Annotated in this window: 48 protein-coding genes, 1 tRNA gene and 1 pseudogene (1 of these 50 running past the window's edge); 24 read left to right on the top strand and 26 right to left on the bottom strand. The window is 70.7% G+C overall.

All coding sequences use genetic code 11. The annotated features are described in order from the left end of the window. Position 1: 1 nt before the first annotated feature. Complete coding sequence (locus ACIQBL_RS12675; protein ID WP_401940151.1) at positions 2-235, bottom strand: hypothetical protein; 234 nt, start codon at positions 233-235, stop codon at positions 2-4. Between the two features lie 183 nt (positions 236-418). On the opposite strand from ACIQBL_RS12675, the gene betA reads away from it, so the two are divergent. Both betA and ACIQBL_RS12665 read left to right on the top strand, forming a co-directional pair. Next, the gene (gene betA, locus ACIQBL_RS12670; RefSeq protein ID WP_401940148.1) at positions 419-2,086 is read left to right on the top strand and encodes a choline dehydrogenase; all 1,668 of its coding nucleotides are present in this window, start codon (positions 419-421) and stop codon (positions 2,084-2,086) included. Between the two features lie 6 nt (positions 2,087-2,092). Then, positions 2,093-2,929 carry a 5,10-methylenetetrahydrofolate reductase gene (locus tag ACIQBL_RS12665; RefSeq protein ID WP_401940717.1) on the top strand — a complete coding sequence of 279 codons (837 nt, stop codon included), beginning with the start codon at positions 2,093-2,095 and terminating at the stop codon, positions 2,927-2,929. A 149-nt stretch (positions 2,930-3,078) separates the two neighbouring features. Here the strand turns inward: ACIQBL_RS12665 and purU are convergent, their stop codons facing one another. Continuing rightward, the gene (purU, locus tag ACIQBL_RS12660; RefSeq protein ID WP_401940145.1) at positions 3,079-3,951 is read right to left on the bottom strand and encodes a formyltetrahydrofolate deformylase; all 873 of its coding nucleotides are present in this window, start codon (positions 3,949-3,951) and stop codon (positions 3,079-3,081) included. Between the two features lie 220 nt (positions 3,952-4,171). Between purU and ACIQBL_RS12655 the strand changes: the two genes are divergently transcribed. The 9 genes from ACIQBL_RS12655 (at position 4,172) to ACIQBL_RS12615 (ending at position 19,100) form a co-directional block, all read left to right on the top strand. Further along, a complete protein-coding gene (locus ACIQBL_RS12655) occupies positions 4,172-5,641 on the top strand; it encodes an aldehyde dehydrogenase family protein (protein ID WP_401940142.1) in 1,470 nt (489 codons plus the stop codon). Between the two features lie 20 nt (positions 5,642-5,661). Then, entirely contained in the window at positions 5,662-6,750 is a 1,089-nt protein-coding gene (locus ACIQBL_RS12650) for a glycine betaine/L-proline ABC transporter ATP-binding protein (RefSeq protein WP_401940139.1), read from the top strand. Next, the gene (locus tag ACIQBL_RS12645) at positions 6,750-8,753 is read left to right on the top strand and encodes an ABC transporter permease (RefSeq protein ID WP_401940136.1); all 2,004 of its coding nucleotides are present in this window, start codon (positions 6,750-6,752) and stop codon (positions 8,751-8,753) included. Before ACIQBL_RS12650 ends, ACIQBL_RS12645 begins: the two co-directional genes overlap by 1 nt. A gap of 13 nt (positions 8,754-8,766) precedes the next feature. Beyond that, on the top strand, positions 8,767-9,726 hold the full coding sequence (locus ACIQBL_RS12640) for an ABC transporter substrate-binding protein (protein ID WP_401940134.1): 960 nt from the start codon (positions 8,767-8,769) through the stop codon (positions 9,724-9,726). Positions 9,727-10,242: 516 nt separating this feature from the next. Then, complete coding sequence (locus ACIQBL_RS12635; protein WP_401940131.1) at positions 10,243-12,681, top strand: FAD-dependent oxidoreductase; 2,439 nt, start codon at positions 10,243-10,245, stop codon at positions 12,679-12,681. Positions 12,682-12,702: 21 nt separating this feature from the next. Continuing rightward, a complete protein-coding gene (gene glyA / locus ACIQBL_RS12630) occupies positions 12,703-13,986 on the top strand; it encodes a serine hydroxymethyltransferase (protein ID WP_401940128.1) in 1,284 nt (427 codons plus the stop codon). Beyond that, positions 13,983-15,215: a sarcosine oxidase subunit beta family protein gene (locus tag ACIQBL_RS12625; RefSeq protein ID WP_401940125.1), complete on the top strand. Its 1,233-nt coding sequence runs from the start codon at positions 13,983-13,985 to the stop codon at positions 15,213-15,215. The genes glyA and ACIQBL_RS12625 overlap by 4 nt, the downstream gene beginning before the upstream one ends. Positions 15,216-15,226: 11 nt before the next feature. Next, positions 15,227-18,502 carry a sarcosine oxidase subunit delta family protein gene (locus tag ACIQBL_RS12620; protein ID WP_401940122.1) on the top strand — a complete coding sequence of 1,092 codons (3,276 nt, stop codon included), beginning with the start codon at positions 15,227-15,229 and terminating at the stop codon, positions 18,500-18,502. After that, a complete protein-coding gene (locus ACIQBL_RS12615; RefSeq protein WP_401940119.1) occupies positions 18,495-19,100 on the top strand; it encodes a sarcosine oxidase subunit gamma in 606 nt (201 codons plus the stop codon). The genes ACIQBL_RS12620 and ACIQBL_RS12615 overlap by 8 nt, the downstream gene beginning before the upstream one ends. 83 nt (positions 19,101-19,183) lie before the next feature. On the opposite strand, the gene ACIQBL_RS12610 is transcribed toward ACIQBL_RS12615, so the two are convergent. Then, complete coding sequence (locus ACIQBL_RS12610; RefSeq protein WP_401940117.1) at positions 19,184-20,644, bottom strand: MFS transporter; 1,461 nt, start codon at positions 20,642-20,644, stop codon at positions 19,184-19,186. Positions 20,645-20,908: 264 nt separating this feature from the next. Here ACIQBL_RS12610 and ACIQBL_RS12605 point away from each other — a divergent pair, with 264 nt between their 5' ends. The 3 genes from ACIQBL_RS12605 (at position 20,909) to ACIQBL_RS12595 (ending at position 24,461) form a co-directional block, all read left to right on the top strand. Continuing rightward, the gene (locus ACIQBL_RS12605) at positions 20,909-22,684 is read left to right on the top strand and encodes a tannase/feruloyl esterase family alpha/beta hydrolase (RefSeq protein ID WP_401940115.1); all 1,776 of its coding nucleotides are present in this window, start codon (positions 20,909-20,911) and stop codon (positions 22,682-22,684) included. A 296-nt stretch (positions 22,685-22,980) separates the two neighbouring features. Beyond that, complete coding sequence (locus ACIQBL_RS12600) at positions 22,981-23,973, top strand: LacI family DNA-binding transcriptional regulator (protein ID WP_401940113.1); 993 nt, start codon at positions 22,981-22,983, stop codon at positions 23,971-23,973. Positions 23,974-24,128: 155 nt separating this feature from the next. Then, on the top strand, positions 24,129-24,461 hold the full coding sequence (locus ACIQBL_RS12595) for a DUF2218 domain-containing protein (RefSeq protein WP_401940110.1): 333 nt from the start codon (positions 24,129-24,131) through the stop codon (positions 24,459-24,461). A gap of 19 nt (positions 24,462-24,480) precedes the next feature. Here ACIQBL_RS12595 and ACIQBL_RS12590 read toward each other — a convergent pair whose 3' ends face one another. The 5 genes from ACIQBL_RS12590 to ACIQBL_RS12570 all read right to left on the bottom strand — a co-directional run bounded on the left by ACIQBL_RS12590 (position 24,481) and on the right by ACIQBL_RS12570 (position 29,299). Then, positions 24,481-25,008 (bottom strand): NUDIX hydrolase family protein, encoded by a 528-nt coding sequence (locus ACIQBL_RS12590; protein ID WP_401940716.1) that lies wholly within the window; start codon positions 25,006-25,008, stop codon positions 24,481-24,483. Positions 25,009-25,032: 24 nt separating this feature from the next. Next, a complete protein-coding gene (locus ACIQBL_RS12585; protein ID WP_401940108.1) occupies positions 25,033-26,172 on the bottom strand; it encodes an amidohydrolase family protein in 1,140 nt (379 codons plus the stop codon). A gap of 2 nt (positions 26,173-26,174) precedes the next feature. Then, on the bottom strand, positions 26,175-27,578 hold the full coding sequence (locus tag ACIQBL_RS12580; RefSeq protein ID WP_401940105.1) for a glutamine synthetase: 1,404 nt from the start codon (positions 27,576-27,578) through the stop codon (positions 26,175-26,177). A gap of 42 nt (positions 27,579-27,620) precedes the next feature. Next, the gene (locus ACIQBL_RS12575; protein ID WP_401940103.1) at positions 27,621-28,433 is read right to left on the bottom strand and encodes an SAM-dependent methyltransferase; all 813 of its coding nucleotides are present in this window, start codon (positions 28,431-28,433) and stop codon (positions 27,621-27,623) included. Positions 28,434-28,951: 518 nt separating this feature from the next. After that, on the bottom strand, positions 28,952-29,299 hold the full coding sequence (locus ACIQBL_RS12570; protein ID WP_401940100.1) for a hypothetical protein: 348 nt from the start codon (positions 29,297-29,299) through the stop codon (positions 28,952-28,954). Here ACIQBL_RS12570 and ACIQBL_RS12565 point away from each other — a divergent pair. Next, the gene (locus ACIQBL_RS12565; protein ID WP_401940097.1) at positions 29,298-29,465 is read left to right on the top strand and encodes a hypothetical protein; all 168 of its coding nucleotides are present in this window, start codon (positions 29,298-29,300) and stop codon (positions 29,463-29,465) included. The two genes, ACIQBL_RS12570 and ACIQBL_RS12565, sit on opposite strands and share 2 nt — an antisense overlap. A 2-nt stretch (positions 29,466-29,467) precedes the next feature. Continuing rightward, positions 29,468-29,587 (top strand): annotated as a pseudogene (locus ACIQBL_RS12560) (voltage-gated potassium channel); the annotation flags it as partial. A gap of 220 nt (positions 29,588-29,807) precedes the next feature. Here the strand turns inward: ACIQBL_RS12560 and ACIQBL_RS12555 are convergent. The 4 genes from ACIQBL_RS12555 to ACIQBL_RS12540 form a co-directional block, all read right to left on the bottom strand. Beyond that, entirely contained in the window at positions 29,808-31,361 is a 1,554-nt protein-coding gene (locus tag ACIQBL_RS12555) for a carboxylesterase/lipase family protein (RefSeq protein ID WP_401940095.1), read from the bottom strand. A gap of 109 nt (positions 31,362-31,470) precedes the next feature. Then, positions 31,471-32,952, bottom strand: a complete 1,482-nt coding sequence (locus ACIQBL_RS12550; RefSeq protein WP_401940092.1) for an MFS transporter — start codon at positions 32,950-32,952, stop codon at positions 31,471-31,473. Between the two features lie 115 nt (positions 32,953-33,067). Next, entirely contained in the window at positions 33,068-34,279 is a 1,212-nt protein-coding gene (locus ACIQBL_RS12545) for a sensor histidine kinase (RefSeq protein ID WP_401940090.1), read from the bottom strand. 79 nt (positions 34,280-34,358) lie between these two features. Next, a complete protein-coding gene (locus tag ACIQBL_RS12540) occupies positions 34,359-35,396 on the bottom strand; it encodes a zinc-binding dehydrogenase (protein ID WP_401940087.1) in 1,038 nt (345 codons plus the stop codon). A 251-nt stretch (positions 35,397-35,647) separates the two neighbouring features. Here ACIQBL_RS12540 and ACIQBL_RS12535 point away from each other — a divergent pair, with 251 nt between their 5' ends. Beyond that, positions 35,648-36,151 carry a MarR family winged helix-turn-helix transcriptional regulator gene (locus tag ACIQBL_RS12535; RefSeq protein WP_401940085.1) on the top strand — a complete coding sequence of 168 codons (504 nt, stop codon included), beginning with the start codon at positions 35,648-35,650 and terminating at the stop codon, positions 36,149-36,151. A 4-nt stretch (positions 36,152-36,155) separates the two neighbouring features. Here the strand turns inward: ACIQBL_RS12535 and ACIQBL_RS12530 are convergent, their stop codons facing one another. The 4 genes from ACIQBL_RS12530 to ACIQBL_RS12515 form a co-directional block, all read right to left on the bottom strand. Continuing rightward, entirely contained in the window at positions 36,156-36,848 is a 693-nt protein-coding gene (locus ACIQBL_RS12530; RefSeq protein ID WP_401940082.1) for a response regulator, read from the bottom strand. A gap of 111 nt (positions 36,849-36,959) precedes the next feature. Then, entirely contained in the window at positions 36,960-38,957 is a 1,998-nt protein-coding gene (locus ACIQBL_RS12525; protein WP_401940079.1) for an FtsX-like permease family protein, read from the bottom strand. Between the two features lie 16 nt (positions 38,958-38,973). Further along, positions 38,974-39,657, bottom strand: a complete 684-nt coding sequence (locus ACIQBL_RS12520; protein ID WP_401940076.1) for an ABC transporter ATP-binding protein — start codon at positions 39,655-39,657, stop codon at positions 38,974-38,976. Next, a complete protein-coding gene (locus tag ACIQBL_RS12515; protein WP_401940073.1) occupies positions 39,654-40,028 on the bottom strand; it encodes a DUF4333 domain-containing protein in 375 nt (124 codons plus the stop codon). The genes ACIQBL_RS12520 and ACIQBL_RS12515 overlap by 4 nt, the downstream gene beginning before the upstream one ends. Before the next feature lie 153 nt (positions 40,029-40,181). On the opposite strand from ACIQBL_RS12515, the gene ACIQBL_RS12510 reads away from it, so the two are divergent. Next, positions 40,182-41,351, top strand: a complete 1,170-nt coding sequence (locus ACIQBL_RS12510; RefSeq protein ID WP_401940071.1) for a sensor histidine kinase — start codon at positions 40,182-40,184, stop codon at positions 41,349-41,351. 38 nt (positions 41,352-41,389) lie between these two features. Here ACIQBL_RS12510 and ACIQBL_RS12505 read toward each other — a convergent pair whose 3' ends face one another. Together ACIQBL_RS12505 and ACIQBL_RS12500 are read right to left on the bottom strand one after the other, a co-directional pair. Then, on the bottom strand, positions 41,390-42,202 hold the full coding sequence (locus ACIQBL_RS12505) for an SAM-dependent methyltransferase (RefSeq protein WP_401940068.1): 813 nt from the start codon (positions 42,200-42,202) through the stop codon (positions 41,390-41,392). 64 nt (positions 42,203-42,266) lie between these two features. Beyond that, positions 42,267-43,091 (bottom strand): lysophospholipase, encoded by an 825-nt coding sequence (locus ACIQBL_RS12500; RefSeq protein ID WP_401940066.1) that lies wholly within the window; start codon positions 43,089-43,091, stop codon positions 42,267-42,269. Positions 43,092-43,268: 177 nt separating this feature from the next. Between ACIQBL_RS12500 and ACIQBL_RS12495 the strand changes: the two genes are divergently transcribed. Both ACIQBL_RS12495 and ACIQBL_RS12490 read left to right on the top strand, forming a co-directional pair. Continuing rightward, positions 43,269-44,054, top strand: coding sequence for a sulfite exporter TauE/SafE family protein (locus tag ACIQBL_RS12495; RefSeq protein WP_401940063.1), 786 nt, complete (start codon positions 43,269-43,271; stop codon positions 44,052-44,054). 24 nt (positions 44,055-44,078) lie between these two features. After that, positions 44,079-44,828 carry a cobalt-precorrin-6A reductase gene (locus tag ACIQBL_RS12490; protein WP_401940060.1) on the top strand — a complete coding sequence of 250 codons (750 nt, stop codon included), beginning with the start codon at positions 44,079-44,081 and terminating at the stop codon, positions 44,826-44,828. On the opposite strand, the gene ACIQBL_RS12485 is transcribed toward ACIQBL_RS12490, so the two are convergent. The 4 genes from ACIQBL_RS12485 to ACIQBL_RS12470 form a co-directional block, all read right to left on the bottom strand. Further along, positions 44,812-45,282 (bottom strand): hypothetical protein, encoded by a 471-nt coding sequence (locus ACIQBL_RS12485; protein ID WP_401940058.1) that lies wholly within the window; start codon positions 45,280-45,282, stop codon positions 44,812-44,814. The genes ACIQBL_RS12490 and ACIQBL_RS12485 overlap by 17 nt on opposite strands. Before the next feature lie 43 nt (positions 45,283-45,325). After that, positions 45,326-47,404 (bottom strand): MDR family MFS transporter, encoded by a 2,079-nt coding sequence (locus ACIQBL_RS12480; protein ID WP_401940056.1) that lies wholly within the window; start codon positions 47,402-47,404, stop codon positions 45,326-45,328. Positions 47,405-47,473: 69 nt separating this feature from the next. After that, positions 47,474-48,247 (bottom strand): precorrin-6A synthase (deacetylating), encoded by a 774-nt coding sequence (cobF, locus tag ACIQBL_RS12475; RefSeq protein WP_401940053.1) that lies wholly within the window; start codon positions 48,245-48,247, stop codon positions 47,474-47,476. A gap of 77 nt (positions 48,248-48,324) precedes the next feature. After that, a complete protein-coding gene (locus tag ACIQBL_RS12470) occupies positions 48,325-48,846 on the bottom strand; it encodes a DUF309 domain-containing protein (protein WP_401940051.1) in 522 nt (173 codons plus the stop codon). Positions 48,847-48,945: 99 nt separating this feature from the next. Between ACIQBL_RS12470 and ACIQBL_RS12465 the strand changes: the two genes are divergently transcribed. Together ACIQBL_RS12465 and ACIQBL_RS12460 are read left to right on the top strand one after the other, a co-directional pair. Continuing rightward, positions 48,946-49,019, top strand: a tRNA-Pro gene (locus ACIQBL_RS12465). Positions 49,020-49,216: 197 nt separating this feature from the next. Continuing rightward, entirely contained in the window at positions 49,217-49,882 is a 666-nt protein-coding gene (locus ACIQBL_RS12460) for a hypothetical protein (RefSeq protein ID WP_401940048.1), read from the top strand. A 248-nt stretch (positions 49,883-50,130) separates the two neighbouring features. Here the strand turns inward: ACIQBL_RS12460 and ACIQBL_RS12455 are convergent, their stop codons facing one another. Next, positions 50,131-51,258 (bottom strand): DUF5954 family protein, encoded by a 1,128-nt coding sequence (locus tag ACIQBL_RS12455; RefSeq protein ID WP_401940046.1) that lies wholly within the window; start codon positions 51,256-51,258, stop codon positions 50,131-50,133. 165 nt (positions 51,259-51,423) lie between these two features. Here ACIQBL_RS12455 and ACIQBL_RS12450 point away from each other — a divergent pair, with 165 nt between their 5' ends. Both ACIQBL_RS12450 and ACIQBL_RS12445 read left to right on the top strand, forming a co-directional pair. Beyond that, positions 51,424-52,086 carry an NUDIX domain-containing protein gene (locus ACIQBL_RS12450; RefSeq protein ID WP_328827137.1) on the top strand — a complete coding sequence of 221 codons (663 nt, stop codon included), beginning with the start codon at positions 51,424-51,426 and terminating at the stop codon, positions 52,084-52,086. Positions 52,087-52,173: 87 nt separating this feature from the next. Next, positions 52,174-53,172 (top strand): aldo/keto reductase, encoded by a 999-nt coding sequence (locus tag ACIQBL_RS12445; protein ID WP_401940043.1) that lies wholly within the window; start codon positions 52,174-52,176, stop codon positions 53,170-53,172. Here the strand turns inward: ACIQBL_RS12445 and ACIQBL_RS12440 are convergent. The 3 genes in view from ACIQBL_RS12440 to iolD are tightly spaced (at most 32 nt apart) and all read right to left on the bottom strand, a layout consistent with a single transcriptional unit that may run on beyond the window. Further along, positions 53,162-53,947, bottom strand: coding sequence for a GntR family transcriptional regulator (locus ACIQBL_RS12440; RefSeq protein WP_401940041.1), 786 nt, complete (start codon positions 53,945-53,947; stop codon positions 53,162-53,164). The genes ACIQBL_RS12445 and ACIQBL_RS12440 overlap by 11 nt on opposite strands. A gap of 32 nt (positions 53,948-53,979) precedes the next feature. Continuing rightward, positions 53,980-55,473, bottom strand: coding sequence for a CoA-acylating methylmalonate-semialdehyde dehydrogenase (locus ACIQBL_RS12435; RefSeq protein ID WP_401940039.1), 1,494 nt, complete (start codon positions 55,471-55,473; stop codon positions 53,980-53,982). A 29-nt stretch (positions 55,474-55,502) separates the two neighbouring features. Next, positions 55,503-57,026, bottom strand: the 3' portion of a protein-coding gene (iolD, locus tag ACIQBL_RS12430) for a 3D-(3,5/4)-trihydroxycyclohexane-1,2-dione acylhydrolase (decyclizing) (protein ID WP_401940037.1). 354 nt of this gene lie beyond the right edge of the window; 1,524 of the gene's 1,878 nt are visible here — the last part of the coding sequence; its start codon lies off the right edge, out of view; the stop codon is at positions 55,503-55,505.

Raw genomic sequence — 57,026 nt, 5'->3', positions numbered from 1 at the left:
ATCAGAATCCGGTGAGCGTCACCTTGCCGATGGTGGAACCGGACTCCAGGATGCGATGCGCCTCGCGCAGATGGGCCGCGTCGATCGTGCCGAGGTCCCGGGTGGCCGTGGCGCGCCTCGCAGGGTCACGGGCGCGCTGGGAACCCCGTCGGCAGGTCGTCGACCGCGGGCGGAGCCTGGCGGCCTTTCGTCGTGTTCCCCTGCCTTCCTCGCCGTCGCCGAGCGAGCCGCTCACCTCGTGACCGGCCGCCGGCGCCTGCCCGCCGTGCCGGGGGATGTGCTGGAGTGAACAACGCCGGGGCCTGTAACACCTACGAAACCCGGACCTTGCAAGTTGCGTTGCTCGCAACCTGGTGCGTATAGCGATACCCGTATTAGCATGCCTCGCGTATCTACGGCGCGAGCGAGACGAGAGATCATGGCTCCCCTGCAATACGACTTCGTCATCGTCGGCGGTGGATCCGCCGGCAGCGCACTGGCGAACCGGCTCTCCGCGGACCCCGCCCATCAGGTGCTGGTCCTGGAGGCCGGTCGGCCCGACTATCCGTGGGACGTCTTCATCCACATGCCCGCGGCGCTCACCTACCCGATCGGCAGCCGGTTCTACGACTGGAAGTACGAGTCCGAACCCGAGCCGCACATGGGCGACCGGCGCATCTACCACGCGCGCGGCAAGGTGCTGGGCGGCTCCAGCAGCATCAACGGCATGATCTTCCAGCGCGGCAACCCCATGGACTACGAGCGCTGGGCCGCCGACGCCGGCATGGAGAGCTGGGACTACGCGCACTGTCTGCCGTACTTCAAGCGCATGGAGAACTGTCTCGCGGCCGAGCCCGACGACGAGTTCCGCGGTCACGACGGGCCGCTCGTCCTCGAACGCGGGCCCGCCGCCAACCCGTTGTTCGGCGCCTTCCTCAAGGCCGTGCAGGAAGCGGGTTATCCGCGCACCGAGGACGTCAACGGCTACCAGCAGGAGGGCTTCGCGCCCTTCGACCGCAACGTCAGCCGGGGGCGCAGGCTCTCCGCCTCCAAGGCGTACCTCAAGCCCGTGCGGAAGCGGCCCAACCTCACCGTCACCACCCGCGCGATGGTCACCCGTGTCCTCTTCGAGGGCAAGAAGGCCGTCGGCGTCGAGTACCGGCACCGCGGCAAGGTCCAGCAGGTGCGTGCCCGCGAGGTCATCCTCTGCGGCGGCGCCATCAACTCCCCGCAGCTGCTTCAGCTTTCGGGGGTCGGCAACGCGGAGGAGCTGAGCGCGCTCGGCATCGACGTCGTCCACGACCTGCCGGGCGTCGGCGAGAACATGCAGGACCACCTGGAGGTGTACATCCAGTACGCCTGCAAGCAACCCGTCTCCATGCAGCCGTACATGGCGAAGTGGCGGGCCCCCTTCATCGGCCTGCAGTGGCTCTTCCGCAAGGGACCCGCCGCGACCAACCACTTCGAGGCCGGTGGGTTCGCCCGCAGCAACGAGGACGTCGACTACCCCAACCTGATGTTCCACTTCCTGCCGATCGCGGTCCGCTACGACGGTTCCTCGCCGGCCGGCGGCCACGGCTACCAGGTGCACGTCGGGCCCATGTACTCCGACGCCATCGGCTCGGTGAAGATCAAGAGCAAGGATCCGCTGGAGCACCCGGCGCTGCGCTTCAACTACCTGTCCACGGAACAGGACCGTCGCGAGTGGGTCGAGTCGGTCCGGGTCGCCCGCAAGCTCCTCAACCAGCCCGCGCTGGCCCCGTACAACGACGGCGAGATCTCGCCCGGCCCGTCCGTGGAGAGCGACGAGGAGATCCTCGCCTGGGTCGCCAAGGAGGGCGAGACAGCCCTGCATCCGTCCTGCACCTGCAAGATGGGCACCGACGACATGTCCGTCGTCGACCCGACCAGCATGAGGGTGCGCGGAGTTGAGGGACTGCGGGTCGTCGACGCGTCGGTGATGCCGTACGTCACCAACGGCAACATCTACGCGCCGGTCATGATGATCGCCGAGAAGGCGGCCGATCTCATCCTGGGCAAGGAGCCACTGGCTCCGTCGAAGGCCGTGTACTACCGGCACCGCGACGCCCAGAAGCAGGCCGGGTAGGGCGTGTTGGGCGGCGACGGTCTCAAGGCGCTGCTTTCCGGCGTCCGTTACGAGGTGCTGCCGGCCAGGGCGACCGAGGAGAAGGTCCTCGCCCATGTACCGCGCGACGTCGTCGTCACCGTGACGGCGTCGCCGGTCAAGGGCCTGGAGCCGACCCTCGACCTCGTCGGGCGGCTGGCGGCGCACGGTTACCGCGTGGTCCCGCATGTGCCCGCGCGGCTGCTGCGGGACGACACGCATCTCAAGGATGTCGTCGACCGGCTCCGAGAGGCCGGCGTCGACGACGTCTTCGTGCCCGCCGGGGACGCGGATCCGCCGGCCGGGGCCTACGACGGGGCCCTGCCGGTGCTGCGCAGGCTGAGCGAGCTGGGCAGCCCGTTCTCCCACGTCGGCATCACCGGGTATCCCGAGAGCCATCCCCTCATCCACGACGACCTCACCATCCAGGCCATGTGGGACAAGCGCGCCCACGCCACGTACATCGTGAGCAACCTGTGCTTCGACGCGCGCGTGCTCGGTGAGTGGGTGGGGCGGATTCGGCGGCGTGACGTCACCCTGCCCTTGTATGTGGGCGTCGCGGGGCCTGTGCAGCGGGCGAAGCTGCTGGCCATGGCGACGAAGATCGGGGTGGGGGAGTCGACGCGCTTCCTCACGAAGCACGCGTCCTGGTTTCTACGGTTCGCCGCGCCTGGTGGTTACTCGCCCGACCGGTTGCTCGCCCGTGGCGCGGAGGCGCTCACCGGGCCGTCGGCGGGGGTGGCGGGCCTGCACGTGTTCACCTTCAACCAGGTTGCGGAGACGGAGCGGTGGCGTCGCGCTGCGCTGGAGAGGCTGGGGGAGTAGCCGCTGGGGGCTGCGCCCCCAGACCCAGCTTCGGCCCTGAAGGGGCCTCGTCCTCAAACTCCCCCAGAGGGGGGACCCCCAACGGGCTGGATGGTGTCGGCCTGCGCCTCAAGTCCCGCCACCACAAGCCGTATACGACCCTCACCCCCTCACCGGAACACCACCGTCCGATTCCCGTCCACCATCACCCTGCTCTCGCTGTGCCACTTCACCGCGTGCGCCAGCACCTGTGCCTCGACATCCCGCCCCACCGTCACCAGTTCCTCCGGGTCGAGCGAGTGGTCGACGCGGACCACGTCCTGGTCGATGATCTGGCCCTCGTCCAGTTCCGGTGTCACGTAGTGCGCCGTGGCGCCCACGAGCTTGACCCCGCGGTCGTACGCCTGCTGGTAGGGGCGGGCGCCCTTGAAGCTGGGGAGGAAGGAGTGGTGGATGTTGATGGCGCGGCCTTCGAACTGCTTGCAGAGGTCGTCGGAGAGGATCTGCATGTAGCGGGCCAGTACCACCAGGTCGATGTCCAGGTCGCGTACGAGCTCCAGGAGGCGTGCCTCGGCGTCGGCCTTCGTGTCCCTGGTGACCGGGACGTGGTGGAAGGGGATGCCGTAGGTGTCCGCGAGGCTCTCGAAGTCCCGGTGGTTGGAGACGATCGCCGGGATCTCGATGTTGAGGGCGCCGGTGCGCCGGCGGAACAGCAGGTCGTTCAGGCAGTGACCGAACTTGGAGACCATGATCAGGGTCCTGGTGGGAGTCGAGGCGTCCCGCAGGGTCCAGGAGATGTGGTGGGCCTCGGCGACCGGGCCGAATCGGTAACGCAGAGTTTTCAGGTCGGCGTTTGGATCGGAAACGTCGAAGTGGACCCTCATGAAGAAGCGGTCCTTGAGTCGATCATCGAATTGCTGGCTCTCCAGGATGTTGCCGGAGTTCCGGACGAGGAAGCCGCTCACTGCGTGGACCAGTCCGGCGCTGTCCGGACACGAGAGAGTGAGGACGAATTCGCGGCCAGGGTGCGGTCGAGGGGACATGGGCGGCCTCCGTCGGTGCGTATTGCACAACAAGGTGAGCGATACGCAACATGGTTGGGCCGGGTGGCGCCCGCGGTCAAGAGGTGGACGCGCAAGGGGCCGCATGGCGAAATCGTCATCTGCCAACCCCTTGACGTATGTCTGCACATTCGCCAAGGTGTTCCACCACAAGCAATACGGTGCACGATGCGCAACGGAATTCGCTCGAAGGGCTCCACACGTGGCAGACCTGTATGTGGACGGAGAATGGCGCGACGCGGTGGCCGGCGGTCACCGCGAGATCCGCTGTCCCGCCGACGGCACGCTCACCGCGACGGTGTCCGAGGGAACGCGTCCCGACACCGAGGCCGCGATCGCCGCCGCCCGCCGCGCGTTCGACGAAGGGCCCTGGCCGCGTACCCCCGAGCGGGAGCGCGGCGCGCTGCTGCTGCGCACCGCCGACATCCTTGAGCGCGACGCCAAGGAGTTCGCCCGCGCCGAGTCGCTGGACACCGGCAAGCGGCTGGTGGAGAGCGAGTACGACATCGCCGATGTCGTCTCCTGTTTCCGCTACTACGGCGGGATCGGCGGGACCGACGCCGGGCGGGTCATCGACACCGGGCGCGACGACGCCGTAAGCCGGGTCGTGTACGAGCCCGTTGGGGTGTGCGGGCTGATCACGCCCTGGAACTATCCGCTGCTGCAAGCCAGTTGGAAGGTCGCTCCGGCGCTCCTCGCGGGGAACACGGTCGTACTCAAGCCGAGTGAGCTGACGCCCTCCACCTCCATCCTGCTGATGAAGGCGCTGGAGGAGGCCGGGCTGCCGGCCGGTGCCGCCAACCTCGTCCTCGGTACCGGGCCCGAGGTGGGGGCGCCGCTCTCCGAGGATCCCGCCGTCGACATGGTCTCCTTCACGGGGGGACTTGAGACCGGCAAGCGCATCATGGCCACCGCCGCCGCCACCGTGAAGAAGGTGGCGCTGGAGCTGGGCGGCAAGAACCCCAACGTCGTCTTCGCCGACGCCGACTTCGAGACGGCCGTGGACTTCGCGCTCACGGCCGTCTTCCTGCACTCGGGCCAAGTCTGTTCCGCCGGTGCCCGGTTGATCGTCGAGGACTCGCTGCACGACCGGTTCGTGGACGAGGTCGTGCGTCGTGCGCGGCAGATCCGGCTCGGCGGGCCCTTCGATCCCGAGGCCGAGACCGGGGCGCTCGTCTCCGCGCAGCACCGGGAGAAGGTCGAGGCGTATGTCGCGGCGGGGATCGCCGAGGGGGCCGTGCTGCGATGCGGTGGCGCGCGGCCGACCGAACTCGGCCTCGCCGACGGGTACTTCTATCCGCCGACCGTGCTGGACGGGTGCACGCAGGACATGCGGGTGGTGCACGAGGAGTCCTTCGGGCCGGTGCTGACCGTCGAGCGCTTCACCGACGAGGACGACGCCGTACGCATCGCCAACGACACCGAGTACGGACTCGCCGGAGCCGTCTGGACCCAGGATGCGGGGAAGGCCCAGCGGGTCGCCCGGCGGCTGCGGCACGGCACGGTGTGGATCAACGACTACCACCCCTATGTGCCGCAGGCGGAATGGGGTGGCTTCGGACACTCGGGCGTGGGCCGGGAGTTGGGACCGACCGGCCTGGACGAGTACCGAGAGCCCAAGCACATCTGGCAGAACATCCAACCCCGGCCGCAGCACTGGTTCCGCGGCTGAACGCCGAAAAGAGGTCGATCGTGACCCCAGCACAGACCGAGGTGCCGCAGCGGCGCGGCACGCCCCAGGACTCGGGCCCCACCCCGGTCATCTCCGTGCGCAAGCTGTGGAAGGTGTTCGGGCCGAAGGCGGAGCAGGTACCCGACTCAGAGGAACTGTGCGGGCTCACCCGACGTGAGCTGATGGACCGCACCGGCTGCACCGCCGCCGTACGCGATGTGAACTTCGAGGTCTCGCCCGGCGAGGTCTTCGTCGTCATGGGCCTGTCCGGCTCCGGGAAGTCCACCCTGGTGCGATGTCTGACCCGGCTGATCGAACCGACCTCCGGTGAGATCGTCTTCGAGGGCGAGGACATCCGGGACGCGGACGCCAAGCGGCTGCGCGAGCTGCGGCGCCGTAAATTCTCCATGGTCTTCCAGCACTTCGGGCTGCTGCCGCACCGCAAGGTCGTCGACAACGTGTCGTTCGGCCTGGAGATCCGCGGCATGAGCAAGGCGGAGCGCACCGAACGGGCCCTGGAAGTCGTCGAGTTGGTCGGTCTGTCGGGGTACGAGAACTCCTACCCGGACCAGCTCTCCGGCGGTATGCAGCAACGTGTCGGTCTCGCCCGGGCGTTGGCCGGTGACCCGGACGTGCTGCTCTTCGACGAACCGTTCTCGGCGCTCGACCCGCTGATCCGCCGCGACATGCAGAACGAGGTCATCCGGCTGCACCACGAGGTCGGCAAGACCATGGTGTTCATCACCCACGACCTCTCCGAGGCCCTCAAGTTGGGCGACCGCATCCTCATCATGCGCGACGGCAAGATGGTGCAGTGCGGTACCGGTGACGAGCTGGTCGGCGCCCCCGCCGACGACTACGTACGCGAGTTCGTGAAGGACGTGCCGCGCGGTGACGTCCTCACCCTGCGCTGGATCATGCGTCCGGCGGTGGACGGAGACGCCCTGGACGGGCCGGAGTTGGGACCGGACGTCGTCGTACGCGAGGCCACCCGGGCCGTGCTGGCGGCCGACAAGCCGGTCAAGGTCGTCGAGAACGGCAAGCTGCTCGGCATCGTCGGCGACGAGGAGATCCTCGCGGTCGTCGCCGGGCAGGAAGGCGACGCGTGATGACCGTCGCCGTGGAGAAACCGGAGAAGACGGAGCGGGTCGCGGAAGCCCCTCCCGCGGTCCCCGCCGTGCGCAGGGTGACCCGGCCCGTGCTGGTGGGCGCGATCCTCGTCGTGTGGTTGGTGCTGTTCGCCGTGCTGCGCGGCAAGCAGACGCTGACACTGGCTGCGGCCGATCTCACCGGTCTGCACCGCTGGTTCAACGACCTCAACGACTCGGTCGGCGCCAACCGCAACTCCAATCCGCTCTTCCTCTACTTCTTCAACGAGATCCGCCTGGTCATCGACAACCTGGTGACCTTCGTCCAGAACCTGATCTCGCAGCCCAGCGGCGACCGCCCGCTGCCGCAGATCGGCTGGCTCGGGGTCGTCGGCATCACCGGCTTCGTGTCCTGGGCCGTGGGCAACTGGCGGGTCGCGCTGCTCGCCATGGCCGGCTTCGCCTTCTTCGGGCTCCAGGGGTTGTGGCAGGAGAGCATGGACACCCTGGCGCTGACGCTCTCCGCCGTGCTCGTGGCGCTGGTGTTCGCGATCCCGCTGGGGGTGTGGGCGGGGCTGTCCGACCGGTTCAACCGGATCATCACGCCCTTCCTGGACTTCATGCAGACGATGCCGACCTTCGTCTACCTGGCCCCGCTCACCCTGATCTTCCTCATCGGCCCGGCCTCCGCCGTCATCGCCACGGTGATCTACGCGGCGCCGCCCGCGATCCGGATCACCGCGCACGGCATCCGCTCCGTACCGGAGACGACCGTCGAGGCGGCCGACTCGATGGGGTCGACCCGCTGGCAGTCGCTGCTCAAGGTGCTGCTGCCGATGGCCAAGCGGACCGTGGTGATGGGCGTCAACCAGACGATCATGGCCGCCCTCGCGATGGTCACCATCGCGGCCCTGATCGACGCGCCCGGCCTCGGCAAGACCGTCATGCAGGCCCTGGAGTCGCTCGACGTCGGTACGGCGTTCAACGCGGGCCTGGCCATCGTGATCATGGCCATCGTCCTCGACCGGGTCACCACCGCGTCCAGCACGCGCGCGGAACAGGCCCGCAACGCGACCGGCCGATTCCTCAAGTGGCGCCGCCCGCTGCTCGGTTCGGGCGCCGTGGGCGTCGTAGTGCTGGTCTATCTGTCGCACACGTACCTGTGGGCGGCGCAGTTCCCGGGCGACGGCACCACCGGCGGTCACATCGCCAACGCGGCGGACAGCGTGACGACTTGGGCACAGGACAACCTGTCCGGCATCACCAACGCCTTCCGTGACGCGATCACCAACGGACTGCTCAACCCGTTCCAGTCGCTGCTCACCGACTCCCCGTGGTGGCTCGTCGGCGCGGCCCTGATCGGGATCGGCGTGGTGTTCGGCGGCTGGCGCTCCGGGGTCACAACTGCCGTGTGCGTGGGCCTTCTTGTCGGTACGGGCGTGTGGTCGGACAGTATGACGACGCTGGCCTCGACCGTCGTGGCGACGGTGCTGGTGATGGTGTTCGGCATCGCCTTCGGTGTGTGGATGGGGCGCAGCATGCTGGTGGACCGGCTGCTGCGGCCCACTCTGGACGCCGCGCAGGTCATGCCGCCGTTCGTCTATCTCGTGCCGTTCCTCGCGCTGTTCGGCCCGACACGCTTCACGGCCATCGTCGCCGCGGTCGTCTACGCGGCGCCGGTCGCCATGAAGATCATCGCGGACGGGGTGCGGGCCGTGCCCGAGACCACCGTCGAGGCGGCCACCGCGGCCGGGTGCAACTCCTGGCAGATCATCACCAAGGTTCAACTCCCGATGGCACGCAGCGCCCTGACTCTCGCGACCAACCAGGGCCTGATCTACGTGCTGTCGATGGTTGTTGTGGGCGGTCTGGTGGGAGCCGGCGCCCTCGGCTACGACGTCGTGGCCGGATTCGAGCAGGGACAGCTGGTCGGCAAGGGACTGGCGGCGGGGCTCGCCATCGTACTGCTCGGAGTCATGTTCGACCGGATCACTCAGGCTGCGGCGCGACGCACCAGCGCTTAAGGAGCAGGACACCATGACAAGACACTGGCGAGTCGGCGCGGCCGGCCTGGCCGCCCTCGGCCTCACCCTCACTGCATGCGGCGGCGCGAAGGTCGGCGCCTCCTCCGGCTCGTCGAGTTCGGGCGGCAAGTGCGGCACCTTCAACCTGGCCGTCAACCCGTGGGTGGGTTACGAGGCGGACGCGGCGGTCGTCGCGTACGTCGCGCAGCACAACCTCGGCTGTACGGTCAACAAGAAGGACCTGAAGGAACAGATCGCCTGGCAGGGGTTCGGCACCGGCGAGGTCGACGCGGTCCTGGAGAACTGGGGCCACGACGACCTGAAGAAGAAGTACATCACCGGGCAGAAGACGGCTGTGGAGGCGGGTCAGACCGGCAACAAAGGCCTCATCGGCTGGTACGTGCCCCCGTGGCTGGCCAAGGCCCACCCCGATGTCCTCAAGTGGCAGAACCTGAACAAGTACGCGTCCCAGTTCAAGACCTCGGAGTCGGGCGGCAAGGGCCAGCTCCTCGACGGCGACCCGTCGTACGTCACCAACGACGCGGCGCTGGTGACCAATCTGAAGTTGAACTTCAAGGTGGTGTACGCGGGCAGCGAGACCGCGCTCATCCAGGCCTTCCGTACCGCCGAGAAGAACAAGCAGTGGGTCATCGGCTACTTCTACGAGCCGCAGTGGTTCCTGTCCGAGGTGGCGCTGAAGAAGGTCGCGCTGCCGGCGTACACGACGGGGTGCGACGCCGTCGCCACGAAGGTCGCCTGCGACTATCCCGTCTACAACCTGGACAAGGTCGTCAGCGCCAGTTTCGCCAAGTCCGGCAGCCCCGCGTACAAGCTGGTGAAGAACTTCAACTGGACGAACGACGACCAGAACACCGTGGCCAAGTACATAGCCCAGGACAAGCTGTCCGACGACGCCGCCGCGAAGAAGTGGGTCGACGCCAACCCCGACAAGGTCAAGGCCTGGCTCAAGTAGCACCGACATCACTTGCTTGAGTGGTCTTGGCGCCCGGCTGCGTGGCACTCCAAGACGACGGAGTTCAAGGGTGCGGACCTCGTCATCGGAAGTTCGAGGCCCCTGCCCGCTCCATGACTGATCCTGGATTCACCGCCTGCTGATCGGCCGGTGAGTGGGAGAACGGCAGAAGGCGCCTGCTGGGCTGTGACAAATGGAAGTTCGCATGCTTCCGGAAGTCGTACCCGGCAAGGCGCCTTTTTCCGTGAGAGTTTCCCGCAGGACCGCAGCGCCGTTGTCCGTGGAGGTCTCGTTCACCTTGCCTCCGCCTCCCGGGCCGAGGCCCGCACGGCGCCATCCGCGGCCACCTGACCCGCCGCCCGCCGGAATCCCTGTGTTCCGGGGTGTGTTTCGGGCTGTTTTCCGACGTCACGGACCCCTTGACACCCGCTCCCGGCGCCGGGCACATTGAGTTGCGCAACCTGAAGCATGTTGCGCAGACAGCAACTGGATTGCTTTCTAGCCGGAGGTGCGGCGATGGCGGGACCCCGAGTGGTCATCATCGGAGCGGGCGTCGTGGGGGCGGCGCTCGCGGACGAGATCTCCGCGCGAGGCTGGACCGAAGTGACCGTGGTCGACCAGGGCCCGCTGCCCGCCACCGGGGGCTCGTCGTCGCACGCCCCCGGGCTGGTCTTCCAGACCAACTCCTCGAAGACGATGACCGAGTTGGCCCGCTACACGGTCGAGAAGTTCTGCTCTCTCGACGTCGACGGCAAGCCCTGCTTCCTCCAGGTCGGCGGCCTCGAAGTCGCCACCACCCCCGAGCGCGTCGCCGAACTCCACCGCCGCCACGGCTGGATCACCGCCTGGGGCATCGAAGCCCGCCTGCTGAGCCCGGAGGAATGCGTCGCGCAGCACCCGCTCCTCAACCCCGACAGGGTCCTCGGCGGCCTCCTGGTCCCCACCGACGGCCTCGCGAAGGCCGTCCTCGCGGTGGAGGCCCAGATCCGCCGGGCAACGGAGCGCGGGGTGACCTTCCTCGCCCGCCACGAGGTCCTGGACGTGCAACACACCGACGGCCGCGTCACCGGCGTCCGCACCGACCAGGGCGAGATCCCCGCCGACATCGTCGTGTGCTGCGCCGGCATCTGGGGCCCGAAGATCGCCCGCATGGTCGGCATGAACCTCCCGCTGACCCCGCTCGGCCACCAACTCGCCTGGACAGGACCGGTACCTGCCCTCGCCGGCCAGTCCGAGGAGGCCGTCCGCCCGATCCTGCGCCACCAGGACGCCGACCTCTACTACCGCGACCGCTTCGACGCCATCGGCATCGGCTACTACGGCCACCGCCCGATGCCCATCTCGGCCGACGACATCCTCTCCGTCGACGAGGCCGACGACATGCCGTCCGTCCGCAAGTTCACCGAGGACGACTTCGCGGACGCCTGGACGGAGACCCAGTCCCTGCTGCCCGCGACGAAGGACGCGAAGGTCGAGGAGGGCATCAACGGCCTCTTCTCCTTCACCACCGACAACTTCCCGCTCCTCGGGGAGAGTTCGGAGGTCAAGGGTTTCTGGGTCGCCGAGGCGGTCTGGGTCACGCACTCCGCTGGAGTGGGCCGTGCGATGGCGGAGTGGCTGGTGGACGGTTTCTGCTCGTCCTTCGACCTGCACGAGTGCGACGTCAACCGCTTCGAGGAACACCAACTCGCCCCGGAATACGTCCTGGCCCGCGACTGCCAGAACTTCGTCGAGGTCTACGACATCCTCCACCCCCTCCAGCCGTCCGGTAAGCCGCGCCCGATCCGCACCAGCCCCTTCCACACCCGCCAGCGGGAACACGGCGCGGTCTTCCTGGAGGCGAACGGCTGGGAGCGCCCGCAGTGGTACGAGGCCAACTCGGGCCTGGTGGAAGGCCGTTCGATCCCCACCCCGAACGACTGGGCGGCCCAGTACTGGTCGCCGACCGTCGGCGCCGAGGCACAGGCCACCCGCGAGACCGTCGCGATGTACGACATGACGGCCCTCAAACGCCTTGAGGTGACCGGCCCGGGTGCCGCCGACTTCCTGGAGGGCCTGGTCACCGGCAAGGTCGCCAAGTCGGTCGGCTCGGTGACGTACACCCTGCTGCTGGACGAGGACGGCGGCATCCGCAGCGACATCACCGTCGCCCGCCTGGCCCGCGACCGGTTCCAGGTCGGCGCCAACGGCAACCTCGACCTCGACTGGCTCACCCGCCACCTCCCGGCCGACGGCACGGTCCAGGTCCGCGACATCACCCCCGGCACCTGCTGCATCGGCCTGTGGGGCCCGCTGGCCCGCAAGGTCCTCCAGCCCCTGACGGACGAGGACTTCACCAACGACGGCCTCAAGTACTTCCGCGCCAAAAAGGCCTACATCGGCACGGTCCCCGTCACCGCCATGCGCCTCTCCTACGTCGGCGAACTCGGCTGGGAGCTGTACACCACCGCCGACCAGGGCCAGAAACTCTGGGACACCCTGTGGCAGGCCGCGCAACCGCTCGGCGGTGTCATCGCAGGGCGCGGCGCCTTCAACAGCCTCCGCCTGGAGAAGGGTTACCGCTCCTTCGGCACCGACATGACCTACGAGCACGACCCCTACGAGGCCGGCGTCGCCTTCGCCGTCAAGCTCGACAAGGGCGACTTCGTGGGCAAGGCGGCCCTTGAGCGCCGAAAGGCCGGCGTACGAAGGCAGTTGACCTGCCTGACCATCGACGACCCCCGCTCGGTCGTCATGGGCAAGGAGCCGGTCTACGACGGCGAGCGCGCCGTCGGCTACGTCACCAGCGCCGCCTACGGCTACACGATCGGCAAGGGCATCGCCTACGCCTGGCTGCCGACTGAACTCGCCACCCCCGGCACCCGGTTGCACATCGGCTACTTCGACGAGCGCGTCGAGGCGGTCGTAGCGGCGGAGCCACTGTTCGACCCGACGATGTCCCGCCTCCGCGGTTAGCCGGAAGGACGAGAACGCCGAATGAACGCGCTGAACACCCCCCTGTCCGAACTGGACCCCGAGGTCCACGCCGCGCTCCGCGCCGAACTGCACCGCCAGCAGTCCACGTTGGAGATGATCGCCTCCGAGAACTTCGCGCCCTCCGCCGTACTGGAGGCGCAGGGATCGGTCCTCACCAACAAGTACGCGGAGGGCTACCCCGGCCGCCGCTACTACGGGGGCTGCGAACACGTCGACGTCACCGAGCGGTTGGCGATCGAGCGGGTCAAGTCCCTCTTCGGCGCGGGCTTCGCCAACGTGCAACCGCACTCGGGCGCGCAGGCCAACACGGCGGTGTTCTTCGCCCTGTTGAAGCCCGGCGACACGATCCTCGGCCTCGACCTCGCGCACGGCGGCCACCTCACCCACGGCATGCGCCTCAACTACAGCGGCAAGATGCTGAACGTGGTGCCGTACCACGTCTCCGAGACCGACAACCTGGTCGACATGGACGAGGTGGAACGCCTCGCCAAGGAACACGGCCCGAAGATGATCATCGCGGGCTGGTCGGCGTATCCACGGCAGTTGGACTTCGCGGAGTTCCGGCGGATCGCCGACGAGGTGGGCGCCCTGCTGATGGTCGACATGGCGCACTTCGCGGGCCTGGTGGCCGCCGGACTGCACCCCAACCCGGTCCCGCACGCACACGTGACCACGACCACGACACACAAGACCCTCGGCGGCCCGCGCGGCGGAGCCATCCTCACCAACGAGGCCGACCTCGCCAAGAAGATCAACTCGGCGGTGTTCCCCGGTATGCAGGGTGGTCCGCTGGAGCATGTCATCGCCGCGAAGGCGGTGTCGTTCAAGGTCGCGGCCTCACCCGAGTTCGCCGAACGCCAGGCCCGCACCCTCGCCGGCTCCCGCATCCTCGCCGAACGCCTCACCCGCGCCGACGCGTCGGCCGCAGGGGTGAAGGTCCTCACCGGCGGCACGGACGTCCACCTGGTCCTGGTCGACCTGCGCGACTCCGAGTTGGACGGCAGGCAGGCGGAAGACCTGCTCCACGAGATCGGCATCACCGTCAACCGCAACGCCGTGCCCTTCGACCCGCGCCCGCCCATGGTCACGTCAGGGCTGCGCATCGGCACCCCGGCGCTGGCCACCCGCGGCTTCACGGAGGAGGACTTCGCCGAGGTCGCCGACGTGATCGCGCTCGCCCTCCAACCGGAGCCGGACACCGGCGCGTTGAGGGCCCGCACCGAGGCCCTCGCGGCGAAGCACCCGCTCTACCCGCACCTGTCCGAGGAGGGCGACCCCCGATGACCCCCCGCACCCCCGGCGCCGACCTCCCCGAACACCCCGACTGGCTCTGGCGCACCCCCGAGCCGAAACGCTCGTACGACGTGATCGTGGTCGGCGGCGGAGGCCACGGCCTGGCCACCGCCCACTACTTGGCGAAGAACCACGGCATCACCAACGTCGCGGTACTGGAGAAGGGCTGGCTCGCGGGCGGCAACATGGCCCGCAACACCACGATCATCCGCTCCAACTACCTGTGGGACGAGAGCGCGGGCATCTACGAGCACGCCCTCAAACTCTGGGAGGGCCTGGAGGAGGAGCTGGACTACCCGATCCTCTTCTCCCAGCGCGGAGTGCTCAACCTCGCCCACAGCCTCCAGGACGTCCGCGACAGCGTGCGCCGGGTCGAGGCGAACCGCCTCAACGGTGTGGACGCCGAATGGCTCGACGAACGGCAGGTCAAGGAGGTCTGCCCGATCGTCAACATCTCGCCGGACGTGCGCTATCCGGTGATGGGGGCCACGTATCAACCACGCGCGGGCATAGCCAAGCACGACCACGTGGCGTGGGGCCTGGCCCGCTCGGCAGACGCCGCAGGTATCGACATCATCCAGAACTGCGAAGTCACCGGCCTGGACATCGTCGACGGCAGGGTGACCGGCGTCCAGACGACACTCGGCCCGATAGCGGCAGGCAAGGTCGCCCTCTGCTCGGCCGGCCACTCCTCGGTCCTCGCGGCCATGGCGGGCATCCAACTCCCGCTCCAGAGCAACCCGTTGCAGGCGCTGGTCTCGGAACTGCTGGAGCCCGTCCATCCGACCGTCGTCATGTCCAACGCGGTCCACGTGTACGTGAGCCAGGCGCACAAGGGCGAGTTGGTGATGGGCGCGGGCATCGACTCGTACAACTCCTACACCCAGCGCGGTGCGTTCCACATCATCGAAGAGCAGATGTCGGCGGCCCTGGAGCTGTTCCCGGTCTTCGCCCGCGCGCATGTGCTGCGCACCTGGGGCGGCATCGTCGACGTCACGCCCGACGCCTCACCCATCGTCGGCCTCACCCCGGTCAACAACCTCTACCTGAACTGCGGTTGGGGAACCGGAGGCTTCAAGGCCACCCCGGGTGTCGGCTGGGTCTACGCCCACACCATCGCCCACGACACACCTCACCACCTCAACGCCCCCTTCTCGCTCGACCGTTTCACCACCGGCGCGCTCGTCGACGAGCACGGCGCCGCCGCGGTGGCCCACTAGGGAGACCGACGATGCTGCTGATCCCCTGCCCCTGGTGCGGGCCCCGCGACGAAGCCGAGTTCCACTACGGCGGCCAGGCCCACGTCGCCTACCCGGAGACCCCGGCCGACCTGACCGACGAGGAGTGGGCCCGCTTCCTGTTCTTCCGCGCCAACCCGAAGGGCCCGTTCGCGGAGCGCTGGAGCCACGCGGCGGGGTGCCGCCGCTGGTTCAACGCGGTGCGGGACACGGCGACGAACGAGATTCTGGGGGTGTATCGGGCGGGAGAACCACGACCGGTCACTTCTGAGCGCGGGCTGGCACCCTCAGCCCGTCCGGCGTTTGAGGACGAGGCCCCTTCAGGGCCGACGGGGGTCCAGGGGGCGGAGCCCCCTGGGAACGGGGTCGAAGGGGCAGAGCCCCTGGAGGACGGGACGGGCAGGGGCGGCGGGGGCGCTGCATCCATCGGCGGCTCTGCCGAGGGCCATCCGTTCCGCCACCCCACCCGCGGCCGAATCCACCGCGACACCCCCCTCACCTTCACCTTCGACGGCACCGAATACCAGGGCTGCAAGGGCGACACCCTCGCCTCCGCCCTCCTGGCCAACGGCGTCATCCAGACCGGCACCAGCATCAAACTCGGCCGCCCCCGAGGCATTTTCACGGCCGGAGCAGAAGAACCCAACGCCGTCATCCAGATCGAGGCCCCCTTCCCCGAGCCGATGCTGCCGGCCACGACCGTCGAGCTCTACGACGGCCTCGTCGCGACCAGCCTCCCCGGCCAGGGCCGCCTCGCCACGGAACCGGACCCCGCCCGCTACGACGCGGTCCACGCCCACTGCGACCTGCTGGTCGTAGGTGCGGGCCCGGCCGGCCTCGCAGCCGCCGCGGCAGCGGCCCGCAGCGGAGCCCGGGTCATCCTCGCCGACGACCGCCCCGAGCCGGGCGGCACCCTCCTGGACACGGCTCAACTCCTCGACTGGGTGGCCGAGTTGAAGGAAGACCTCGCCACCGCACCCGAGGTCCGCGTTCTGTCCCGCACCACCGTCTTCGGCCACTACGACGACAACCACCTCCTCGCCGTGGAACGCCGCACCAACCACCTCGGCGCGCAAGCCCCCGACCACGTCTCCCGGGAACGCGTCTGGCGCATCCGCGCCCGCCGCGTCGTCCTCGCGACGGGCGCCCACGAACGCTCACTCGCCTTCGCCGACAACGACCGCCCCGGCGTGATGCTCGCCGCCTCGGCCCGCGCCTACGTCAACCGCCACGGCGTCCTGCCCGGCACTCACGCCGTCGTCCTCACCACCAACGACAGTGCCTACGCAGCCGCGTTGGACCTCGCGGCAGCGGGCGTCGCGGTCGCGGCGATCGTGGACACCCGCCCGTCCGAACCGGGGGAGTGGGCACGCCGGGCCCGCGAGGCCGGGATCGAGGTGCTGCCCGGACACGCCGTCGTCGGCACCGAGGGCGCCCCGCGACTCACCACCGTGACGGCCGCGCCGTACGGCGGGACCACCGGCACGGCACGACAGTTCGCCGCCGACCTCCTCCTGGTCTCCGGCGGCTGGAACCCCGTCGCCCACCTGTTCAGCCAGGCAGGCGGCAAGCTGCGCTACGACGACACGCTCGGCTCGTTCGTCCCCGACACCTGCCGTCAGGCGGTCGAGGTGGCGGGCAGCGCGAACGGCGCTCTCGATCTGGCCGAGGTCCTGACACAGGGCGCAGCCGCAGGCACCCGCGCGATCGAGGCCGAAGGCTACACCGCCGAGACGTCCCGCCTGCCCCAGGTGCCCACCGAACCCGGCACCACCCCCGCCATGCAGGTCTTCCTCGTCCCCGGAGCCACCGACGCCCCCCACTTCGTCGACCTCCAACGCGACGTGACCGTGGGTGACTTGACCCGCGCGACCGGCGCCGGCCTCAACTCGGTGGAACACACCAAGCGCTACACGACGGCCGGCACCGCCAACGACCAGGGCAAGACCTCCGGAGTCCTGGCCAGTGGTGTGGTCGCCGAACTCCTCGGCGTTGACGTCTCGGCACTCGGCACAACCACCTTCCGCCCGCCCTACACACCCGTCTCCTTCGCCGCCCTCGCCGGCCGCGACCGGGGCGCCCTGCACGACCCGATCCGGACGACCGCGCTGCACGACTGGCACGTCATGCAGGGCGCCCTGTTCGAGAACGTCGGCCAGTGGAAGCGGCCTTGGTACTACCCGCGCGGCGGCGAGGACATGGAGACCGCAGTGCTGCGCGAGTGCGCGGCGGCCCGCGAGAGCGTCGCCTTCATGGACGGTTCCACCCTCGGCAAGATCGACGTGCAGGGCCCGGACGCACCCGTCTTCCTCGACCGGCTCTACACCAACATGATGAGCAACCTGAAGGTCGGCATGATCCGTTACGGCGTCATGTGCCGCCCGGACGGCATGGTCTTCGACGACGGCACGGCCATCCGCCTCGCGCCGGACAGGTACCTGGTCACCACCACGACCGGCAACGCGGCTGCCGTACTGGACTGGATGGAGGAGTGGCACCAGACCGAGTGGCCCGAACTCCGCGTCCACTGCGCCTCGGTGACCGAACAGTGGGCCACCGTCGCCCTGGTCGGCCCGCGCTCGCGCGAGGTGCTCGGCTCGCTCGCACCCCAACTGGCCGTCGGCAACGACGACTTCCCGTTCATGTCCTGGCGGGACACGACCGTCGCCGGCATCGAGGCCAGGGTGTGCCGGATCAGCTTCTCCGGTGAACTCGCCTACGAGATCAACGTGTCACCGTGGGAGGCCCTCGCCCTGTGGGAGGCGCTGTACGAGGCCGGTACCCCCTTCGGCATCACCCCGTACGGCACCGAGACCATGCACGTCCTGCGCGCCGAGAAGGGCTACCCGATCATCGGCCAGGACACCGACGGCACCGTGACTCCCCAGGATCTGGGCATGAGCTGGGCGGTCTCGAAGAAGAAGCCCGACTTCATCGGCAAGCGCTCCCACGCCCGCGCCGACGCCGTCCGCCCCGACCGCAAACACCTCGTCGGCCTGCTTCCCGACGACCCCGCCGCCTTCCTCCCCGAGGGCACCCAACTGATCGCGGACAGCGTGCTCCCGGCCCCGCCCGTCCCGATGCTCGGCCACGTCACCTCCAGCTACCGCAGCGCCGCCCTCGGCCGCACCTTCGCCCTCGCCCTCATCAAGGGCGGCCGGGACCGCATCGGCGAGCGCCTCTACGCCCCCGTGGGCGACCGGTTGATCCCGGTCACCGTCGCAAGCCCCGTCCTCTACGACCCCGAGGGAGCCCGCCGCGATGGCTGACACCGCCCTTTCCGTCCCGCGCCGCAGCCCCCTCGGGGGTGCCGCCGACCGGCTGGCCGCCGCGACCCGCTCCTCCGGCGGCGCGGTCCGGCTGGCCGAACTCCCCTTCCTGGCCCAGGTGAACGTCCGGCTCGACGCGAAGGGCGCGGCGGCGGACGCCGTAGGACTCGCGCTCGGTCTGTCGCTTCCCGTGGAGCCCAACACCGTTGTGCGGGCAGGGGAGTTGACCGTGTTGTGGCTCGGGCCCGACGAGTGGCTCGTGGTGGGGCCGCCGGACGCCCGGCGGGACGTGGAGGAGCGGATCCGGGCGGCGAGCGGCGAAGAGCACGTCGCCGTCACCGATGTCTCGGCCCAGCGCACCACCCTCCTCGTCTCGGGCGCCCGTGCCCGTGACCTGCTGGCCCACGGCTGTCCGCTGGATCTGCACCCGCGTGCCTTCGGTCCTGGCCGGTGTGCCCAGACCACCCTGGCCCGCGCCCAGGTCGTGCTGGTCGCGCGGGACGAACCCGGGGGCGGGTTCTGGGTGTTGGTGCGTTCGTCCTTCGCCGGGTATCTGACGGACTGGTTGCTCGACGCGGCGGCCGAATACGTGCGGTAGGTCCGAACCGGCCCTGTGCGGAAGGCCGTTCGCCCGTCGCCGGGAGAACGGCCTTCCGCATGTCCGTGGTGGTGCCCGTCGGGTCAGGCCACGGCCCGGCCGGCCTCCACCTCGTCGAGATGCTTGCTCTTGGGGATCAGGGCGACGAGCACCGCGCCCACGGCGACGCAACCGACCACCAGCCAGAGGCCGTTGGTGAATCCGGCGTCGAGGTAGAACTGGGTGCCCTTGAGGATCGCCCCGTGCTGGGCCATCACGACGAAGGCCAGCTGGGAGACGACGATCTGGGCGACGCCCTGGCCGAGGGTCTGGACGCCGTTGGCGAGTGCCTGTTCCTCGGGGGTGACCACCTCGATGATCATGATGGGCACGATCGCCATGACGATGCCCGTGCCCAGCCCCGCGATCACGCCCATCTCGATGATCTGCGGGGCGCTGTGGTGCAGATGGGTGCCGATGCCGTAGCCGAGGACCGCGAGCGCGGCGCCGGTGCCCAGGAGGATGCGTGCGTCCAGCTTGCGGGCGAGCAGACCGGTGCCCACGGCCCCGATGATGATCATGGCGCTGATGGGGCTGGTGACGATGGCGTTGTGGGTTCCGGACCAGCCCAGGCCCGCGGAGATGGTGGGGATGTTCGGCATCAGGATGAGGAGTTGGATCACCACGCCGACGGCGCTGAGCGAGCCGGCCGCGATGGAGGTGGCGAGGAGGACGGTCCACACCGGGCGGCGTCGGGTCATGGAGAGCGGGAACAGCGGCTCCGCGACCCGGCGTTCGACAAGGACGAAGGCGATCAGCGCGAGGGCCGCGCCGATGACGTAGCCGATGAACTCGCCGCTGCCCCAGCCCCAGTGGGAGCCCTGGCCGACGGCATAGACGAGGGCGGTGACGCCGCCGCCGAGGAGGATGCCGCCGACCCAGTCCATCCGGCCGGCCGCCGCGCGGATCGGGCTCTCGGGGACGAAGGCCGCCACCAGTACGAAGCTGACGGCGGTGCTGATGGCCATGAACCACAGGACGCCGCGGAAGCCGTAGTCGTCGAGCAGCCAGCCGGACAGGAACGGTCCGCCGAACGCGACGAGACCGACACCGCCGGCCAGGATGCCGCTGGCGAGCCCGACCCAGCGGCGGGGGAACACGTCGCGGGTGATGGCGTAGGCGAGCGGGGCGCTGGCGGCGTAGATGCCGGCGATGCCGCGGCCGATCAGCAGGGTGCGGTAGTCGGTGGCGACGGCGGCGACCAGGTCGCCGACGAAGCCCAGCCCGGTGGCGACGAGCAGGACGCGCTTCTTGCCGAACAGGGCGGCGGCCTTGACGACGAACGGCAGGAAGAAGGTCCCCGTCAGCAGGGTCATCAGGGTGAACCACGCGATCTCGGTGGTCCTGAAGTGGATCGCGATGTCGGCCTGCGCGATGCCGGACAACGCGGCGATGAGCGCGACCAGTTGGACGGTCCATACGAGAGCGACGATGACGAGGACATTGCGCGCGGCGGTGGGCGGTCTCTCGGCGGCGGGCGGGGGACTGATCTCGGTCTGGGACATCGGCGGCCTTCCGTGGGTGAGCGGAGCGAAGGTCCAGAGGGCCGATAAGTTAGACCTAACGGTCGGTACAATCAATGAGTTGCGCAGAAAGAAAGCCAACGTTGTTGCGTCCGTCGACTCCGGGCCTGGTCAGCGATATCGCGCCAAGTCTTCGACGAAATCGTCAACAATAGAGTCGACGCTATTGCCCGCAGATTGATGGAGGGCTACGTTCCTCGCCGTGCCTGCACGACCCCGGTACGGCGATCGAACGGAGTGCTCAGCATGCCCAAGCTGCTCAGATGGTGTCGGTGGAACTCGGCCGGCTTCATAGCCGCCCTCGCCGCAGCCGTCGCCCTGGTGACCGGCGCGGGCGTCGCGCCGGCCAACAGCACGACCGGCAGCGCGCGGACCGCCAACTCGGTTTCGGCGAGGGCTGTTTCGGCGAGCACCACGACCTCGGGCATCGCACCGGCCATGTCCTGCTCCGGCATCGCCCAACTCGACCTGGCCGCCGCCGTCCCCGGGGTGCCCTTCGAGATCACCTCGGCCACCGAACTCGCCGCGAGCGCCAACACCCTTGGCAACTGGGCCGCTTGTGACGTCAAGGGTGTCATCGCCCCGCAACTCCACTTCGAGATCAAGCTTCCCGAGACCGGCTGGCAGGCCGACTACCTCCAGGTCGGCTGCGGCGGCCTCTGCGGCAACACCAACGTCACCGGCGCCCCCGCCTCGACCGGCTGCGTCCCCCTGACCACCGGCGCCTTCGCCGTCGCCTCCAGCGACGAGGGCCACTACCAGGGCGGCGGCCTCTTCTCGACCGACCCGACCCTGCGCGCCGACTTCGGCTACAGGTCCGACCACGAACTGGCCCAGGCGGCCAAGGCCGTCATCAAGCAGTACTACGGCCGGGCAGCCACCCACTCCTACTTCGACGGCTGCTCCCAGGGCGGCCACCAGGCCCTCACCGAGGCCCAGCGCTACCCGACCGACTTCGACGGCATCGTCGCCGGCGCCCCGGCCAACAACTTCACCGCGCTGAACACCTTCTCGCACGCGTGGACGGCCCAGTCGGTCTACCTCAACGGCGGCCCGGCGACCCTCACCAGCGCCGACCTCGCCGACCTCCACAAGGCCGTACTCAAGGGCTGCGGCGCCCCCGCCGACGGCATCATCGCCGACCCGCTCAGCTGCACCTGGGACCCCGGCACCATCCAGTGCGCGACCGGCCAGACCTCGACGTCGGACACCTACTGCCTCACCGCCGACCAGGTCACCACCCTGCGCCGCATCTACGCCGGACCCACCGACGAACACGGCCAACTCCTCTACCCGGGCTACCAGTTGCGCGGCTCCGAGCTGAACTGGGCGGGCATCATCACCCCGGCCACCGCCACCGCAAGGTCGGGTGACATCAGCTTCGTCCGGGAGACCCTGCGCTACCAGATCTTCGACAGCCCCCAACCGGCCCTGACCTACAAGGACATCAAGTTCACGGCCGCCTACTACAAGAAGGTCATGCGGCTGGGCGAGGGCATGTACGACGCCACCGACCCCGACCTCACCGCGTTCAAGAAGGCCGGCGGCAAGCTCGTCCTCTGGCACGGCCTCGGCGACCAGCACATCCCCGCCGTGGGAACGATGGCCTACTACACGGCAGTTGAGAAGGTCACGGGCGGCGAGGCGGCCACCAAGACCTTCGCCCGGCTGTTCCTGCTCCCCGGCGTCGCGCACTGCGGCGGCGGCCAGGGCCCGGACACCTTCGACGCGCTGACCGCGATCACCGACTGGGTCACCAAGGGCGACGCCCCGGCGAGCCTGACGACCAAGTCCGTCGACAGCACCGGGAGCACCACGGCCTCCCGCCCGGTCTACCCCTTCCCGTACTACGCCCAGAACACCACGGGCGGCCCGGCCACCGACGCGAGCAGCTACACCCCCGTCAAGTCCACCGCCGAGGCCGCCCTCAAGCTCAACTGGCTCGGTTCCTTCCGCTCCGGCTACGAGACGGTCGGCAACTGGGTGGGCGGCGAGTGGATCGTCAGCAAGGGCAAGAACTGACCCTGGAGGGTTGGCAGTTGGAGCGTCGCGGCTCCCGGAGGGCTCCGGGGCCGCGATGTCGCCGCTCACGCGGGGGCCGGCGTCCATCCGGCCGCAGCCCGAAAACGCCGGGGGTCGACAGACCGGCGCTCGCACTCGTCGGACCGCCGACGTCCTTGCCGTACGGCTCTTCTCCCCGCCGTCCCCTGCCGAACCAAAATGATCTAGTTGACGCCGGCAGAGGGGCTCCGACGTTGGCGGGAGTCGTGCGGCGCTCTCTCGGAACGAACGCGCCCGGCCTGGATCAAGGTGCGGACATGCGAGGTTTCGGCACGGGCGCGGCACACGCCCGGCGGGACGGCAGTCGGATGCGGGGAGTGGTGATGGGCGGTTCGCGGCGGGTGACGCTGAACGATGTCGCCGCGGCGAGCGGGGTGTCGCGGGCCACCGTGAGTTTCGTCCTGAACGACGATCCGAACCAGACGATCTCGGCGGCGACGCGCGAGCGGGTCAAGGGCGCGGCACGCGATCTCGGGTACGTGCCGCACGGCATCGCGCGGGCGCTGCGGGAGGGTTCCTCGCGGATCGTCGTGCTGAACATCGACTGGGGTCTGGAGGGCAACTACTCGCGCAGTTACGTCCGTGGCCTGGACGACGAACTCGCTGCGCACGACCACGTGTTGCTCGTGCGGCACGGCCACTCGGCGCCGCAGTCGACCCAGCAGGTCCTGGACACCATCGCGCCCCGTGCCGTACTCCGTTTCGCCGAGGCCCACTTGAGCGGGCACGAGCCGGACGAGGAGGACTGGAAGAGCGGCTTCGCCGCCCATGCGGCCCTGCAGATCACCTATGTGGCCGACCGCGGCCACACCCGCATCGCGATGGCCGTGCCCGGCGACGACTCCCCGCTGACCGCGCTGCGCCGGCGTTTCGCCCGCGCGACCACGGACCGGCTGGGGCTCCCGCCGTTGACGCCCTTTGTCGTACCTCGGCCGAGAGACGCCGGAACGGCGGCCGTCAGGGCGTTCCTCGCCGCACACGGCGACGTGACCGCGATCGCCGCCTTCGACGACGACATCGCCCTGCGCGCCCTGGCCGCCCTGCAGGACCTCGGCCTGCGCGTCCCCCTCGACGTGGCCGTCATCGGCTACGACGACACCGAGTACGGCGCCCTCGTCACCCCCGCGCTCACCACCGTCCACATCGACGCGGAGGCCCACGGCCGCGTCGCCGCGCGCGTCGCACTCGGCCTCGACACGGGCGGGATCACCAGGGCGCCGGGGCATGTGATCGAGCGCAGGTCGGCCTGACGGACGCACGGGAGGCGGAGGTCGCGTCCGGCGGGTGAAGGCGACCGGGAAGGCATGCTTACGTTGCGGCACGTGCCGGGTGTCGTGTCTGTGCGGTCGGTCCGACTCTCCGGCACCATCGAGTCGTTGTGCACCCCCGTCACCCTGGAGCCGTCATGTCCCGATCGGAAGCCCGCGTCGTCACCGACCGACCGCAGCGCTACGCCAAGCAACTCGCCTCCCACCTGGGCCGTCGCAGCGAGACCAGTTGGGACGAGGAGACCGGGGAGGGGCGTCTCGTCTTCCAGGACGGCACAGGATCGCTGACCGCCACCGAGGGGGCGTTGCTGCTCGCGGTGGAGGCGGAGCCCGAGTTCCTCGATCGGCTGGAAGACGTGGTGGGACGGCATCTGGTGCGCTTCGGCACCAAGGACGAGTTGGTCGTCGAGTGGCGGCGCGACACCGGCGAGCCCGGTACCAGCCAGCGCGGCACGGGCGACTCCGCCTGAACCGCGGCGGCCGTCCCGGTCAGGACATGCAGCCCACGTGTGCGAGGGCTTGCTTGAGCAACACCCCGTGCCCGCCCGGCATTTCGCTCCGCAGCGCCTCCGAGGCCGCCTCCTCGGGGCTGAACCAGACGAGGTCGAGAGCGTCCTGGCGGGGCCGGCAGTCACCGGTGACCGGTACGACGTAGGCGAGGGACACGGCGTGCTGCCGGGGGTCGTGGTACGGGGTGACACCGTGCGTCGGGAAGTACTCGGCGACCGTGAACGGCTGCAGCGAGGTCGGGATCCGGGGCAGCGCCACCGGGCCGAGGTCCTTCTCCAGGTGGCGCAGCAGGGCGTCACGCACCCGCTCGTGGTGCAGTACGCGGCCGGAGACGAGCGTGCGGTTGACCGTGCCGTCGGGGCCGATGCGCAGCAGCAGGCCGATGCTGGTCACCTCCCCGCTGTCGTCGACACGGACGGGAACCGCCTCGACGTAGAGGATCGGCATGCGGGCGCGTGCCTGTTCGAGGTCGTCGGCGGACAGCCAACCGGGCGTGGTATCGGTCATGTCAGACATTGCTTGATCATACTTTCAGTGTCCGTCGGATAGCCGGTAGACCCGGCGGGCATTGTCGGCTCCCGCCCAGCGCGCCAGTCGCAGCGCGTCGGGCAGGCCCAGCTCGTCGGCGTCCACCCGGTCCTGGAGCAGATCCCCCAGACCCCGGCGGAACGCCAGCGCGCCGAGCCCGTAGAACTCCGCCAGACCATAGGCGTCCGAGCTGTACAGCAGTTTGCGGAACGGTGTGATCTCCATCGCCTCCGCCAGCACCGCCCGCGCCCTGACCGGCCCCACATGGTGCAGGGTGAGCCCCACGTCCAGGTACACCTGTTCGAAGACGGCGGCCAGATAGCCGGCCTGACGCTGATACGGCCAGCAGTGCAGGAGCAGCACCGGGATCGTCCCCGAGGTCAGGTGCAGCCAGTCCGTCAGCAGGGCGGGGTCCGTGCGGTGCAGCCGGATGTCGTTGTCACCGAAGCCCGTGTGCAACTGGAGGGGGAGACCCAGATCGACCGCCGTCCACAGCAACTCCCGTACCAGCACCGGGTCTTCGAGCCGCCCACCACGAGTCAGCCACGCGCCGGCGGCTCGGGTCACCTCCGCCTCCGAGGGCCTCTCCGGATCGAGGTCGAACCCGGTCCGATACGCGGCCACCGACTTCACTCCCACCACCCCCGGCCGCCGCACGGCGTCCAGCGCGGCGGCCCGGAACGCGTCCGCGTACCCGTCCGGCTCGACACCCCGCGCGGCCACGGACTCCGCTACGGCCTCAAGCCGTACGACCTCATGGGCGACCGCGCCGGTGGTCTCCGCGAGTTCGGCGGGCGAGGTGATGTCGTGCGGCGCGAATCCCGTGTCGACACAGAAGACGCCGGTGCCCGCGGCGGCCAGGAAGCGCCGGCCCACCTCCTGGGGGCCCAACTCGGCCCGCCGGGCGAGGTATTCGTCGGCGGGCGCGTGCCGCTCCAGGCCCAACAGGGGCGCGCAGTAACGGCGTACGGCGATCCCGACCGGGCTGTCGAACGGTGAGATCCCGCTGCCGGGCCAGACGTCGCCCTCGGTGAGCAGCGACTCGAAGGCGGCCCGGTCGAGGCCGTCGGTGACGACTCCGTGGCAGTGGTGGTCCACCAACTCCAGTGCGGCGAGCGCCTCGTGGACCGGGCCGGTGCCCATCGTCAGTACTTCCAGCGGTAGGCCGCGGCGATCCGCTCGTCGTCCAGCCCGGCCACGGCCGCGATCTCGCCCTGTCGTACGGCGATCACCGCGTCGGCGAGGACCGGGCCCAGCGCGGCCCGCAGTCGTTCGTCCTTGCGGAACTCCTCGACGGATTCGGCGAGGGAGGTCGGGAGTCGTCGTACACCACGGGCCGTCGCCTCCGGCGTGCCGAGGTGCGCGGGGTCTCCGGTGGTCTCCTCGGGCAGGGTGGACGACGAGGCGAGGCCGTCGAGGCCTGCGGCGATCAGGCAGCCGAGGGCGAGATAGGGGTTGGCGGCCAGGTCGACCGGCTTCACCTCCAGGTTCGCCGCCTGGGCGCGCTGCCCCGCCGTACCGGTGACGACGCGCACCGCCGCCTCGCGGGTCTCGCGGCCCCAGGCGGTGAACACCCCGGCCCACTGGGAGGGTTGGAGGCGGAGGTGGCTGGCCGGGCTGGGCGCGGTGACGGCGGTGAGGGCCGGGAGGTGGGCGAGGACGCCGGCCGCGAACGACTCGGCGTCGGCCGTCATGCCGTAGCGGCGGTCGCCCCCGGTGTGCAGGTTCGCGCCGTCGCGCCAGGCGGAGAGGTGGATGTGCCCGCCGTTGCCGACACCCCGCGCGAGGACGGCCGGCGTGAACGAGGCGCGCAGGCCGTGCCGTTGGGATACCGCGCGGACGGTCTGTCGTACGAGGACACTGCGGTCGGCCGCCGCGACCGGGTCGAGCGCGGCCACCGACAGCTCGAACTGCCCGGCCGCGTACTCGGGGTGGAACTGGTCCACGTCCACGCCCTGGGTCGCCAGGGTGGACAGCAACTCGGCGCCGTAGTCGCTCAGTTCGACCTGCCGGGTGGCGCTGTACGCCGGGCCGGTCGTGGCGGGGACGAACTCGCCCACGGGTGCGGTGTCCAGGCCGAGCACCCACTCGATCTCGATGCCCGCCCGGAAGGTGAGCCCGTGGAGCCGCTCCGCGTCGACGAGCGTACGGCGCAGGAAGGTGCGGCTGCAGCCGGGGTGCCGCTCGCCCTCCTGGGTGATGCGGTCGACCGGCGCCCAGGCCCAGCCGGGCTGCCCGGACAGGACGGCCAGGTGGTCGAGGTCGGGGTAGAGACGCAGGTCGCCGTCCGGGGAGCCGAGGACATCGGTGGTGACGATGGAGTCGTTCGCGAGGAACGTGTCGAACACCGGGGACATGCCGACGCCCCAGGCCGCCGCCGAGGCGAGCTTCGCGGCCGGGATCGTCTTCACCCGGCCGACGCCCGCGGTGTCGACGTAGGCCAGGACGATCCCGTGCACACCCCGCCCGGTCAACTCCGCGGCCAGCGCGGTGGCGCGCTCGACCTCACCGGGACGTCCGCCGGGCAGCGGGTCGACAAGGGTGGTCATACGTCCTCCACGGTCGCGTCCTGAACGGTCGGCCTCTCCGTGTCAGGGTTTCACGGCCACCGCGCCGAACTGCGGTACCACGGCCGGGGAATCGGAGTCCGGGCGCCACCGCGAGCACGGTACGAGGCCCGGGTCGAGGAGGTCGAGGCCCTCGAAGAAGCCGGCGACGTCGGCGCGGCTGCGGGCGGTGATCGGGGGAGTGGCGTTCTCGTTCCAGAACTCCATGGCCGGGACGTTGCCCTCGCCGCCGAGGTCGGCGTCGAAGGTGGGATGCGTCAGGACGAGGAAACTGCCCGAGGGGACCGCGGCCATGACCCGGCGCACGACCTCCCGGGCCTCCTCGGTGTCGAGGATGAAGTTCAGGATGCCCAGCATCATCACCGCGATGGGCTGCTCGAAGTCCAGTGTGTCGGCGGCCCGTTGGACGATCGACGCCGGATCGTGCACATCCGCGTCGATGTAGTCGGTGACGCCCTCGCGGGTACTCGTCAGCAGCGTGCGCGCGTGGATCAGCACCAGAGGGTCGTTGTCGACGTACACGATGCGCGCGTCCGGCGCGACGCGCTGCGCGATCTCGTGCGTGTTGTCGACCGTCGGCAGTCCGGTACCGATGTCGAGGAACTGCCGTACCCCGCGCTCGGTCGCCAGGAAGCGGACCGCCCGGCCGAGGAAGTCCCGGTCGGCGCGCGCCACTTCACGGATCACCGGGAACATTCCGGCGACGTGCTCCCCGACCCGCTGGTCGATCTCGTAGTTGTCCTTGCCGCCGATCCAGTAGTTCCACACGCGCGCGTTGTGCGCCACACCGGTGTTGAGCCGGGTCGGTCCCTCTGCCGGGGTGTCGCTGTCACTCACGTCGTGGCTCCTTGTCGCCCGTGCGGTCGTCTCCGCCATTGTGCCGCCGGATGATCACTTCGCCCAAGGGTTCGCGACGATCGGGGCGAATGTTCTTCGGGAACGTGCACTTCGGGAACGGCGAACTGTCAGTCCAGGTTGCCGGGTTGGTCGGGCGGGGTCCTTGACCTGCGTCCAGTTGTCCTCCAGGTCGGCCTCGGTGACCAGCGCGGCCTTCGCTCCCGCTTCGGTCAGGGCGGGGGCGGCGGACTTCCCGGTACGGGGTGAGGCGAGCGGGGACTCGGCCGTGAGCGGGGCGGGAGGGCGGGCGACGGTGCATGGCGACGCCTCCAGGGGGAGCGGCGGGTCCCCTCAGCGCACCACCGGGCCGCCCGGACCTCCAGCGCAGGGGGCTGTTCGGGTGAGTCACCGCGGGTCGGGGCGGTGCGTCCCCTTGGGGGAGCGGTAGGGGAGGGCGGCCCGTGCCCTTGGGTGAGCGGTGGGTCAGGGGCGGCCCGTTTCCGCAGGCGAGCGGCACATCAGTGGGGCTCGTCCTCCGGCGGGCCGGAATGCCGGTGCGGCAAGTGCAGACGGTGCTCGTGGTGCTCGTGCGGTGGGCGGGGTTCGTGTTCCGCGCGGCGGGCCCGCTCGGCGAGCCCGGCCGCCAGCACATGCACCGTGCGCCCGCCGCACTTGGGGCAGATCGCGTCGGCGAGGGGTGACCTGAGGGCCTTTCCGTCCTCGTCGACGTACTCCTGCGTGGTCAGACCGGCGGCGTCGGTCGGGTTCGTGAAGAACATGACCTGGAAGGTCGCCTCCCAGGAGTGGCCGCAGTCACCGCAGGTGAACGCGAAGGTCTCCGGCACGGCTCTGGGTTCCGCGGTCATGGCAGGGTCCTCCGTCGAGTGGGGCGGGCGGTCGGGCGACCGGCACTGCCCCCAGCGCACAACGCCGCACGTCGTACGGCAACTCGAACGCCCCGCCCGGCATGCCCGCACCCCCGCCCGCCCCGACACTGGCCCCAGGCCCCGCCGCCGTGCCGCGAAGGAGTGACCGTGCTGCCCGGATTCCTCGCCAGGGCGGTCGAGTTGCTGTTCGGCAGAGAGGGCCGCTCCCTCCACCTGAACGCGGCGGGCGGGGCGACGGCGGTCCTCGGTGTGGTGATGGTCGTCGGCATCATCTCGCGCTCGGGGCACAGGAGTTGGGCGAGGAGACCGTGCGGGCTCTGTATGAGCGCCTCGACCGGCTGGAGCGGATGGTGGCGGGGCAGGGCGAGAACTCGGGAGGAGGGTGAGGCGATGGGGAGGGCGGCGGATCGCCAGGGGCATGCGTCGCGGGGCGTGCGTCGCGCGCCGACCGGCAGAGGTGTCCCCCCCGTACGTGATCGAGGCCCGCCTATTCGGCCAACGCCAGCGCAGCGAAGTCGTACCCCTCCCACAGCCGCCGCGAAGCCTCCTCCGGATACGCCGTGACCACGGGCTCCGCGTCCAGCACCTGTACCGACCGCCGCTCTCTGTCGTACGACGGCCAGCCCGGGTCGCCCGTCCTCGCGAACGCCGTCCAGGACGCGCGGAAGCGGGACGACAGGGCCAGCGCCTCGGGGGAGGGTTCGACGTCCGCGAACAGCAGGTTGCCCAGGTCGGCGGTGAACGTGCCGAACAGCAGCGGGATGTCGAGGCCGTGGCAGGCGCCGAGGACGCCGCCCAACCCCGGTGCGGGCCACGTGAGTTCGTAGAGGTGCGCGCGACCGCCGGCGGCGATCTGCGCCTCGGCCAGGTGGAGGCAGGGCATGCGGAACACGCGGTCGGAGTTGACGAACTCGTGCAACTCGCCCGGTGAGGCGTCCGGGAAGGCGGTGCGGTAGGCCTGTGCGGCGTCGGGGCCCGGTCCGAACAGGCGCAGCGCGGTCGCCGCGTCCTCCTCGGTGATCTTCCCGAACTGCCCGCCCAACACGGTGAACAGGCGGAACTCGTCCCGGTTGTGACCGAGGATCAGTTCCACGTCCCGGGCCGCGCCGGCCGCGAGGCCCTGCCAGGGTGTGGTGGGCAGCACCTCGCCGTCGACGACGGGCGCGAAGGGGCTCAGCGTGTGGGCGAGGGCGCCCCACCGGTCCTCGTACTCGTGCATCTTGGCTGTCAACGTCTCGCCCAGCGCGGGCAGTTGAGGCGGGTCCACGGTCGCGAGGTCGGCGGCCGTGGGACGCAGCCCCGCCTCGGCCGCGATCGCGGTCGCGATGTCCTTGGCCAGCGGGTCGGAGAAGAAGGGGCTCGGCACACTCTGCGCGATCGCCCGCCGGAACAGCCCGGACGCGCTCGGCATGACCAGCAGCGAGGCCACCGCCCCGGCACCGGCCGACTCGCCGAAGACGGTGACCTGTTCGGGGTCACCGCCGAACGCCGTGATGTTCTCCCGCACCCACTCCAGCGCGGCGACCTGGTCGAGGAGCCCGCGGTTGGCGGGGGCGCCGTCGATCCGGGCGAACCCCTCGATGCCGACTCGGTAGTTGAAGGTCACGACCACGAGGTCGCCGTCCCGCGCGATGTGCCGCGCGTCGTAGCCGGGGCTGCCCGCGTGCCCCAACTTGTAGGCACCGCCGTAGATCCACACCATGACGGGACGGCGGGCCGCCGGATCGGGTGCGGGCGTCCACACGTTGACGGTCAGCCAGTCGTCGCCGGTCGGCCCCTCCAGCACACCCGTACGGCCCTGGAATCCGGATTCCTGCGGGGGCGGCGGGCCGAAGTCGAAGGCGTCCCGCACGCCGTCCCAGCCGCGCACGGGCCGTGGTGCCTGGAACCGGGCGTCCCCGACGGGCGGTTCGGCGAACGGGATGCCGCGGAAGACCGCCAGTCCGTCCTCCAGCCGTCCGCGCACCGCACCGGCGCCGCAACGCACCACGGGTGCGGCGGCCGAATCGGTGCTTGTGTCACGGGAGTTGGGCGTCGTCATCGTGGACTCCTCGCTGGGGAACGACGGGGCGTGCGGACAAGGCGAGGGCGGTCGCCGTCCCGCCGGGTGCGGGGCGGCGACCGCCGTGTGCTCGATGAACCAGGATGCCTCAGGCCTTGGCCTCGGAGACCTCCGGAGCCGGCGCCGGTGTCGCGTCGGCCGGTGCCTCGGCGGCCGTACGGGGCTTGGGGATCAGGCTCGCGAGGAAGAAGGCCAGCAGCGCGGCCCCGGCACCGATCGCCATGACCACCTTGAAGCCGTTCTCCGAGGGGAGGGCGACGCCGCCGAAGTCGGTGGTCATCTGGGCGAGGATCACACCGGCGATGGCGCTGGCGAAGCTGGTGCCCAGGGACCGCATCAGGGTGTTGAGGCTGTTCGCGGCGCCGGTCTGGGACGGGTCGACCGCGCCCATGATCAGGGCGGGCAGGGCGCCGTAGGTGAAGCCGACACCCGCGCCGATGACGCAGGACACCAGGACGAGGTGCCAGACCTCGGACATCAGCAGGATGTTCAGGGAGTACCCGGAGGCGACGATCAGCGCGCCGATCATCAGGGTGACCTTCGGGCCCTTGGCCTTGGTGACGCGGGCGGACACGGCCGACATGGCCATCATGACCAGGCCCTGCGGGGCGAGCACCAGGCCGACCGCCAGCATCGACTTGCCCAGGCCGTAACCGGTCTGGGTCGGCAGTTGGAGCAGCTGGGGGAGGACCAGGGACATCGCGAACATCGAGAAGCCGAGGGCGATCGAGGCCAGGTTGGTGAACAGCACCTGCGGCTTGGCGGTCGTGCGCAGGTCGACCAGTGGCTGCGTGCTGCGGAGCTCGTACCAGCCCCAGGAGAGCAGGATCGTCACGGCGGCGATGCCGAGGATCAGGGTGGTCGCGCTGGTCCAGCCCCAGTCGGAGCCCTTGGAGATCGCGAGCAGCAGCGAGACCAGTCCGGCGGACAGTCCGAGGGCGCCGACCAGGTCGAAACGGCCGCCGGTGCGGACCTTGGACTCGGGCACGATCAGCAGGACCAGCAGGAAGGACACGGCGCCGAGGACGGCGGAGACCCAGAAGAGGATGTGCCAGTTGTAGTGGTCGGCGATGAAGGCCGCCGAGGGCAGACCCAGGGCGCCGCCGACGCCGAGCGAGGCGCTCATCAGGGCGGTGGAGCCGGCCAGCCGGTCGCTGGGCAGCACGTCACGCATGATGCTGATGCCGAGCGGGACGACCGCGGCGGCCAGACCCTGGAGCGCCCGGCCGATGACCATCGGGACCAGCGAGTCGGCCAGGGCGCACACGATCGAGCCGCTCACCAGCAGGACGATGCTGGTCAGCAGCATGCGGCGCTTGCCGAACATGTCGCCGAGGCGGCCCACGACCGGGGTGGCGACGGCGGCGGCGAGCAGGGTGGCGGTGACCGCCCACGCCGTGTTCGACGCGGAGGCGTTCAGGTACTTCGGCAGCTCCGGGATGATCGGGATGACCAGGGTCTGCATCAGCGAGACGACGATGCCGGCGAAGGCCAGTACCGCGACGACGGCGTTCGACCTCGGCGGAGCGGAGGAACCCGCTTCGGCGGGTCGGGCAAGGGCGTCGGACATGGCAGGGCCTCCATCGGGAACGGGCTGTGACGATCAGGGACGTGAGGGACGAGGTACGACGGTCAGGGGTGAGCCGACTTGCTTGACTCACTCAACCATAATGAGATTGATTGAGTTAAGCAAGTGCATTCTGGATGTGGTTCCGGGCGGCGGAGAGCAGCGGCAGCTCGGTGACGACCTCGAAGCCACCCTCGGGGCGGTGACCCGCCCGAAGCCGGCCACCGGCGGAGAGCGCGCGCTCGCGCATGCCGATCACGCCGTACCCGCTGCCGGGCGCGGGGGAGGAGGGCACCGGCGTACCGCCGTGATCGGTGACGGTGATGCCGAGCCGGTCGTGCGAGTAGCTGAGCCGCACCTCGGCCGAGCCGGTGCCCGCGTGCTTGGTCACGTTGGTGAGCGCTTCCTGCACGATGCGGTACGCCGTGAGATCCGCACCGGCGGACAACGGCTGCGGCCTGCCCTCGGTGCTGACGGTGACGGACAGCCCGGCGGGCTCGAACGAGGCGGCCAGCTCGGCCAGTTGAGCCAGTCCGGGCGCGGGCCCCGGGAGAGTCTCCGAGTCGTCCGCGTGGCGCAACAGGCCCACGGTGGCCTTGAGTTCGCGTACGGCCGACAGGGTGGTGCCGGCGAGTTCACCGGCGATCCGCTCTGCCTCCTCGGGCCGGCTGCGCAACAGCCGTACGACCGTGCCGGCTTGGAGATTGGCGAGGACGAGGTGGTGGGCCACGACGTCGTGGAGATCGCGGGCGATCCGCATGCGTTCCTCGGTGACCCGGTGCCGCGCTTCCTGTTCCCGGGTTCGTTCCGCGTGCTCGGCGCGGGCCTGCACGGCCTCCAGGTAGGCCGCGCGGAGCCGGGTCGTGGTGCCGAGGGAGGTCGGCAGCAGCAGCCAGAAGGCCGGGCCCAGCAGCTTCAGGATCAGCGGTTCGTTGTTGGGGCTCACGACCAGGGAGGTGCCCACCAGGAGGGCGATGCCGGAGGCGGTGAAGAGGTTCGCGGTGGTCCGGTCGGAGCGCAGGGCCAGGGTGTGGAGCGCGACCATGAGCGGCCCGATCACCAGGACCGTGAGGAGGTAGCCGAGCGCGGCCACGGCCATGGCGCAGCACAGGGTGACCACCACCGTGGTGCGCGGCAAAGTGCGTCGCCACAGCAGGGCGAGCGAGGAGACGCCCGCGACCAACACGCCGGGCCACCACGGGACTTCGAGGTCGCGGCCGGGGAGCGTCATCAGGCTGCCGGGGAAGGAGCAGGCGAAGAGCGCGGCGGCGACGACCAGGTCGACGGTGCGGGGATGGCAGCGCAGCCGCCGCCGCAGACTGTGGATCATGGCGTGGGGGGTTCCTGTCCGAGAGGGCCGGGCGTCCGCCGGTTCCCGCCATCGACGGCGGGAACCGGCGCGCCCGCGGCTACTCGTCGAAGGTGACGACGATCTTCTCCGCCGCGCCCGGTGTCAGCGCGAGCGTGAAGGCGTCCTCGACCTCGGCGAAGGGCACACGGTGACTGATCAGCTTGGCGAACCGCTCGTGGTGCTCGACGATCTCCCGCGTGACCTCGAAGATCTCGGTGGGATAGCCCTGCGAGGCGATCAGTGTCAGCTCGCTGCGCAGCATCCCGCCCAGGTCGATGTCGGCGCCCTTCTTCTGTACGGCGACCATGACCAGCTTGGCGCCCCACTTCGCGGACTCGACCGTGGTGTTGACGACGGCTGCGACACCGGCGGCGTCGATGTAGACGTCGGTGCCGGGGCGGGGCTGGCCCAGCGCGTTGGCGGCCTGGCCGTGCAGCTCGGTCAGCCGGGCGGTGACGTCCTCCTCGGCGGAGTTGATCACGGCGTCCGCGCCGACGGCGAGCGCCGTCTCCAGGCGCGAGGCGATGACGTCGGCGACGACGACGTGCTCGACCCCGCGCAGCTTCAGCCAGATGGCCGCGCCCAGACCGATCGGCCCGGCACCGAAGATGACGACCTTGTCGCCGGGCTTCGCCTCGGACCGGTTGACGGCGTGCCGGGCCACGGCCATCGGCTCGTTGAGGGCGGCGACGTCGAAGGGCACGGTGTCGGGGAACACGGTGACGCTCTTGCCGATCTCGCAGTCCTCCAGCAGGAGGTAGTCGCTCATGGCACCGTGCTTGCCGCCGCAGCCGATGATCCCGGAGGGCGAGCCCTGCGGGTTGACGACCACCCGGTCACCGGCCTTGAGACCCTCGACCTGCGCGCCGACCTCGACGATCTCGCCGGCCGGCTCGTGGCCGAGGGGGACCGGGACCATGGCGCCGCCGGCTCCGAAAGGGCCGCCGCCGATGTGGAGGAAGAAGGTGTCGGTGCCGCAGATCCCGCAGGCGCGGATCTTCATGAGGGCGTCCTTGGGCCCGGGTACCGGACGCTCGACGTCCACCACGTCGATCTTGTCGACGGCGCCGGTCTGCACGGACTTCATCGTGGCCATGAGGGTGCTCGCTTTCCATGTGCGTGAGGGGTGTCACCGGCCCCGGCGGCGGACGGGGGGAGTACTCCGGCGCCGGGGCCGGTGACGGCGCCATACTCCGTCCCCACGGCGTACGGCGCGACGGGGACACCTCCGCTTCGGTGACCCCGGCTCTGGACTTGCTTGAGTTAGGCAACCATAAATGAATTACTTAAGTCAAGCAATCGTTTTGACCTTGCTTAACTCAGGCAAGTAGCTGTTACGGTGGGCGCATGTCCACACCGCCACCCGCAACAGCGCCCGTTCCGGCGGACGTAGCCGAGATCGAGCGGGTCCTCACCCGTATCGCCTACCTGGCCGGGCGGGCCCGGCAGCACGAGCGTCTGATGACGATGGCCGGGCTGCCGCTGGACCGGGCCGCCGTGGCGATCCTCCGGTACATCGCCGAGAGCGAGCCGATGCGCCCCGGCGTGCTGGCCGTCCGGATGTCGGTCGAGGCGTCTCATGTCACGCGCCAGCTACGGCAGTTGGAGCAGCTCGGCCATGTGATCCGGATCCAGGACCCCGACGACGGCCGCGCCCAGCGCGTCCAGCTCACCGACAGCGGACTGGCCGCCGTCAACCGCATACGGGACGCGAGCCGCCGCGGCATGGAGATGGCACTGGCCCACTGGTCCTCCGAGGACCTGCGGCACCTCGCGGGGCTCTTCCACCGGCTGGTCGACGACTTCGTCACCCACGCCGAGGCCGCCGTGGACGTCGAAGCCTCCGCCTGACGGCTCAGGGCCCCGGCCGCACCTGACCGTGCTGCCAGGCCCAGGCCGCGATCTCGACGCGGTTCCGTGCGGCGAGTTTCAGCTGGACGCTGGAGAGATGCGTCTTCACCGTGGACAGGGAGACGTACAGTTCGGCGGCGATCTCGGCGTTGGTGCGGCCCAGGGCGACCAGGCGGACGACGTCGGCCTCGCGGTCGGTCAGGGGCTCGCGCAGCGCCGGGGCGGGCGGGGCAGCCTTGGGCGCGTCGGCCGTAGGGGCGGTGAGGTGCCTGAGCAGGCGGACGGTGACCGAGGGGGAGACCAGCGAGTCACCGGCCGCCGCCGCGCGGACCGCCTCCGCCAGCAGGATCGGCCCCGAGTCCTTGAGCAGGAACCCGCACGCGCCGCCGCGCAGCGCGCCGTACACGTACTCGTCCAGGTCGAACGTCGTCACCACGACCACCCGCAGCGGATCGGCCACGTCGGGCCCCGCCAGCAACCGCGTCGCCGCGAGGCCGTCCAGCTTCGGCATCCGGATGTCCAGCAGACACACATCGGGCCGCTCCCGCCGGGCCAGCGCCACGGCCTCCTCACCGTCGACCGCCTCGGCGACCACGGTGATGTCGGGCTGCGCGTCCAGGAAGAACCGGAAACCGGTACGGACCATGTCCTGGTCGTCGGCGATCAGCACGCGGATGGGTGGGGCGGGGACGGTCATGGGTCGATCATGCCTCAGGGGGAGTTCTTGTTTGGGGGCTCGGTGGCCGGTGGTCGCCCTGGACACGCGAACGTCCGAGGGCGGACACCGGCAGGCACACGGCCGACGGGGTCAGTCCGTCGTCTGGGCCGGGTTCGCCGTGACCGCCCGGAGGAGGGGGCGGCTCGCGCCGATCGCGGTGAGCATGGCGAGGGCGCCGAGGGTTGCGCAGACGGCCAGTTGGACGGCGCCGGTGGTGCTGATCGTGCTGCCGGCCGCCTTGTCGACCTGGACGGCGGCGTACAGGCCGGTCGCGGTGGTGCCGCCGGCCAGGACGAGCAGGGGGAGGACCGTCTCGCGGACCCTGGCCCGGTCCAGCACCTTCAGTGGGGTGCCGGACAGCCGCAGCAGACCGTACGTACGACGCCGGTCGAGGACGTTCGCGGCGGCGGTCAGGCCCGCGGAGGCCGTCGCCACGAGGAAGCTCACGGCCAGGGTGGCGGTGCCGAGTTGGGCGAGACGGTCGGTGATGGCGGTGTCCTGGGCCTCGGCGTAGGCCCCGGTGTACGGCAGTCGGCCCGCGCCGAGGGGCTGAAGAGCCGTGACGGCCGCGTCGAGCCGGTCCGGTCCGCCCGGGACGTGTGCGATCACGCCGTCCATGCCGCCGAGGAGGAAGTCGTCGTCGCTCGTGCCGACGGTCGCCTCGATGCCCGCCGCGCGCAGCAGCGTGCGGGCCTCGCCGACTGTGTGCCGGGCGGCAGACGCGCTCGACAGGGGTACGGCGACCTGGCCCCGCTGGTCGAAGCCGACGATGGCGAGATGGCCGACGGTGAAGAAGCCGGCCACGAACCCGGCGAGCACCAGACCGCTCACCGTCCGCCAGGCACCGCGCGGGTCGTCGCTGAGCCGTCGGGCGGCCAGCAGGGTGGCCGGGCGGCGGGCGAACCGGCCCGCGATCCGGCCCAGCCGGTCCACGACCCACGGCCCGAACATCCAGAAGGCGCCGTAGAACAGCAGCATCAGCGCCGCCAGCGTCCCGGGTTTCAGAGCGCCGCCGTCCGTACTCACGCGGATGTAGACCAGCACCGCCACGAACAGGACGAGCCGGATCAGCCGGGTGCGGCGCGGATCGGACTGCTGGGCGACTCCGAGCGGCGAGGAGGCGACCTGGCGCAGCGTCGACATCGCGCTCACCGCGATCAGCGCGACCACGCCCGCCACGACCGCCGCCACCCAGGGCAGCCCCACCCACAACTGCCCGATGTACCACGTACCGATGCCGTACGGCACTTCGGCGAGCGCGGGCAGCAGCGCGCCGTAGGCCAGCGCACCCGCCAGGGCGCCGGCCGCACCCACCGCCGCCGCCTCCACGCCGGTCATCGCGAGGATCTGCCGGGGAGTCGCCCCGGCGAGTCGCAGCGCGGCCAGCCGTTGTTCCCGGCGGGCCGCGCCGAGCCGTCCGGCGGCCGAGGCCAGCACGATCACGGGGACGACCAGGAGACCCACGCCGAGCAGTACCGCCGTCCGGTCGTCGACGGTGAACACGCTGCGCCGCGTTCCGGAGAACCCGGAGACCACGGCGCGCGCGGTCAGCCCGTCGTCGTAAATGCCGTGCCCGTCGGCCGACTTGGAGACCGCCGGGTCCGTGGGCGCCCGGCCGACGACGGCCACGAGGTCGTCGGGCGAGGCGAGTCCTGCGGCGCCGATCGTGCCGTAGGGCGTCGACTTCGGGAAGCGGTCGGCCAGTTGGGAGGAGGGGAGGTCGCGGAGCAGGGCGGCCAGGGCGGGGGAGACGTACAACTCGCCCTGCTTCGGGAAGGAGTTCAGGCCGGGAGGGGCGGGTGTCCGTCCGCGGCCGGGGAGTTGGGCAAGAGAGACGACGGTGATGGGCCGGTCGCGGGCGTAGGTCGTGGTGAGGGCCTGGACGGCGGTGCCGTGGCGGTCCGGGGCGGGGGTGCGCCACGCCGTGCGGTCGGCGCGGGCTCCGGCGCCGAAGTAGGCGGCGAGCAGCGTCAGGAGGACCAGCGAGCCTACGGCGGCGGCAGCGGCGGCGAGGAGCTGGCTCTGCCAGCCGCGGCGGCCGGACGACTTGGCGAGGTGCCAGGTCAGGGACAGGACGGGGGAACGCATCGAGGGCTCCGGAGGCTCAACTGACGGTGAACTGGCTGTGGTTGGTGATCCGGCCGTCGCGGACCTGGAGGATCCGGTCGCAGTGGGCGGCCACCGCCGCGTCGTGCGTGACCATCACCAGGGCGGCGCCCTGCTCACGGGTCACCGATGTCAGCAGGCGTACGACCTCCGTGCTGGTCGCCTGGTCCAGGGCGCCGGTCGGCTCGTCGGCGAAGACCACGTCCGGCGCCACGGCCAACGCGCGGGCGATGGCGACCCGTTGGGCCTGCCCGCCGGACAACTGACCGGGGCGGCGCCGTTCCAGACCGTCCAGACCGAGGGGTGCGAACCAGCGCCGGGCGCGCTCGACCGCCTGACCCCGCGGCAGCCCCTCCAGCATCAGCGGGAGGGCGACGTTCTCCTCGGCGGGCAGTTCGGGGAGCAACTGGCCGGACTGGAAGACGAATCCGAAGCGCTTGCGGCGCAGGGCGCTGAGCCGGTTCTCGCCCAGGTCGTCAATACGCTCGCCGCGCAGGAGGACCTGGCCGTCGTCGGGGCGGATGATCCCGGCGAGGGTGTGCAGCAGCGTGGACTTGCCGGAGCCCGACGGCCCCATGATCGCGAGCGAGTCGCGGGCACCGACTTCGACGTCCACGCCCGCCAGGGCCGTAGCGGAGCCGTACTTCTTGGTGAGGCCGACACCGGCCAGGACGGTGTTCATGAGCGGTCGAACTTCCATGTGACGGAGTCGGCCGAGGCCTTGACCACGGTGACGGGGATGTGGACGGTCGAACCGTCGCTCTTCCGGCCGGTGCAGGTCACCGTGGCTCCGGCGACCGCCTTCAGGCCGGTGGGGCAGGTGACGGCGGAGACCTTGTCACCGACCCAGGGAAGCGGGTGGTACCTGCTCTGCGCGCGGCCGGCGACGATGCTGCCCGACAGCGCCTTGTGGCCGTCGACCGACACCGTGCTGTGCGCGTCCAGCTCGGTGGTGGACTCCGTACCGGAGAGCAGATGGGTGCCGAGCGCACCGAGGGCGAGCGCCGCCGCCGCGCCGCCGATCACCCCGATGACGAACCTGCTGGACTGCATCACGTACTCCTGAAGGGTCGGAGAGGAAGAAGTGGCTCCACTCTCACCGGCCCGGACCCGCGCCCGCCTCGGCCGAACGGCCAGGGTTCGCGGCCCGCCCGCTCGACCGTTCGGCCGATCCCGTCCCCCCGAGCCTCGCATACCGTGACCAGCATGAAATCCGTTACCGGCCGGGGCTGCGCGCGGGGGCTCGCCGTGGGCGCCCTGCTCGGGCTCGCCGTCTACGACCTGAGCTTCACGGCCTCCACCGGCCGGGCGACCTGGCCGGCGACCGTGGTGCTCCTCACCGGTCTGGCCGCCGTCCTGTGGCCCGTCGCCCGGCGCCCGCCGTGGCTCACCCCGCAGCTGCGCACCGCCGTGCCCGCCGCCCTCTCGCTGTCGTACAGCGCGGGCGCGATACTCGGCGGGCGGACGGAACTGTTCGGCCCCGGCGAGATCATCATCCTGCTGACCCTGACCTTCGTCGCCGTACGGCACTGCCCGCAGCCGTGGGCCGTGGTGTGCGGGTCCCTGGACGGTCTCGCGCTGCTCGCCCTGCCCGCACGCTACTTCCACTCGGTCACCGACCAGAACCTCCCCCTTGTCACGGCGCTGGGGCTGGTGCTCCTCGGCAGCACCGCCGGGATGGCCGGCTATCTGCGCTCGCTCGACTACCGCCGCACCGTCGCGGTCACCGAGACCCGGCGCGCCGAACGCCTCGCCATCGCCGCCGACCTGCACGACTTCGTCGCCCACCACGTCACCGGGATCCTCGTGCAGAGCCAGGTGGCCCGCATGATGGCGGGCGGCCGGCCGGACGACCTCGACCCGGTCCTCGCGGGCATCGAACGCGCCGCGACCGAGGCCCTGGCCTCCATGCGGCGCACGGTCGGCGTCCTGCGCGACACCGGACCGGACGCGGCCGACCGCCGCCCGGTCGGCGACCTGGCGGCCGTCGCCGAACTCGTCGACGGTTTCGCGAGCCCCGTCCAGAAGGTCACCCTGCGCCGCGACCCCACCCTGCCCGACGACCTCCCGCACGAGGTCCAGGCCGCCGCCTTCCGGGTCGTACAAGAAGCCCTCACGAACGTACGACGCCACGCGGCCGACGCCGCCGAGGTCACCGTGGCGCTGCGCCGCTCCGGCCGGCGCCTGGAGGTCACCGTGACGGACGACGGCCGCGGCGGCACCCAGCTCCCGCCCGCCGCACACGGCGGCGGCTTCGGCCTCGTCGGACTCACGGAACGGGTGACGGCGTTGGGCGGTGAACTCCGGGCCGGTCCGCGCGAGGGGGAAGGGGTGGGGTGGGAGGTGCGGGCGGTGTTTCCGGCGGGGCGGTTCTGAGGGGTCCGGGGTCCCACGGGAGCATTGCTTCTGGCTTGTCAGACCTTGAAGCCCACGCCGCCGTACAGCGAGATCGGTCCCTCGCCGAGCGGTGTCTCGCCCTCCGCGAGTTCGTGATGCCAGTCGGCCACGGACACGATTCCGGGATCGACCGGCTCAAGTCCCTTGAAGAAGCTGCTCACTTCGGTGTGCGAGCGGGCCACCAGCGTCACCCCGCCCGCCGCGTACGCGGCGATGCCCCGCTCCACCTTCTCCGGTTCGAAGTCGGCGGTCATCGCGGAAACCACCAGGCAACTGCCCGGCGCCAGCGCGTCGATGAGGGTGTCCACCAGTTCGTGGGCGCCGTCCTCGTCCGCGATGAAGTGCAGCAGCGCGATGAGGGACAGGGCGACCGGGCGGTCGAAGTCCAGGACGCGGGCCGCCTGTTGGAGGATGGTGAGCGGTTCGCGGGCGTCGGCCTGGAGGTACTCCGTCGCGCCCTCGGGGGTGCCGTGCAGCAGTGCGGCGGCGTGGGCGAGGACGATCGGGTCGTTGTCGACGTACACGACCCGCGCGTCCGGCGCGATGGACTGGGCGATCTGGTGGAGGTTGGGCGCGGTCGGTATGCCGGTGCCGACGTCCAGGAACTGGCGGATGTCCGACTGCCGGGCGACCAGCCGCGTCGCCCGCTGCATGAACCAGCGGTTGGCCCGCGCGGTCCGCGGGGCGCCCTGGTCAAGTGCCGTGATCCGACGGCCGAGTTGCTCGTCGACCGGGTAGTTGTCCTTGCCGCCGAGGAACCAGTCGTACACCCGGGCCGGATGCGGCTTCGATGTGTCGATCCGCCGGCCGGCCGGTTCTGTCCCGGTCACGCGACGCTCCTCTGCTCGACGGTGCCCGCCGACTCCGACGGGTGGTGCGAGAAGTCTGGCACGGTCACGCCGACCGGGTGACGCCCCTCAACACGCCGTCCAGGAAACGGATCAGGTCCGCGAAGACCTCCGCCCGGTTCGTCTCGTGGAACACCTCGTGCCGGGCGCCCGGATAGACACGCTCGGTCAACTCGCCGCCGCTCAACCGCTCGACGCCGACACGGCTCCCGGCGAGCGGGACGAGCCGGTCGTCGCTGCCGTGGAGCCAGAGCAGAGGGAGAGGGCCGATGTCCCCCGACTCGGCCACGGTCGCCAGAGTGCGGGCGAAGGCCTCCACCGTCGGCCGCTTCATCGGGCCGTGCCAGACCAGCGGGTCCGCCGTGTACGCCGTACCGACCGCGGGGTCGCGGGAGAGCGCGGCCGGGCTGATCGGGATGTCGGGGATCCCGGCGAGTGCGAGCAGCCGGCCCGGCAGTTCCCAGCCGCCGATCACCGGCCCGGACAGCACCAGCGCGGCCGGCTCGTCGCCGTGACGCTGCGCGAAACGGGACGCGATCAGGCCGCCCATCGAGTGGCCGATCAGGACGAGGGGGACACCGGGGTGCGCGGCGCGGGCCAGGTCGGCGACGGTGCGCAGGTCCGTGACCACGTCCTCGAAGTCCCCGATCAGTACACGCTCACCGGCCGACCCGCCGTGCCCCTGGTGGTCGGGACCGTAGACGGCCGCTCCGTGCGTCAGCAGTACGGCGGCCAACTCGGCGTACCGGCCGATGTGTTCGCCGTACCCGTGCGCGACGAGGGCGATGTACCGAGGGCGCTCGTGCGGCCACTCGCGTGCGGTGATCGTGCCCCGGGTGCCCTTGAGAACGTGCTCGCGGGTGTCGGCCATGTGTCCTCCGGAGGTGTCGGGAAGGCACCGGTCCCAGGGGATCCTTCCAGGTGGTGGCGGTGCTGTGGAACGCCGGCAGCCCCTCGCCCGTGTCGACGGCGCCGAAGCGCGCGCAGGGGCCACCTGGCGAGACACTCCTTACGCGGCCAGATGTATGGACATACCATCGGTCCTCGCATGAACACGATGACGCTCTGGCACATATCCGGCTGGGAATTCGCCGCGCTCGCCGCCGCGGCCCTGCTCGTCGGCTTCTCCAAGACCGCCGTGAGCGGGGCCAACACGGTCAGCCTCGCGATCTTCGCAGCTGTCCTGCCCGCCCGCGCCTCCACCGGCGTACTGCTCCCGCTCCTGATCGTCGGCGACGTGCTCGCCGTCCTCACCTACCGGCGGCACGCCCACTGGCCCACGCTGCTGCGGCTGTTCCCGGCGGTCGCGGCGGGAGTCGTGATCGGGACACTGTTCCTGGTGTGGGCCGACGACGCGGTCGTACGGACCTCGATCGGCGCGATCCTGCTGTTCATGGCCGGGGTCACCCTGTGGCGCCGGCGCAAGGCGGAGGCCGGAACCGGGGCCGACGCCGAGCCCGACTCGGTCACCACCAGGTCCGGGCGCGTGAAGGCACGCTCGTACGGTGTGCTCGGCGGCTTCACCACGATGGTCGCCAACGCCGGCGGCCCGGTGATGTCGATGTACCTGCTCTCCGCGGGCTTCCGGAAGCTGGGCTTCCTCGGCACCTCGGCGTTCTTCTTCCTCATCGTCAATGTGACCAAGGTGCCCTTCAGCGTCGGCCTCGGCCTCATCGACGGCCACTCGCTCCTCCTGGACGCGGCACTCGCGGCGTTCGTCGTACCCGGTGCGTTGATCGGCAAATGGGCTGTGAACCGAATCAACCAGCGGCTGTTCGAGCAGCTCGTGATCGCGGCGACGATCGTGGGCGGACTGCAGTTGCTGCTCCGCTGACACGTGATCTCGTACGCTCGCCCCATGCCCCCGCACATCCTGGTCCTCGGCGGAACCACCGAGGCGCGTGAACTGGCCGCCGAGCTGGCGGCCCGGCCCGGAGTCAGGGTGACCACCTCCCTCGCGGGTCGGGTGTCGCGGCCGGGGGCGTTGGCCGGGGACGTACGGATCGGCGGGTTCGGCGGGGCCGAGGGGCTCGCCGCGTGGTTGCGCGAGCACCGCGTGGACGCCGTCGTCGACGCCACGCACCCCTTCGCCGAGTCGATCACCGCGAACGCGGCGCGGGCCGCGACGGCGACCGGGCTGCCCGTCGTCGTCCTGCGCAGGCCCGGCTGGCGGCCGGGTCCCGGAGACCGCTGGCACCTGGTCGACTCGCTGGAGGATGCCGCGGACACGCTGCCCGGAGTCGGTCGCCGAGTCCTGCTCACCACCGGCCGCCTCGGTCTCGCCGCCTTCGCCCACCTGACCCGACTGCACTTCGTCGTACGGTCGGTGGAGCCGCCCGGACCCCCGATGCCGCCGGACGCCCAAGTGCTGCTGGCGCGCGGGCCGTTCACGGTGGCGGACGAGGCGGCGCTGTTGCGCGGGCACCGGATCGACGTGGTCGTCACGAAGGACAGCGGGGGAGCGGCGACGGCGGCCAAACTGACGGCCGCGCGGGAGGCGGGCGTTCCGGTCGTGGTCGTACGACGGCCGCCGTTGCCGGAGGGCGTGAGCGCGGTGCCTGATGTGGGTGGGGTGCTGGAGCGGCTGGGAATCAGTCCGGGGCGGTGACCGTGGCCCGGAGGCGGTCCACCGCGCGCAGTACCTCGTCCCGGTTCTCGGCGCTCTTGATCCAGGCAGGGAGGCGGGCGACCGGCGTCATCCTCCGGCCGGTGTCGTACCAGGGCGCGCGCTCGCGCAGGTCGGCGGCGACGAACCGCCGGATCAGGTCCAGGTGTGGGAGGTGGTACGCCCACAGTTGCCCGTGCCTGGTCTCGGCCCGCAGCCACAGGGGCGGCCGGAAGCACTGGTTCCGGCCCGTGTTGATCCGGCACAGGCCGCAGGACCGGCAGATCACACGGGACTGGGGGAGACGCCTGCCCTCGGCGTCGGCGTCGGCGGCGGTGCGGGGCCGTCGCTCGAAGTGCGCGATCCGTTCGCGGCGCGGGCAGCGCACCAGCACCGACGCCGCGAAATGCCAGAGCGTGTCGCCGGGGTCGTGGAAGCGCACGGGCGTCGGGGACATGCCGCGAGTATGACCACAGCCGCTCCTGCCGGGCACCCGGTTTTCAGGAGGGCGCGCTGCCCGCCAACTCCGCCGGACGCTGCGGCAGTCCACTGCTCAGGTCCTCCACCAGGAGCCGCTTGGCGATGGAGTCGACGGCGGCGCGCAGGTCCGTGCCCGACGGGCGGCCGATGTCCTGCTGTACCCGTTCCTCCAGCCAGTTGCCCCAGGCCCTGCCGATGACCTCGGCCTCGCGTTCGCCCGCCGCGGTGTGCGAGAGGAGGTTGCCGTCGCGGGTCAGGTAGCCCTCCTGGACCATGCGGTCGAACACCGGGAGGAGGACCTCCGGGGGCATGTGACGGCGGGCCGCGATCAGGCCGAGGCTCGCGTGGCCGACCATCCTGGTGAACAGCTCGACCTGCATCACGGCCCAGGCACCGGCGATGTCCAGCCGGGTGTCGGAGCCCGTGATGATCCGGCGGGCGGTGTCGAGGTCCGTGCTGCCGATGACCTTGCCGACGGCGGCTTCGAGGAGCCGTTGCGAGTCGCCGCCGCGCGGTGACGCGAAGCCCTCGCCCATGTCGGTGGAGCCCATCCGCGCGCTGTCGCGCAGCTCGACCTGCTTGAGGAACAGGGCCACGACGAAGCCGATCACCGCGACCGGGACCGCCCACCGGAACACCGTCTGGATGGTGTCCGCGTAGGCGTTGATGAGCGGCGCCGCGGTGGCGGCCGACAGCCTGTGCAGGCCCTCCGGGCTGGTCGCCGCCTTGGTGATCACGGCCGGGTCCAGTCCGCTGGTCTTCGCCGCCGAGGCGATCCCGTCGCGGAGGTGGGGGCCCAGGCTGTTGGTGTAGATCGTGCCGAAGACGGCGGTGCCGAACGAACTGCCCAGCGTACGGAAGAAGGTGACGCCGGAGGTCGCGGTGCCGAGGTCGACGTACTCGACGGTGTTCTGCACGGCGATCGTCAGGACCTGCATGCACAGGCCGATGCCGGTGCCGAGGACGAACATGTACAGCGACTCCAGCCAGGCGCCGGTGCCCGGACCCATGAGGGACATCAGATAGAGCCCGACGCCCATCACCAGGGAGCCGACGATGGGGAACCAGCGGTACTGGCCGGTCTTGCTCACCACGTTGCCGCTGAAGACGGACGCGATCAGCAGCCCGATCACCAGGGGCAGCGTCCGCACCCCGGAGACCGTGGCCGAGTCGCCGTCGACGTACTGCAGATAGGTCGGCAGATACGTCAGCGCGCCGAGCATCGCGAAGCCGACGATGAAGCTGAGGATCGAGCAGACGGTGAACACCGGGTTGGCGAACAGCCGCATGGGCAGCATGGGTTGCTCGGCCCGGGTCTCCACCCAGCAGAACAGACCGAGCGCGACCGCGCCGCCGACGAACAGGCCGATGATGGTCGGCGAAGCCCACGCGTACTGGTTGCCGCCCCAACTCGTCGCCAGGATCAGCGAGCTCGCGCCGACCGCGACCAGTGCGATGCCCAGGTAGTCGATGACGGGCCGTACCGTCGACTTGACCACGGGGATGGTGCGGGCCGCCGCGATGACGACAATGATCGCGATGGGGACGTTGACGTAGAACGCCCAGCGCCAGGTGAGGTGGTCGGTGAACAGGCCGCCGAGCAGCGGTCCGACGACCGTGGCCACGCCGAACACCGCGCCGATCGCGCCCTGGTACTTGCCGCGCTCCCGCAGCGGGATGACGTCGGCGATCAGCGCCATCGCCGTCACCATCAGACCGCCCGCGCCGATGCCCTGCACGGCCCGCCAGGCGATCAGCAGCGTCATGTCGGTGGCGAGACCGCACAGGAACGAACCCGTGATGAACACGATCGCCGAGACCTGGAAGACCACCTTGCGGCCGAACAGGTCACCGAACTTGCCGACCAGCACGGTCGCCACGGTCTCCGCCAGCAGATAGGCGGTGACCACCCACGACATGTGCGCGGCACCGCCCAGGTCCGACACGATCGTCGGCAGGGCCGTCCCCACGATGGTCTGGTCGAGGGCCGCCAGCAGCATGCCGAGCATGATCGTCACGAAGACGACGTTGCGGCGGCGAGGGTCCAGCACAGGGGGCTGCTGCGCGGAAGGCAGCGCGGTTTCCTCGGCGACTGTCACGAGGTCACTTTCACACCGGTGGGCTACCTCTGCACAGTGGGCGGGTCCGCTCGGGTACCGCCCCGCGCGCTACTCGGCACCCGGGTGACGGCGCAGCAGATACGTGTCCATGATCCAGCCCTTGCGCTCACGGGCCTCCGCGCGCAGCCGCTCGATGCGCGGGGCGGCCTCGGCTATCGGACCGGAGGCGAGGATCTCGTCCGGGGTGCCCAGATAGGCACCCCAGTAGATGTCGATGTCCTGGTCCGCGTACCGCCGGAAGGCCTGGTGCGCGTCCAGCATCACGACCACGTCGTCCACCCCCTCCGGGAACCCCTCGGACAGCCGCCGGCCCGTGGTGATCTGCACCGGCCGCGCGACCCGGTTCAGTCCCGTGCGGTGCCGGGCGACGAGCGCCGAGACACTGCTGATGCCGGGCACGACGTCGTACGCGAACTCCACCGCGCCCCGCTCCAGGATCTCCTCCAGGATGCCGAGCGTGCTGTCGTACAGCGAAGGGTCCCCCCACACCAGGAACGCGCCGCTCTCGTCCTCGCCCAACTCCTCGGTGATCAGCCGCTCGTAGATGTCCGCGCGGGCGCTGCGCCAGTCCCCGACCGCGGGGGAGTACGCGGCGCCGCCGGCCTTCCGGTCCCGCTCCGGGTCGCGCGCCTCCACCAGGCGGTACGTCCCCTCCGGTAGGTGCGCGTCGAGCATGTCCCGGCGCAGCCGCGTGAGGTCGGACTTCACCTCGCCCTTGTCGAGGAGGAAGAACACGTCGGTGCTCCGCAGCGCCCCGACCGCCTGGAGGGTGAGCTGCTCGGGGTCGCCCGCGCCGATACCGATGACATGAATCTTTCGCACGCCCCCGAGTCTGCCCCACGCCACTGACAGTCCGTACACCGCACCGGCCGGCCACGGCGTCCCGTGAAACGGCCGGGCTACGACACCCCGCGCAGCCGGGGCGCCCGAGCCCGCGCGTCCACACTCCCGCCGCCCCGCTCCACGTCGTCCCCGAGCCTCCGCGCCCACGCGGCGACCCCCGCGAGATCCATCCCGTACGGCCGCTCGCGCCCCGTCACGGACGCCCACTCCTCGACGCCTCCGGCCCCGCGCCGCAACAGCCGCGCCCCGCCGGTGACGTTCCCCCGGGCCGCGTGCGTGAGGCCCACGGCGAGCTGGGCGAGCGCGCGCCACAGGGCACGCTCCTCGTCCGGCCCCGACTTCCAGGCGTCCTCGAACACCTCGTGCGCGTGGAACGGTTTCCCCTCGTCGAGCAGCGCCTGCGCCTCGACGACGGTCACCTCCGGCGCGCGCACGACCCCCTCGGGCTGCCGTGCCACGCCGTCCGCGGCGTAGGGCAACGGCCGCCCGAGCCCGTCCCGAGGCCGGGCATTGCGCGCCCGCCCCTCGTCGTCCCGGTCCCGCGCGCCGGCCGTACCGCCTGACGATGTGTCGTCCATACGAGGATTGTCCCGCGCCCGGTGCCGGCTTCGGCGCACCCCCGGGCGTGGGGTAAAGTGCTGTTCGCGCGATCACGCGGTTCACCGCGAGAAGCGCACCGGGACGTGGCGCAGCTTGGTAGCGCACTTGACTGGGGGTCAAGGGGTCGCAGGTTCAAATCCTGTCGTCCCGACTTTTCGAAGTCGTAGATCAGAAGCCGTATCGGAATCATCCGATGCGGCCTCTGGTGTTCTCCGGCCCCCGCTCGTCCCGTGGGGGTGTCGGTAGGAACACCCCCGATTCGGGTCCTCAGGCCCAGGGACTGTGCGTGCCGGCGGCGGCAGGATTCATGGCGTACCGAATCCGTCGCACGGAAATCCGGGGGACCCCATGAACGAAATGTCGGCCAGGCGTCTGACGGGCGGCGCGGGAATCGCCGCCGCTGTCGCTCTCATCGTCGAAGTGCCCCTGTACTTCATCTATTCGGGGCCGCCGCCGGACGCGAACGTTCTGGCCAGGCTGCTGATCGGGATTGTCGCGCTGGCGTTTCTGCTCGTGTTCGTGACCGCGTTCCGCGAGCTGGTGAAAGGGGTGAATCCCGCGTACGAGTGGGCCGGTTCGATGGCCTTCACGGCAGGGCTGGTCTACGCGACGGTCACGCTGGTCTCCAGTGGTCTGGAGGCCGGTGCGGTGATCGCCGCGGACCGTCCGATCGACCCGACGATCGAGGTCAGCGGCACGTACATCCTCTACGGGTCGATCTCCCGGCTCATGCTGGCGTTCTTCCTGACCGCGCTGGGATTCGCCGTCTCCCGTACGGAAATGCTGCCGCGCTGGACCGGCAGGTCGGCCTATGTCCTGGCCGGGATCAACCTGGTTTTCGTGCCGTCGCTGTTCTTCGGGAACACTCCCGCGCATTTCTACGCGGCGAACGGCTGGGGCACCACCGCGCTGATGGGCGCGATTCTCAGCTATTGGCTGCTGGCGCTCGGGATTTCCACCTACCGCAGTGCGAGGACATCGGTACCGGCTCCGGCATCTGCAATGCGGCGCTGACCGGCACCGCGGTGCCCGTCCCACTGAAGTCGTGGGACGGGCACCGACGCATTTCGCGCTCCGGTCCCGGCGTGATACCCGGGGTGGGTATGCTGCCGCCATGGCCCGCAATGTCATCACGGCTCAGAGTGCCGAGATCGAGCAGATGGACAAGATGCTCGGCAAGGGCTGACACCGATGCCGAACGGGGCCCGACCGCGGACCACGCGGTCGGACCACGCGGTCGGGCCCCGGCTCGGGCCCCCCGCTCAGGACCCCTCCGCGGCCTCCCGCCGCAGGCGCTGCTCCTCGAACAGGCGCAGGAACTCCTTCGCCTGCTCCTCCGCGACGCGCCGCTGCTCGGCCTCCTCCTCGCTCAGCTCCCGGTCCTCGTCCAGCAGTCCCTGCTCACGCAGTTGCTTCTCCTGGACGGCGGTGGGCAGTTCGGGGTCCGGATCGGAGGGGCGCGGGCCCTCGGGACCGTCGGGGCCGACGCGCACGAGCCGTTCCACGCGCACGATCCGCGTCCGGCATCCGTCGATCTCGATCTCGTCGCAGCGCTCCGCGTCGATCCGGTCGGCCAGCCGCGCGTACTCGGCCCGCGTCTCCTCGTCGAGCTGCTCCATGACCGGCGCCATCACCCGCAGATAGGTGGTGAGCGTGTCCCGCGACCCCTGCGGACTCGGGTTCGTCATCTGCGTCGGCTGCCAGCCGCCGTTCGCGTACTCGGCGGCGGTGAACTCGGCGGGCAGCAGCACACCCCCGGGATGCGTCTCCAGGGCGCGCAACGAGTCCTTCCGTACGGCGGCGGGAGCCGTGCCCCGGGCGTGGACCAGCGACAGCAGCTCCATCCGCAGGATGCCCTCGGACATGCCCGTCGCCGTGAACGGGTCGATCACGAACCCCTTGGTACGGCTGCGGTATTCGTGCCCGTGCCCGACCTTCGCCGGGTCGGGGTCGGACGGCCGGGGCGGCTCCGGTCCCGTCGGTCCCATCCGGATGAACTGGTCGGCCCGTACGACCCGGAACCGGCGGCCGAGCACCGCCAGTTCGTTCACCGGCTCCCAGTCCAGCCGCTCCGCCATCCGCAGCCACTCCTGCTGGGCGGCCGTGTCGCCCGCCTCGCCGGCGTCCCGTGCCCGCTCGCGGAAGGTCATGGCCATGGTGTCGCGCGAGCCCTGCGGGTAGCCGCTGGAGAACAGGGAGAGGATCCGCCATCCGCCGGACTCCAGCTCCTCGGCCACGCCGAACACCGGGCCGCCGCCACCGAGGACGTTCGGATAGGCCTCGCGGGCCTGCCACGCCTCCACGTCCGCGAGGGCCGCCGCCGGGGCCTCCGGCAGCGCCTCCATCCTGATCATCCGGTATCCGGGAACCTGATCACCGTGCTCAGACATGCTTCCAGGATGCCCGGGCGGGCGGACGGTACGCGACGAATCAACGCAACCGGTACACCAGTTGGGCTCGCGGGCCACGGGATTCGATCACGCATTCCCCACCCGGGGGTGATAGAGGTCTGACATGAACAACTCGATCGTCCCCTCCCGTCCGGCAGGTGCCCGATGACCGCCGGCGCCGACACCCCCGACCGCCGGGGCCGCACCGGACTCGACCGCACTGGCCTCGACCTGACCGGCAACCCCCGCGTCAGAGTCCGCGACGTGACACTGCTGTCCAGCCACTGGTACGTCGAGCGCACCACCACCTTCGACTTCCGGCACGCCGACGGCACCTGGACCACCCAGGAGCGCGAGACGCACGACCGCGGCAACGGCGCCACCCTGCTCCTCTACGACGCCGACCGCGAAACGGTCCTGCTCACCCGCCAGTTCCGGTTCCCCGTGTACGTCAACGGCCACCCCGACGGCATGCTCGTCGAGACCCCGGGCGGACTCCTCGACGACGAGGACGAACACCCCGAGGAGGCCGTACGGCGCGAGGTGGTGGAGGAGACCGGGCACACCGTGGGCGAGGTGGAGCACGTCTTCGACGTCTACATGAGCCCCGGCTCGGTCACCGAACGCATCGGCTTCTACGCCGCCTCCTACGGCCCCTCCACCCGCACTCACGAGGGCGGCGGCCTCCAGGAGGAGGGCGAGGACATCGAGATCCTCGAACTGCCCTTCCGCAGAGCCCTGGAGATGATCCGCACCGGGGAGATCGCCGACGCCAAGACGATCATGCTGCTCCAATGGGCCGCGCTGGACGGGCCGTTCGCCAAGTAGGCGCCCGGGGCCTTGACTTGAAGTGCGCTCCAAGCGGAAGACTCCCGTTCGCGCCCGGAGCACCGGACGCGAACGGGAGGGACCATCATGAAGTACCGCACCATCGGCACCGATCCGGCCCACCGCCGCGAGGTGAGCGTGCTCGCGCTCGGCGCGATGCTGTTCGGCTCCCGCACCGACGAGGCGACCTCCTTCGCCGTGCTCGACCGCTATGTCGAGGCGGGCGGGAACTTCATCGACACGTCCGACAACTACGCGTTCTGGACCGACGGAAGCCAGGGCGGCCAGAGCGAGAAGCTGCTCGGACGGTGGCGGCGCAGCCGCGGCGTCGGCGACGAGATCGTCATCGCCACCAAGCTCGGCGCCCGCCCGCTGGCACCGGGCACCAGCTACATCGACAACCCGGAGGGCCTGTCCGCGAAGGTCATCCGTGAGTCGGCCGAACGCAGCCGCGAGCGTCTCGGCGTGGCCACACTGGACCTGCTGTACGCGCACATCGAGGACCACACGGTCCCGCTGCGGGAGACCGTCGAGGGCTTCGGCGAGTTGGTCGCCGAGGGCACGGTCGGTCTCCTGGGCGTCAGCAACCACGCCGCCTGGCGCGTGGAGCGGGCCCGCGCACTCGCCGCCGCGGCCGGGCTGCCCGGCTACGAGGTCCTCCAGTACCAGCACAGCTACCTTCGGCCCCGCACGGACATCCCCCACGAGCTGTTCCCCGACGGCAGCCTCGGCGGTGCCACCCCCGACCTGCTCGGCTACCTGCGCGCCGAGCCCGCCCTGACCCTGGTCGCCTACTCACCCCTGCTGGCCGGCGCCTACACCCGCGAGGACAAGCCCCTGGGCGCCGCGTACGACCACCCCGGCACCCCCGCCCGCCTCGCCGCCCTGCGCGAGGTGGCGAAGGAGACCGGGGCGACCGTCAACCAGGTCGTCCTGGCCTGGCAGTTGGGCGGACCCCTGCCGATCGTCCCGCTGGCGGGGGCGTCGTCGGTGGCCCAGCTGGAGGAGAACCTCGCGGCGGTGGACCTGGAGTTGACGGCAGCGCAGCGGGAACGGCTGGACTCCGCCGGGGCGGTCAGGGCCTGACCAGCAGCTGGAAGTCGAACGCGTACCGGGACGCCCGGTAGATGTGCGTCCCGTACTCGACCGCCCGCCCCGTGTCGTCGTACGCGGTGCGCTGCATCGTGAGCAGTGCCGCGCCTTCCTTCTCGTCGAGGCGGATGGCCTCCTCGGGGGTGGCCGAACGGGCTCCTATCGTCTGGTGGGCGCTGTGCAGGGTGACGCCGGCCGTGCGCAGCATCCGGTACAGGCCCGTCGACTCCAGGCGGGTGGTGTCGAGTTCGAGCAGGTTCGCCGGGAGGTGGTTGCGGAGGAACGCCACCGGCTGGCCGTGCGTGGAGCGCAGCCGTTCCAGGAGCGTGACCTCGCTGCCCTCCGCGACCCCGAGGGCCGCCGCGACATCCGCGGTCGCGGGGACGCCCTCGTTGCGCAGCACCTCCGTGGTCGGTCCCTGCCCGGCCGACTCCAGGTCGTCGTAGAGGCTGCTGAGTTCCAGCGGTCGCTTGACCTGGCTGTGCACCACCTGCGTGCCGACCCCGCGCCGCCGGACCAACAGCCCCTTGTCGACCAGGGACTGGATGGCCTGGCGGACGGTGGGGCGGGACAGGCCGAGGCGTACGGACAGGTCGATCTCGTTGCCCAGGAGGTTGCCCGGCGCGAGGGTCCCGTGCTCGATCGCCGCCTCCAGCTGTTGGGCGAGCTGGTAGTACAGCGGCACCGGACTGTTGCGGTCCAGGGCGAACTGCAGGGCAGCGAGCGGGGATCCGGTCGCGGCGCGCGCGTAGTCACCGGTCTTCGCCACGGGGGCACCTCCTCACGGGGTGTGACGGGTTGTCAGGAATTGCTGGGGAAGCCGAGGTTGATACCGCCGTCGGCCGGGTCGGGCCAGCGGGTGGTGATCACCTTGCCCTGGGTGTAGAAGGCGATGCCGTCGTTGCCGTAGATGTGGAGGTCCCCGAAGAGGGAGTCCTTCCAGCCGCCGAAGGAGTGGTAGCCGACGGGCACCGGGATCGGCACGTTCACGCCGACCATGCCCGCCTTGACCTCCATCTGGAAGCGGCGGGCGGCGCCGCCGTCGCGGGTGAAGATCGCGGTGCCGTTGCCCCAACGGGAGCTGTTGATAAGGGTGATGGCCTCGTCGTAGGACTCCGCGCGGACGACGACCAGGACCGGGCCGAAGATCTCGTCCTTGTACGCGTCCGCCGTCAGCGGGACCTTGTCGAGGAGGGAGACGCCGAGGAAGAAGCCGTCCTCGTGGCCCTCGACCGAGAGGCCGGTGCCGTCGACGACGACCTCGGCGCCCTGCGCGGCGGCCGACGCGACGTACGAGGCGACCTTGTCGCGGTGCTCGCGGGTGATGAGCGGGCCCATCTCGCTCGCCGGGTCGTTGCCGGGACCGATGCGCAGCTTGCCGGCGCGCTCGGCGATCTTGGCGACCAGTTCGTCGCCGGTGTCGCCGACCGCGACCACGACGGAGACGGCCATGCAGCGCTCGCCGGCCGAACCGTAGGCCGCGTTGATCGCCTGGTCGGCCGCGAAGTCCAGGTCCGCGTCGGGGAGTACGAGCATGTGGTTCTTGGCGCCGCCGAGGGCCTGCACGCGCTTGCCGTGCTCGACCGCCTTGAGCTGGATGTACTTCGCGATCGGCGTCGAGCCGACGAAGGAGACGGCCTCGACGTCCGGGTGCTCCAGGATGCGGTCGACGGCCACCTTGTCGCCCTGCACGACGTTCAGCACGCCCTGCGGCAGGCCCGCCTCGGAGGCGAGTTCGGCAAGCCGGTAGGACGCCGACGGGTCCTTCTCGCTGGGCTTGAGGACGAACGTGTTGCCGGTCGCGATGGCCAGCGGGAACATCCACATCGGCACCATGGCCGGGAAGTTGAAGGGCGTGATGCCCGCGACCACGCCCAGCGGCTGGCGAATCGAGGCCACGTCGACACGGTTGGAGACCTGCGTCGACAGCTCGCCCTTCAGCTGCACGCTGATGCCGCAGGCGAGTTCGACGATCTCCATGCCGCGCGCGACCTCGCCGAGCGCGTCCGAGTGCACCTTGCCGTGCTCGGCGGTGATCAGCTCGGCGATCTCGTCGCGGTGCGCGTCCAGCAGCTCGCGGTACTTGAACAGGATCGCGGTGCGCTTGGCGAGCGAGGCGGTGCCCCAGCTCTCGAACGCGGCCTTCGCGGAGGCGACGGCGGCGTCCACCTCGTCGACGGTCGCGAAACCGACCTGCTTCTCCTGCGCGCCGGTCGCCGGGTTGTACACGGGGCCGAACCGGCCGGACGTGCTCTCGACGGGCTTGCCGTCGATCCAGTGGGTGATCGTCTTCATGGTGCGAGTGCCTTTCGGGGGAGGGGAGTTCAGAGGTGGCGGCGGCGGTCGGCGACCTGGCGGTCGTACTCCTCGCGGGCCTGTACGGCCGACTCGCGCGAGGCGGTCTCGGCGACCGGCACGTCCCACCAGGCCTCGGCGGGGGGAGCGGTCGGGGTGGCGGTGTCGGTCTCGACGTAGACGCAGGTCGGCCGGTCGGAGGCGCGGGCCGTGGCCAGTGCCTCCCGCAGCTCGCGCACCGTCTTGGCGCGCAGGACGTCCATGCCGAGGCTGGCCGCGTTGGCGGCGAGGTCGACCGGGAGCGGGGCGCCGGAGAAGGTGCCGTCGGCCGCGCGGTAGCGGTACGCCGTGCCGAAGCGCTCGCTGCCGACGTACTCGGAGAGGCCGCCGATGGAGGCATAGCCGTGGTTCTGGATCAGGACCAGGTTGACGGGGAGGCCTTCCTGGACCGCCGTGACGATCTCGGTCGGCATCATCAGGTAGGTGCCGTCGCCGACCAGCGACCAGACGGGGGTGTCGGGGGCGGCCTGCTGGACGCCGATGCCGGCCGGGATCTCGTAGCCCATGCAGGAGTAGCCGTATTCGAGGTGGTACTGGCGGGGGCTGCGGGCCCGCCACAGCTTGTGCAGGTCACCGGGGAGCGAACCGGCCGCGTTGATCACCACGTCGTCGTCGCCGACGACCGCGTCGAGGGCGCCGAGGAGTTGGGTCTGGGTCGGTACGGCGTTCTCGTCGGGCGCGGTGAACGCGGTGTCAACAACCTGTTCCCACCGGTCCTTGCCCGCGCGGTATTCCGCCTCGTAAACCGAGTTCACACGGTGATCGGCGAGTGCCTCCGTCAACGCCGTGAGGCCCGCCCGCGCGTCGCACACCAGCGTGCGCGCGGCCAGCTTGTGGGCGTCGAACGCGGTGATGTTGAGGTTGACGAAGCGGACGGCAGGGTTCTGGAAGAGCGTGTTCGACGCGGTCGTGAAGTCCGTGTAGCGGGTGCCGACGCCGATCACCAGGTCCGCGGTGCGCGCGATGTCGTCGCTGACCGCGGTGCCGGTGTGGCCGATGCCGCCCAGGTCCGCCGGGTGGTCGTAGCGGAGCGAGCCCTTGCCCGCCTGGGTGGAGGCGACCGGGATACCGGTGGCGTCGACCAGGGCCTTGAGCGCCTCCTCGGCGCGGCTGTGGTGGATGCCGCCGCCCGCGACGATCAGCGGACGCTCGGCGGACCGGACGGCCTCGACGGCCTCCGCCAGCTCGAAGGGATCGGCGGCCGGACGCCGTACGTGCCACACGCGGTCGGCGAAGAACTCCTCCGGCCAGTCGTACGCCTCGGCCTGAACGTCCTGTGGCAGAGCGAGAGTCACGGCACCCGTCTCCACCGGGTCGGCGAGTACACGCATCGCGTTCAGCGCGGCCGGGATCAGCGCCTCGGGGCGGCTGACGCGGTCGAAGTAGCGGGAGACCGGGCGCAGCGTGTCGTTGACCGAGAGGTCCGCCTCGACCGGGTGCTCCAGCTGCTGGAGCAGCGGGTCGGCGGCACGGGTCGCGAAGTAGTCGCCGGG

It is taken from the genome of Streptomyces sp. NPDC088350, assembly GCF_044753545.1.
Taxonomy (GTDB): Bacteria; Actinomycetota; Actinomycetes; order Streptomycetales; family Streptomycetaceae; genus Streptomyces.
Note: the sequence above shows the minus strand (reverse complement) of the source record. Positions and strands in the feature narration are given on the sequence as shown.

Coding starts and splice junctions, on each gene's coding strand:
- ACIQBL_RS12550 (WP_401940092.1), bottom strand. CDS start 32,952: ATGTCCGACGCCCTTGCCCGACCCGCCGAAGCGGGTTCCTCCGCTCCG.
- ACIQBL_RS12450 (WP_328827137.1), top strand. CDS start 51,424: ATGACCGCCGGCGCCGACACCCCCGACCGCCGGGGCCGCACCGGACTC.
- ACIQBL_RS12645 (WP_401940136.1), top strand. CDS start 6,750: ATGACCGTCGCCGTGGAGAAACCGGAGAAGACGGAGCGGGTCGCGGAA.
- ACIQBL_RS12435 (WP_401940039.1), bottom strand. CDS start 55,473: ATGAAGACGATCACCCACTGGATCGACGGCAAGCCCGTCGAGAGCACG.
- ACIQBL_RS12535 (WP_401940085.1), top strand. CDS start 35,648: ATGTCCACACCGCCACCCGCAACAGCGCCCGTTCCGGCGGACGTAGCC.
- ACIQBL_RS12605 (WP_401940115.1), top strand. CDS start 20,909: ATGCCCAAGCTGCTCAGATGGTGTCGGTGGAACTCGGCCGGCTTCATA.
- ACIQBL_RS12590 (WP_401940716.1), bottom strand. CDS start 25,008: ATGACCGATACCACGCCCGGTTGGCTGTCCGCCGACGACCTCGAACAG.
- ACIQBL_RS12485 (WP_401940058.1), bottom strand. CDS start 45,282: ATGTCCCCGACGCCCGTGCGCTTCCACGACCCCGGCGACACGCTCTGG.
- ACIQBL_RS12580 (WP_401940105.1), bottom strand. CDS start 27,578: ATGACCACCCTTGTCGACCCGCTGCCCGGCGGACGTCCCGGTGAGGTC.
- ACIQBL_RS12615 (WP_401940119.1), top strand. CDS start 18,495: ATGGCTGACACCGCCCTTTCCGTCCCGCGCCGCAGCCCCCTCGGGGGT.
- ACIQBL_RS12455 (WP_401940046.1), bottom strand. CDS start 51,258: ATGTCTGAGCACGGTGATCAGGTTCCCGGATACCGGATGATCAGGATG.
- ACIQBL_RS12525 (WP_401940079.1), bottom strand. CDS start 38,957: ATGCGTTCCCCCGTCCTGTCCCTGACCTGGCACCTCGCCAAGTCGTCC.
- ACIQBL_RS12570 (WP_401940100.1), bottom strand. CDS start 29,299: ATGACCGCGGAACCCAGAGCCGTGCCGGAGACCTTCGCGTTCACCTGC.
- ACIQBL_RS12445 (WP_401940043.1), top strand. CDS start 52,174: ATGAAGTACCGCACCATCGGCACCGATCCGGCCCACCGCCGCGAGGTG.
- ACIQBL_RS12530 (WP_401940082.1), bottom strand. CDS start 36,848: ATGACCGTCCCCGCCCCACCCATCCGCGTGCTGATCGCCGACGACCAG.
- ACIQBL_RS12625 (WP_401940125.1), top strand. CDS start 13,983: ATGACCCCCCGCACCCCCGGCGCCGACCTCCCCGAACACCCCGACTGG.
- ACIQBL_RS12460 (WP_401940048.1), top strand. CDS start 49,217: ATGAACGAAATGTCGGCCAGGCGTCTGACGGGCGGCGCGGGAATCGCC.
- ACIQBL_RS12540 (WP_401940087.1), bottom strand. CDS start 35,396: ATGGCCACGATGAAGTCCGTGCAGACCGGCGCCGTCGACAAGATCGAC.
- glyA (WP_401940128.1), top strand. CDS start 12,703: ATGAACGCGCTGAACACCCCCCTGTCCGAACTGGACCCCGAGGTCCAC.
- ACIQBL_RS12510 (WP_401940071.1), top strand. CDS start 40,182: ATGAAATCCGTTACCGGCCGGGGCTGCGCGCGGGGGCTCGCCGTGGGC.
- ACIQBL_RS12600 (WP_401940113.1), top strand. CDS start 22,981: ATGCGAGGTTTCGGCACGGGCGCGGCACACGCCCGGCGGGACGGCAGT.
- ACIQBL_RS12565 (WP_401940097.1), top strand. CDS start 29,298: ATGGCAGGGTCCTCCGTCGAGTGGGGCGGGCGGTCGGGCGACCGGCAC.
- ACIQBL_RS12520 (WP_401940076.1), bottom strand. CDS start 39,657: ATGAACACCGTCCTGGCCGGTGTCGGCCTCACCAAGAAGTACGGCTCC.
- purU (WP_401940145.1), bottom strand. CDS start 3,951: ATGTCCCCTCGACCGCACCCTGGCCGCGAATTCGTCCTCACTCTCTCG.
- ACIQBL_RS12515 (WP_401940073.1), bottom strand. CDS start 40,028: ATGCAGTCCAGCAGGTTCGTCATCGGGGTGATCGGCGGCGCGGCGGCG.
- ACIQBL_RS12610 (WP_401940117.1), bottom strand. CDS start 20,644: ATGTCCCAGACCGAGATCAGTCCCCCGCCCGCCGCCGAGAGACCGCCC.
- ACIQBL_RS12495 (WP_401940063.1), top strand. CDS start 43,269: ATGAACACGATGACGCTCTGGCACATATCCGGCTGGGAATTCGCCGCG.
- ACIQBL_RS12555 (WP_401940095.1), bottom strand. CDS start 31,361: ATGACGACGCCCAACTCCCGTGACACAAGCACCGATTCGGCCGCCGCA.
- ACIQBL_RS12640 (WP_401940134.1), top strand. CDS start 8,767: ATGACAAGACACTGGCGAGTCGGCGCGGCCGGCCTGGCCGCCCTCGGC.
- ACIQBL_RS12585 (WP_401940108.1), bottom strand. CDS start 26,172: ATGGGCACCGGCCCGGTCCACGAGGCGCTCGCCGCACTGGAGTTGGTG.
- ACIQBL_RS12500 (WP_401940066.1), bottom strand. CDS start 43,091: ATGGCCGACACCCGCGAGCACGTTCTCAAGGGCACCCGGGGCACGATC.
- ACIQBL_RS12595 (WP_401940110.1), top strand. CDS start 24,129: ATGTCCCGATCGGAAGCCCGCGTCGTCACCGACCGACCGCAGCGCTAC.
- ACIQBL_RS12545 (WP_401940090.1), bottom strand. CDS start 34,279: ATGATCCACAGTCTGCGGCGGCGGCTGCGCTGCCATCCCCGCACCGTC.
- ACIQBL_RS12490 (WP_401940060.1), top strand. CDS start 44,079: ATGCCCCCGCACATCCTGGTCCTCGGCGGAACCACCGAGGCGCGTGAA.
- ACIQBL_RS12635 (WP_401940131.1), top strand. CDS start 10,243: ATGGCGGGACCCCGAGTGGTCATCATCGGAGCGGGCGTCGTGGGGGCG.
- ACIQBL_RS12620 (WP_401940122.1), top strand. CDS start 15,227: ATGCTGCTGATCCCCTGCCCCTGGTGCGGGCCCCGCGACGAAGCCGAG.
- ACIQBL_RS12470 (WP_401940051.1), bottom strand. CDS start 48,846: ATGGACGACACATCGTCAGGCGGTACGGCCGGCGCGCGGGACCGGGAC.
- betA (WP_401940148.1), top strand. CDS start 419: ATGGCTCCCCTGCAATACGACTTCGTCATCGTCGGCGGTGGATCCGCC.